At 68.2% G+C, this 57671-nt stretch carries 49 protein-coding genes, 1 tRNA gene and 1 pseudogene (2 of these 51 running past the window's edge); 21 read left to right on the top strand and 30 right to left on the bottom strand.

What is annotated here, in order from left to right:
• The 3 genes from BO996_RS08180 to BO996_RS08170 form a co-directional block, all read left to right on the top strand.
• Positions 1-1662: the 3' portion of an autotransporter assembly complex protein TamA gene (locus BO996_RS08180; RefSeq protein WP_198041275.1), read on the top strand. 261 nt of this gene lie to the left of the window's left edge; the window shows 1662 of its 1923 coding nt (coding positions 262-1923); its start codon lies beyond the left edge, outside the window; its stop codon occupies positions 1660-1662.
• Positions 1663-1664: 2 nt separating this feature from the next.
• The gene (locus BO996_RS08175) at positions 1665-5987 is read left to right on the top strand and encodes a translocation/assembly module TamB domain-containing protein (RefSeq protein ID WP_071954466.1); all 4323 of its coding nucleotides are present in this window, start codon (positions 1665-1667) and stop codon (positions 5985-5987) included.
• Positions 5988-6065: 78 nt separating this feature from the next.
• A tRNA-Arg gene (locus tag BO996_RS08170) sits at positions 6066-6140 on the top strand.
• 289 nt (positions 6141-6429) lie between these two features.
• On the opposite strand, the gene vapC is transcribed toward BO996_RS08170, so the two are convergent.
• The 3 genes from vapC to BO996_RS08155 form a co-directional block, all read right to left on the bottom strand.
• The gene (gene vapC, locus BO996_RS08165; protein ID WP_071954465.1) at positions 6430-6831 is read right to left on the bottom strand and encodes a type II toxin-antitoxin system tRNA(fMet)-specific endonuclease VapC; all 402 of its coding nucleotides are present in this window, start codon (positions 6829-6831) and stop codon (positions 6430-6432) included.
• The gene (locus BO996_RS08160; protein ID WP_071954464.1) at positions 6828-7061 is read right to left on the bottom strand and encodes an antitoxin; all 234 of its coding nucleotides are present in this window, start codon (positions 7059-7061) and stop codon (positions 6828-6830) included. The genes vapC and BO996_RS08160 overlap by 4 nt, the downstream gene beginning before the upstream one ends.
• 156 nt (positions 7062-7217) lie before the next feature.
• Positions 7218-7670, bottom strand: coding sequence for a helix-turn-helix domain-containing protein (locus BO996_RS08155; RefSeq protein ID WP_223275114.1), 453 nt, complete (start codon positions 7668-7670; stop codon positions 7218-7220).
• A gap of 318 nt (positions 7671-7988) precedes the next feature.
• Between BO996_RS08155 and BO996_RS08150 the strand changes: the two genes are divergently transcribed.
• On the top strand, positions 7989-8561 hold the full coding sequence (locus BO996_RS08150; RefSeq protein WP_232240482.1) for a hypothetical protein: 573 nt from the start codon (positions 7989-7991) through the stop codon (positions 8559-8561).
• A gap of 12 nt (positions 8562-8573) precedes the next feature.
• Here the strand turns inward: BO996_RS08150 and BO996_RS08145 are convergent, their stop codons facing one another.
• Positions 8574-9911: a methyl-accepting chemotaxis protein gene (locus BO996_RS08145; RefSeq protein WP_065346316.1), complete on the bottom strand. Its 1338-nt coding sequence runs from the start codon at positions 9909-9911 to the stop codon at positions 8574-8576.
• 813 nt (positions 9912-10724) lie between these two features.
• Here BO996_RS08145 and BO996_RS29610 point away from each other — a divergent pair.
• From BO996_RS29610 to BO996_RS08130, 3 genes are all read left to right on the top strand, one after another.
• Entirely contained in the window at positions 10725-11063 is a 339-nt protein-coding gene (locus tag BO996_RS29610; RefSeq protein ID WP_017405441.1) for a hypothetical protein, read from the top strand.
• Positions 11064-11148: 85 nt separating this feature from the next.
• Complete coding sequence (yfcF, locus tag BO996_RS08135) at positions 11149-11796, top strand: glutathione transferase (RefSeq protein WP_442856952.1); 648 nt, start codon at positions 11149-11151, stop codon at positions 11794-11796.
• Between the two features lie 21 nt (positions 11797-11817).
• The gene (locus tag BO996_RS08130) at positions 11818-12042 is read left to right on the top strand and encodes a hypothetical protein (protein WP_016453212.1); all 225 of its coding nucleotides are present in this window, start codon (positions 11818-11820) and stop codon (positions 12040-12042) included.
• A 33-nt stretch (positions 12043-12075) separates the two neighbouring features.
• Here the strand turns inward: BO996_RS08130 and BO996_RS08125 are convergent, their stop codons facing one another.
• Complete coding sequence (locus BO996_RS08125) at positions 12076-12609, bottom strand: DUF2939 domain-containing protein (RefSeq protein WP_071954460.1); 534 nt, start codon at positions 12607-12609, stop codon at positions 12076-12078.
• Between the two features lie 498 nt (positions 12610-13107).
• Between BO996_RS08125 and BO996_RS08120 the strand changes: the two genes are divergently transcribed.
• Complete coding sequence (locus BO996_RS08120) at positions 13108-14715, top strand: methyl-accepting chemotaxis protein (RefSeq protein WP_013804004.1); 1608 nt, start codon at positions 13108-13110, stop codon at positions 14713-14715.
• A gap of 95 nt (positions 14716-14810) precedes the next feature.
• Here the strand turns inward: BO996_RS08120 and BO996_RS08115 are convergent, their stop codons facing one another.
• The 7 genes from BO996_RS08115 to BO996_RS08085 form a co-directional block, all read right to left on the bottom strand.
• Positions 14811-15842 (bottom strand): GGDEF domain-containing protein, encoded by a 1032-nt coding sequence (locus BO996_RS08115; protein WP_043824172.1) that lies wholly within the window; start codon positions 15840-15842, stop codon positions 14811-14813.
• 170 nt (positions 15843-16012) lie between these two features.
• Positions 16013-17485 carry an ATP-binding protein gene (locus tag BO996_RS08110; RefSeq protein WP_071954459.1) on the bottom strand — a complete coding sequence of 491 codons (1473 nt, stop codon included), beginning with the start codon at positions 17483-17485 and terminating at the stop codon, positions 16013-16015.
• A complete protein-coding gene (locus BO996_RS08105) occupies positions 17482-18156 on the bottom strand; it encodes a response regulator (RefSeq protein WP_012203526.1) in 675 nt (224 codons plus the stop codon). The genes BO996_RS08110 and BO996_RS08105 overlap by 4 nt, the downstream gene beginning before the upstream one ends.
• Positions 18157-18338: 182 nt before the next feature.
• Positions 18339-18743 carry a hypothetical protein gene (locus BO996_RS08100; protein WP_012203525.1) on the bottom strand — a complete coding sequence of 135 codons (405 nt, stop codon included), beginning with the start codon at positions 18741-18743 and terminating at the stop codon, positions 18339-18341.
• A gap of 36 nt (positions 18744-18779) precedes the next feature.
• Entirely contained in the window at positions 18780-20291 is a 1512-nt protein-coding gene (locus BO996_RS08095) for a phosphatase domain-containing putative toxin (RefSeq protein WP_071954458.1), read from the bottom strand.
• Positions 20292-20598: 307 nt separating this feature from the next.
• On the bottom strand, positions 20599-22158 hold the full coding sequence (locus tag BO996_RS08090; RefSeq protein WP_071954457.1) for a Do family serine endopeptidase: 1560 nt from the start codon (positions 22156-22158) through the stop codon (positions 20599-20601).
• Positions 22159-22221: 63 nt separating this feature from the next.
• Positions 22222-23157, bottom strand: a complete 936-nt coding sequence (locus BO996_RS08085) for a LysR family transcriptional regulator (protein ID WP_071954456.1) — start codon at positions 23155-23157, stop codon at positions 22222-22224.
• A gap of 202 nt (positions 23158-23359) precedes the next feature.
• On the opposite strand from BO996_RS08085, the gene BO996_RS08080 reads away from it, so the two are divergent.
• The 6 genes and pseudogenes from BO996_RS08080 (at position 23360) to iaaH (ending at position 29460) form a co-directional block, all read left to right on the top strand.
• Positions 23360-24676 (top strand): flavin-containing monooxygenase, encoded by a 1317-nt coding sequence (locus BO996_RS08080; protein WP_071954455.1) that lies wholly within the window; start codon positions 23360-23362, stop codon positions 24674-24676.
• Positions 24676-25125: a RidA family protein gene (locus BO996_RS08075; RefSeq protein ID WP_013804011.1), complete on the top strand. Its 450-nt coding sequence runs from the start codon at positions 24676-24678 to the stop codon at positions 25123-25125. Before BO996_RS08080 ends, BO996_RS08075 begins: the two co-directional genes overlap by 1 nt.
• A 25-nt stretch (positions 25126-25150) precedes the next feature.
• Positions 25151-25247 (top strand): annotated as a pseudogene (locus BO996_RS28920) (DUF1028 domain-containing protein); the annotation flags it as partial.
• A complete protein-coding gene (argE, locus tag BO996_RS08070; RefSeq protein WP_071954454.1) occupies positions 25240-26457 on the top strand; it encodes an acetylornithine deacetylase in 1218 nt (405 codons plus the stop codon). The pseudogene BO996_RS28920 and the gene argE, both read left to right, overlap by 8 nt.
• A gap of 118 nt (positions 26458-26575) precedes the next feature.
• On the top strand, positions 26576-27967 hold the full coding sequence (locus BO996_RS08065) for a purine-cytosine permease family protein (protein ID WP_071954453.1): 1392 nt from the start codon (positions 26576-26578) through the stop codon (positions 27965-27967).
• Between the two features lie 8 nt (positions 27968-27975).
• Positions 27976-29460, top strand: a complete 1485-nt coding sequence (gene iaaH, locus BO996_RS08060; protein ID WP_071954452.1) for an indoleacetamide hydrolase — start codon at positions 27976-27978, stop codon at positions 29458-29460.
• A 29-nt stretch (positions 29461-29489) separates the two neighbouring features.
• Here the strand turns inward: iaaH and arsC are convergent, their stop codons facing one another.
• The 5 genes from arsC to BO996_RS08035 form a co-directional block, all read right to left on the bottom strand.
• Positions 29490-29858 (bottom strand): arsenate reductase (glutaredoxin), encoded by a 369-nt coding sequence (gene arsC, locus BO996_RS08055; protein WP_013804015.1) that lies wholly within the window; start codon positions 29856-29858, stop codon positions 29490-29492.
• Positions 29859-29889: 31 nt separating this feature from the next.
• Positions 29890-31206, bottom strand: coding sequence for a nucleobase:cation symporter-2 family protein (locus tag BO996_RS08050; RefSeq protein ID WP_013804016.1), 1317 nt, complete (start codon positions 31204-31206; stop codon positions 29890-29892).
• A gap of 205 nt (positions 31207-31411) precedes the next feature.
• Positions 31412-32797: an 8-oxoguanine deaminase gene (locus BO996_RS08045; protein ID WP_063327156.1), complete on the bottom strand. Its 1386-nt coding sequence runs from the start codon at positions 32795-32797 to the stop codon at positions 31412-31414.
• A 112-nt stretch (positions 32798-32909) separates the two neighbouring features.
• Complete coding sequence (locus BO996_RS08040; RefSeq protein WP_012203519.1) at positions 32910-33818, bottom strand: LysR family transcriptional regulator; 909 nt, start codon at positions 33816-33818, stop codon at positions 32910-32912.
• A 57-nt stretch (positions 33819-33875) separates the two neighbouring features.
• A complete protein-coding gene (locus BO996_RS08035; protein WP_071954451.1) occupies positions 33876-35522 on the bottom strand; it encodes an ABC transporter permease in 1647 nt (548 codons plus the stop codon).
• A gap of 212 nt (positions 35523-35734) precedes the next feature.
• On the opposite strand from BO996_RS08035, the gene BO996_RS08030 reads away from it, so the two are divergent.
• The 4 genes from BO996_RS08030 (at position 35735) to BO996_RS08015 (ending at position 39367) form a co-directional block, all read left to right on the top strand.
• Positions 35735-36832: an ABC transporter ATP-binding protein gene (locus BO996_RS08030; RefSeq protein WP_013804019.1), complete on the top strand. Its 1098-nt coding sequence runs from the start codon at positions 35735-35737 to the stop codon at positions 36830-36832.
• Between the two features lie 267 nt (positions 36833-37099).
• The gene (locus tag BO996_RS08025; RefSeq protein WP_232240481.1) at positions 37100-38314 is read left to right on the top strand and encodes a SpoIIE family protein phosphatase; all 1215 of its coding nucleotides are present in this window, start codon (positions 37100-37102) and stop codon (positions 38312-38314) included.
• Entirely contained in the window at positions 38311-38943 is a 633-nt protein-coding gene (locus tag BO996_RS08020; protein ID WP_013804021.1) for a DUF6272 family protein, read from the top strand. Before BO996_RS08025 ends, BO996_RS08020 begins: the two co-directional genes overlap by 4 nt.
• 37 nt (positions 38944-38980) lie before the next feature.
• Positions 38981-39367 (top strand): DUF1987 domain-containing protein, encoded by a 387-nt coding sequence (locus BO996_RS08015; RefSeq protein ID WP_071954450.1) that lies wholly within the window; start codon positions 38981-38983, stop codon positions 39365-39367.
• A 25-nt stretch (positions 39368-39392) separates the two neighbouring features.
• Here the strand turns inward: BO996_RS08015 and BO996_RS08010 are convergent, their stop codons facing one another.
• The 7 genes from BO996_RS08010 to BO996_RS07980 all read right to left on the bottom strand — a co-directional run bounded on the left by BO996_RS08010 (position 39393) and on the right by BO996_RS07980 (position 44544).
• Complete coding sequence (locus BO996_RS08010) at positions 39393-39869, bottom strand: GNAT family N-acetyltransferase (protein WP_071954449.1); 477 nt, start codon at positions 39867-39869, stop codon at positions 39393-39395.
• A gap of 14 nt (positions 39870-39883) precedes the next feature.
• The gene (locus BO996_RS08005; RefSeq protein WP_071954448.1) at positions 39884-40633 is read right to left on the bottom strand and encodes a lysophospholipid acyltransferase family protein; all 750 of its coding nucleotides are present in this window, start codon (positions 40631-40633) and stop codon (positions 39884-39886) included.
• A 2-nt stretch (positions 40634-40635) separates the two neighbouring features.
• Positions 40636-41931, bottom strand: coding sequence for a dihydroorotase (locus BO996_RS08000; RefSeq protein ID WP_043824192.1), 1296 nt, complete (start codon positions 41929-41931; stop codon positions 40636-40638).
• Positions 41932-42009: 78 nt separating this feature from the next.
• On the bottom strand, positions 42010-42972 hold the full coding sequence (locus BO996_RS07995) for an aspartate carbamoyltransferase catalytic subunit (RefSeq protein WP_012203510.1): 963 nt from the start codon (positions 42970-42972) through the stop codon (positions 42010-42012).
• Between the two features lie 2 nt (positions 42973-42974).
• Positions 42975-43493 (bottom strand): bifunctional pyr operon transcriptional regulator/uracil phosphoribosyltransferase PyrR, encoded by a 519-nt coding sequence (pyrR, locus tag BO996_RS07990; protein ID WP_012203509.1) that lies wholly within the window; start codon positions 43491-43493, stop codon positions 42975-42977.
• A complete protein-coding gene (gene ruvX, locus BO996_RS07985; RefSeq protein WP_012203508.1) occupies positions 43490-43948 on the bottom strand; it encodes a Holliday junction resolvase RuvX in 459 nt (152 codons plus the stop codon). The genes pyrR and ruvX overlap by 4 nt, the downstream gene beginning before the upstream one ends.
• Positions 43945-44544 (bottom strand): YqgE/AlgH family protein, encoded by a 600-nt coding sequence (locus tag BO996_RS07980; RefSeq protein ID WP_012203507.1) that lies wholly within the window; start codon positions 44542-44544, stop codon positions 43945-43947. The genes ruvX and BO996_RS07980 overlap by 4 nt, the downstream gene beginning before the upstream one ends.
• Positions 44545-44568: 24 nt before the next feature.
• On the opposite strand from BO996_RS07980, the gene BO996_RS07975 reads away from it, so the two are divergent.
• A complete protein-coding gene (locus BO996_RS07975) occupies positions 44569-46050 on the top strand; it encodes a cryptochrome/photolyase family protein (protein WP_071954447.1) in 1482 nt (493 codons plus the stop codon).
• Between the two features lie 63 nt (positions 46051-46113).
• On the opposite strand, the gene BO996_RS07970 is transcribed toward BO996_RS07975, so the two are convergent.
• From BO996_RS07970 to BO996_RS07945, 6 genes are read right to left on the bottom strand one after another with little or no spacing between them, the layout of a single operon-like run.
• Positions 46114-52518 (bottom strand): Hpt domain-containing protein, encoded by a 6405-nt coding sequence (locus tag BO996_RS07970; RefSeq protein ID WP_071954446.1) that lies wholly within the window; start codon positions 52516-52518, stop codon positions 46114-46116.
• Positions 52519-52568: 50 nt separating this feature from the next.
• Entirely contained in the window at positions 52569-54818 is a 2250-nt protein-coding gene (locus BO996_RS07965) for a methyl-accepting chemotaxis protein (RefSeq protein WP_071954445.1), read from the bottom strand.
• An 18-nt stretch (positions 54819-54836) separates the two neighbouring features.
• Positions 54837-55364, bottom strand: coding sequence for a chemotaxis protein CheW (locus BO996_RS07960; protein ID WP_012203503.1), 528 nt, complete (start codon positions 55362-55364; stop codon positions 54837-54839).
• Between the two features lie 15 nt (positions 55365-55379).
• Positions 55380-55745, bottom strand: a complete 366-nt coding sequence (locus BO996_RS07955) for a response regulator (RefSeq protein WP_013804030.1) — start codon at positions 55743-55745, stop codon at positions 55380-55382.
• Positions 55745-56143 carry a response regulator gene (locus BO996_RS07950; RefSeq protein ID WP_012203501.1) on the bottom strand — a complete coding sequence of 133 codons (399 nt, stop codon included), beginning with the start codon at positions 56141-56143 and terminating at the stop codon, positions 55745-55747. The genes BO996_RS07955 and BO996_RS07950 overlap by 1 nt, the downstream gene beginning before the upstream one ends.
• A gap of 47 nt (positions 56144-56190) precedes the next feature.
• Positions 56191-56343: a rubredoxin gene (locus BO996_RS07945; protein ID WP_013804031.1), complete on the bottom strand. Its 153-nt coding sequence runs from the start codon at positions 56341-56343 to the stop codon at positions 56191-56193.
• Positions 56344-56458: 115 nt separating this feature from the next.
• On the opposite strand from BO996_RS07945, the gene thiD reads away from it, so the two are divergent.
• Entirely contained in the window at positions 56459-57415 is a 957-nt protein-coding gene (gene thiD / locus BO996_RS07940) for a bifunctional hydroxymethylpyrimidine kinase/phosphomethylpyrimidine kinase (protein WP_012203499.1), read from the top strand.
• Positions 57416-57481: 66 nt separating this feature from the next.
• Positions 57482-57671 carry the 5' end (the start) of a glutamate-1-semialdehyde 2,1-aminomutase gene (gene hemL / locus BO996_RS07935; RefSeq protein WP_390889461.1) on the top strand. 1127 nt of this gene lie beyond the right edge of the window, so the window shows 190 of its 1317 coding nt (coding positions 1-190); the start codon lies at positions 57482-57484; the stop codon falls past the right edge of the window.

Genomic DNA, 57671 nt, shown 5'->3' with positions numbered 1-57671 from the left:
CTCACGCGGCTGCTGGGCACCACCGACGCCAACGTGCGCGACCTGATCGGCACGCTGGGCTACTTCAGCCCCACGGTCACGGTGGAGATCAAGGAAACGCCCGAATCCGAAGAGGCCCCGCTGCAGGTCACCGTCAAGGTGGACCCGGGCGAGCCCGCCACCATTGCGCGCAGCCAGGTGCGCTTTGCGGGCGTCAATGCCGATGATCCCGACGGCGCCTCCCAGCGCGCCACCATCGAAGAGGACTGGCCGCTGCAGCCCGGCCAGCGCTTCAGCCAGTCCAACTGGAGCCAGGCCAAGAGCCAGGGCCTGCGCACGCTGCAGTCGCGCCGCTACCCGCTGGCGCGCATCGACTCCAGCCTGGCCGACATCGACGCCGACACGCATGAGGCCGATGTCAGCGTGGCCTATGCGCCCGGCCCGGCCTACACCTTCGGCCCGCTGCGCATCGAAGGCGCCCAGCGCTACGACCCCGTGGGCACGGCCCGCATCGCACGCCTGCCCGAGGGCGAGGAATACGACCAGACCGCCCTGGTCGATGCCCAGCTGCGCCTGGCCAGCAGCGGCTACTACGACTCCGTCTTCCTCACGCTGGCCAACGTGCCCCAGCAGGGAGAAAGCGCCGCCGAGGATGAGGAGGCCCTCAAGCGCAAGGGCGCCCAGGTCACCACGCCCGTCATCGCCCAGGTGCGCGAGGCCCAGATGCAGAAATGGGTCTTCGGCGTGGGCATGAGCACCGACACCGGCCCGCGCCTGAGCGTGGACCACATCCACAACCGCCTGCCCTGGCTGGGCTGGCGCGCCGTCACGCGCATGCGCTTCGACCGCAAGAACCCGCTGATCTCCACGCAGTGGACCGCCCTGCCCGATGAAACCCTGTGGCGCTGGTTCACCACGGCCAAGGCCGAGCGCGCGCCCTCGGGCGACTTCGATGTCAACAGCCTGCAGCTGCGCGCCGGCCGCACCAAGTCCGAAGACCACATCGACCGCAACTACTACCTGCAGTACGACTACGCCAAGACCCAGGGCGAGGGCGCGCCGCCCTCCAGCTCATCGGTCACGGCCAACTACGGCTGGACGGGCCGCTACTTCGACAGCACGCTGGCGCCCTCCTCGGGCTTCGGCTTCGCCTGGGAAGTCGGCGCGGGCACCACGCTCACGCCCCAGCGCACGCCGTTCGGCCGCGTCTCCGGCCGCTGGCTCAGCCTGATTCCCATCGGCGAGGTCGATCCCGAGACCAAGCGCCGCAGCCGCCTGGCGCTGCGCGCCTCCGGCGGCGCCCTGCTGGCCCGCAAGGATGCCGACCTGCCCGTCACCCAGCTGTTCATCACCGGCGGCGACAACACCGTGCGCGGCTACGGCTACCAGAGCATCGGTGCACGCACCGACAGCGGCAAGGTCATCGGCGGGCGCTACATGGCCGTGGGCAGCATCGAGTGGCAGCGGCCCATCGTCATCAAGGGCAACACGCAGGACTGGGAGCACGCCGTCTTCCTGGACGCCGGCACCGTGGGCGATGCGCCCGACTCCATGTACATGCGCGTGGGCGTGGGCACCGGCCTGCGCTGGCGCAGCCCCGTGGGCCCCGTGCAGGCCGACATCGCCTGGGGCGCCCAGAAAAAACAGCTGCGCCTGCACCTGCGCCTGGGCTTCAACTTCTGACCATGGTGGATTCCCGCTTGAATACCCCTGCCTCCTCCGCCGCGCCAGATCAAAGCCCCCAGGCGTCCCCTCCCCCGCCCGCGCCCCGCCGCCGCCGCTGGCTGCGCGCCCTGCTCTGGTTCTTCCTGGTCCTGGTCCTGCTGCTGGCCGCCCTGCTGGGCTCCGCCTGGTGGTGGAGCGGCCGTGCCGATTCGCTGGCCTACACCCTGCAGCGCGTGGCCGGCTGGCTGCCCGCAGGCCAGAGCCTGCAGGCCAAGGAAGTCACCGGCACCGTGCGCCAGGGCGGGCGCATCGGCTGGCTGCAATGGCAAAGCCCCACCATGAAGGTGGAGCTGCGCGACGCCACCATCGGCTGGCAATTGCGCCCCCTGCTGTCGCGCACCGTGCGCCTGGGCGAAGTGCGCATCGCCGAGCTGAGCATTGCCAGCACCCCCGACCCCGAGGACAAGAAACCCGTCGAACCGCTGCAGCAGCTCGTGCTGCCCGTGAAGATCGACGTGCCCTTCCATGTGGAACGCATCGTCTGGCAAGGCCCGCCCCAGGCCGAGGTGCTGGGCCTGCAAGGCCACTACATCTATGACGGCAGCGAGCACCAGCTGGACGTGCGCGACCTGCAATGGGCCGATGGCAACTACCAGGCCAGGCTGCGCCTGCAGGCCCGTGCGCCCATGGCCATCCAGGCCGAGCTGCAGGGCGACCTGCAGGCGCCGGCCATGGCTTCGGACGACGAGGCCTCCACGGCCAAGGCCCCCAAACCTGCACCGCTGGCCGTGCAGGCCAAGGCACAGATCGACGGCACCCTGGCCACCGCCGCTGCGCAACTGGGCATCAAGCTCCAGGTTGATGCCAAGCCCGGGACGGTGTCCGAGGAAACGCCTGCCCCTGCCGCCGTACAGAAATCCGCCAAGGCCGATGGCAAGAACGGCAAGGCCAGGGAGCGCAAGGAAGCCGCCCCCGTGTCCGAACCCATGCATGCGGACATCGAGGCCAGCATCCGGCCCTGGCAGCCCCAGCCGCTGCAGACCGCGCGCGCCCAGCTCAGCCAGATCGACATCGCCGCCTTCTGGCCCCAGGGACCGCGCACCCGCATCAGCGGCGAATTGCAGGCCGGGCCGGATGGCAAGGCAGCTGATACAGCCCAGGCACCCGCCACGGAACAGGCATCGGACCAGGCACCAGGCTCGGCCATCGCCACCACCGCCTGGCAGCTGACGACACGCCTGAACAATGCCATGCCCGGTCCCTGGGACCGCCAGCGCCTGCCGCTGGACCAGATCGAGGCCGCGGTGCGCTATGACGGCCAGCAGTGGCTGCTGGAGCAGGCGCAGATCGCCATAGGCTCGGGCAGCATCGACGCCCAGGGCCGCTTCGAGCCCGCCACCAAGGTCTTCGAAGGCCAGGCCAAGGTCCAGCGCCTGGACCCCGCCGCGCTCTACAGCATCCTGGAAGCCGCACCGCTGCAGGGCGAGCTGCGCGCCAGCACCACGGCAGAGCAGCAGGTGGACTTCAGCGTGGACATCCAGGCCGCAGCCGCGCCCGCGGGCGGCAAGCGCCAGCCCCTGCGCATCGAGAAACTCGCCACCAAGGGCCGCTGGGCCCAGCCCGTGCTGTCGCTGGAGAACCTGCAGCTTGATGCGCTGCAGGCCTCGGTGCGCAGCCGCAGCCTGCAGTTCGACACCGAACAGCAAAAACTGCAGACCGCGCTGAAGGCCGAGCTGCCCGGCGCCGAGCTCTCGCTGGACGGCCACATCAGCCCCGCCGCAGGCCAGGGCAGCAGCCAGCTCAAGCTGTCGTCACTCACCGCCCTCACGCAGTGGCTGCGCAAGCTGCCCGGCATGAAGGACCCGCTGGCCGGCGCCCTGGTCGAAGGCCAGGCCCAGCTGGACGCCAGCTGGCGCGGCGGATGGGGCGCACTGCAAAAGCGCATGAAGGCCGCCGTGGGCGACCCGCTGCCCGCCAGCGGCCTGCAACTGCAGGCCGACCTGCAGGCCGCCAAGCTGCGCTACCTGCCCGCCAACACGCCGCCCGAGCAGGCGCTGGAGCTGCCCGAGCTGCGCCTGGCCCTCAAGGGCTCGCCCGAGCAGGCCAGCCTGACCCTCACCGGCCAGGCGAAGCGCGGCACGCAGACCGCGCAGATCGACACGGCCCTGCAGGCAGGCCTGGCCACGGCGCGCGGTGCCGCGCCCCTGGACTGGCAGGCCAGCATCGACAGACTGCAGGCCCGGCTGAATCCGGGCCAGGACCTGCCCGGCCCCTGGCAGTTGCAACTGGCGGGCAAGCAGCCCGTGCAGATTGCCCAGCGCACCACGGGCCGTACCGTACTGTCCACCACGTTCACGGCGTCGGCCGGCAGCCTGCAGGTCACGCCGCCCACGCTGGCCCAGCGCCGCGCCAATGCCGAGGCGCCGCAGCCCGTGCTGCTGGCCTGGGACGACACTCGCGCCACCCAGGGCGGCGACGGCCGCTGGGCCCTGCGCAGCACCGGCCGCGCGCAGGCCCTGCCGCTGGCCTGGGTCGATGCCCTTTCCATGGCCGAGGAGCCCCCGCTGGCCGCCATGGGCCTGAGCGGCGACCTGAGCTTCAACGCCCGCTGGGACCTGGACACCACCGGCCCCACGCTCAAGGCCGAACTGCTGGTCGAGCGTGCCGCCGGCGACCTGCGCCTGGCCGTGGAAGACGGCTCGGGCACCACCGTCATCCACACCACCGGCCCGCGCTCCAGCAAGCCCGGCGAAGTGCGCACGCATACCGTGCGCGGCGCCGGCATGCGCGCCCACATCAAGCAGGCCCGCCTGAGCGTGCGCGCCCAGGGCGACGACGTGCAGGCCAAGCTCGACTGGGACAGCGAACGCGCCGGCACCCTGACCGCCCAGCTGGGCACGCGCCTGGCCCAGCAGGACGGCACCTGGACTTGGCCCGAGAAGGCCCCGCTGTCCGGCCAGATCGACGCCCGCATGCCCGACATCGGTATCTGGGCCCTGTTCGCCCCGCCCGGCTGGCGCGTCACCGGCTCGCTGCAGGCCAAGGCCGAGATCAGCGGCGACCGCCAGAACCCGCAATGGCAGGGCAATCTCTCGGCCGACGGCCTGAGCATCCTGTCCGCGCTGGACGGCATCGACCTGCAAAACGGCGTGCTGCGCGCCCGCCTGCAAGGCAACCGGCTGGACCTGACCGAGCTGCGCATGCAGGGCGGGCGCGGCAGCAATGCGCGCATCCTGGGCTACAGCGGCAACCTCACCACGGCCCCGCGCGAAGGCGGCGAACTCACGGGCTCGGGCTTCGTGCGCTGGGACCCGCCCAACGCCGATGGCAGCAACTCCGGCCTGAGCATGGACCTGCGCGCCCAGGCCACCAGGCTGCAGGTGCTGGTGCGCGCGGACCGCCAGGTCAGCATCTCCGGCGGCCTGCAGGCCAAGCTGGAGCAAGGCCAGTTCACGCTGCGCGGCGACCTCACCACCGACCGCGCCACCATCATCCTGCCCGAGGAATCCGCCCCCTCGCTGGACTCCGACGTGGTCGTGCACTCGGCCGCCTCGCGCAAGGCCGAGCAGGAAGCGGCGCGCAAACAGCAGCAGGCCGACCGCAAGGCCCAGGCCCGCGCGGAAACCATCAAGCTGCCCGACATCCTCGTCAAGCTCGACCTGGGCCGCGACTTCGCGCTGCAGGGCTACGGCATCACCACGCGCCTGGAAGGCGCGCTGGAAGTGCAGGGTCCCACCGTGGCGGGCGGCCCGCCGCGCATCACGGGCGAGATCCGCACCGTGCAGGGCCGCTACCGCGCCTGGGGCCAGTCGCTGGACGTGGAGACCGGCCTCATCCGCTTCAACGGCCCCTATGCCAACCCCTCGCTGGACATCCTGGCGCTGCGCCCCAACATCGCCGTACGCGCAGGCGTGCAGGTGCAGGGCACGGCCAATGCCCCGCGCGTGCGCCTGTACTCCGACCCCGAAATGCCCGATGCCGAAAAGCTCTCCTGGGTGGTCATGGGCCGCGACCCCGCCACGGGCGGCGCCGAAAGCGCCCTGCTCCAGCAGGCCGCGCTGTCCCTGCTCAGCGGCGGGCGCAACAACAGCGGCAAGATCGCCAGCAACCTGGGCCTGGACGAAATCGGCTTCAAGGGCCCGGGCGGCGAAGGCTCCACCGGCGCCGCCCTCACCCTGGGCAAGCGCCTGTCCAGCGACCTCTACGTCACCTACGAGCAAAGCCTCTCGGGGGCCATGGGCACGCTGTACATCTTCTACGACCTCTCGCGCCGCCTCACCCTGCGCGGCCAGACCGGAGAAACCAGCGCGCTGGACCTGATCTACACCGTGCGCAAGGACTGACGCCCCAGCGCCCCGCATGCCGCCCTCCCGGCGGTGCGCGGGGCGGGTCCGGCGTGGGTTTACAATCGCCGTTTGCTCCTCTCCGTAGTTCAATGGATAGAACGGGCGCCTCCTAAGCGCCAGATACAGGTTCGATTCCTGTCGGAGGGACCATTGAATTGCTTCTGTATCAATGGCTTGCGAATTGCACTTGGCCCCCGGGGACATGCCTGGGCACAGGTGGCGTAGAAACAAGAAAAGCCCCTCGGCATCAGAAAGGTGCCGAGGGGCTTTTTGCGTTCGGTCCAGGGTCAGTGCGAGCCGGCCAGCCAGCATGCATGCTGGCTCTGTCCAGAGGCGCGAACTGGGTAGCCGGGTTTCGATGAAAAGATATCGATTACTTCACATTTGATATCCGCTTGCGCTCATGCAGCAAGCACTAGGATCGGATTTACCCAGGGAATCAGGTAGCGACAGCCCAGTTGTCCAACTGCAGGCCGGGCACCTTGGCGAATTCGCGGGTGTTGTTGGTGACCAGCAGGGCCCGCTGACTGAGGGCGTGGGCAGCGATCATGGTGTCAAGCGCGCCTATGGGACTGCCTCGACGCTCCAGATCGGCACGCAGGTCGCCATAGGCCCACACGGCCGCCTCGTCAAACGGGAGGATGGTGAGCGGGGCGAGAAACATCTCCAGGGCCTGGCGGTTACGGGCCGAGCCGCCTTTGGCCACGCCAAAGGCCAGTTCGGCAGCAACCACGCTGCACAATCCCACCTCGCCCATGCGGTACTGCTGAAATCGGGCCAGCACCTCCGGGGGCTTGGCATTGATGATGTAGATGCAGATGTTGGTGTCGAGCAGGATCATGGGCTGATCTCGTCCCGCTGCTGGGCATCAGGCTGCTCGCGCTCGAGCACAAAGCCCGGTTCAAACTGAGCCAGCCCGGCTTGCAGTGTTTGCCAAGGGTCGTCTGCGGGCAGCAGCAACACGCCGTTGCCGAAGTGCTTCACCACGACTTCAGTGCCCGTGAAACGGTATTCCTTGGGCAGCCGCACGGCTTGACTGCGGCCGGATTGGAAAAGGCGTGCGGTGTCCATGGCGGGCTCCTTGATTGGTAGCCACCAATGGTATCTACCGCTTTTCACTCTGTCCAGCACGGCTTGTGTGCGCTGCAATTTTGCTATTCATTCAGTAGCTATTGACGCTTTTCAGATATGTGCCGCGCAGGCCGGGAGCGTTGAAGGTCTCCAGCCTCACCCCCGCCCAGCCAGCTCCGCCACCCCTCGCACCAGCGCACGCCCAGCGTCCGTCGCCTTGCCGTAATGCGCCAGCAGTGCCTGCACATCGGCGTCGGGCGCATGGGAGCGCAAGGACAGCAGCACGTAGCCGATATCGACGCCGGCAAGGTGCAATTGCTGCAGCGCCGTGGCGTCGGGGACGAGGGCGCCGGACTCGAATTGCTGCAGGACCTGTTTGGCTTGGCCGGCCTTGCGGGCGAGTTCGGCTTCGCTGAGGTTCAGGCGCTGGCGTTCCTGCTGCAAGCGGGCCGCGAGGGTCGGTTCGGGGCGCTCGTGCTGGATGGCGTTCGGGTCAAACAAACGTTGACCTGTTAGCAGGTAGGCGACGTCCACACCCTGCTCGGCGACAGCCATGAGATAACCCGCATCTGGCTTTCTGACGCCCTTCTCATAGTTGAGCTGAGACATCTTTGACACTCCCGCGATAGTGCCAAACGCCTCCTGACTGAGGCCGAGCCTATTCCTTTCCTCCGTCAGGCGCGCAGAGAAGTCAAACATTTTTTATATAAACTATTGACGATCAAATTTTTGTTTGATAGCCTATGGGTGCATTGTCGCTACAAGCGTCAAATACTACCTGACCCCTCAGGCGGCTCCTTTGCGCGCCTGTACGTTGCACGAAGGAGGTCCATGAAGCACGCTGCCGCGAAACCGCCGCGCAAGAAGCTTGCTGCGGCGCACCGCGCGCTGTTTCAGCAGGCGGCTGAAGCACTCCAGCAGGCTGCAATGACTGCCGAAGACCACCGGCACGGCGGCGAATCCGACCGCCTGCTGCGCATCGCCAGCGGTGTGGCCCGCAGCGCCGCGCAGGCCGACTCATCGCGGGACCTGCGGGACCTGCAGGACATCGCCTTTGACGTGGCGGCCTGCATCAACGCGGCGCGGCTGGTGCCCGGCCATGCGGAATCCGCCCCGCGCTCCGGCCTGCTGGGCCAGGCGGCGCAAGCGCTGTCACAGATCTCTGAAACGCCGGCGGACCACATCGTTTTCCCCCGTACCACGCTGGCCAGGCTGCAGGCGCAGAGCGTTGCCGATCCCGTGCCCGCACAGTGGCGCGACCTGGCCCGCCAGGCCAATTACGAGGCCCAGCAGTTGGCACAGGCGCTGATGCAGATGGGCCATCGCCAGGACACGGAGACCCATGTCGTGGCGCACGGCATGGCGGCGCGCATTGCGCAGCTGACGGAGATCGTTTTCGTGGCCGCCGCCCTGCATGGCGAGCACCGTGATGGCTGGGGCTCGCCGGTCCTGCGCGACGTGCGCCATATCTTTGAAGGCGGCATGGGCCGCCTGGGATGAGCAGGGCGCGGCTCAGCTCTGGACGACGACGTTCTCCAGCCTCAGCACGGCTTCGCGCACCTCGCCCAGGCGCGTGTCCTGCGCCTGCGAGGCCTGGATGATGGTGTCCATGATGTCGCTGGCGTTCACGGCCGCTGCGCGCATCTGCTTCATCATGTCGCCCGATTCATTCACACGCTCGAAGCCCAGTTGCACGCTGGCCGCAGACGCGCCGATGACGGATTTGACCTCCCTGGCGGCCTCGGCGCAGCGCTGGGCCAGGCTGCGCACTTCGCCGGCCACGACACCGAACCCGCGCCCCTGCTCGCCCGCACGCGCGGCTTCGACGGCGGCGTTGAGCGCCAGCAGATTGGTCTGGAAGGCAATGCCATCGATCAGGCCCACCATCTCGCCAATGCGCCGGGAGTTGCTGGAGATGCTGGACATGGCGTCGACCGCGCTGTCCAGGGCCACGTCGCCGCGCTGGGCAATGCGCGTCACGTCCCGCGCCTGGGCATGCGCGTCATGCGCCTGGGCAGCGCTGTCGCGCACCAGTTGCTGCAGTTGCTCGAAAGCCGATTGCACCAGGCGCGTGGCCTCGTAGCGCTGCGTGATGTCGGTGGCGTACTTCACCACCTTGAAGGGCTGGCCGGACTGGTTGAGCACGGGGCTGTAGTTGGCCTCGATCCAGACATCGTTGCCCAGGCGCCCTATGCGCCGGAACTGGCCCCGGTAGTGCTTGCCCTGCGACAGGTGCGCCCAGAAGGCCGCGTACTCGGCCGAGCTGCGCTCCTGCGGGGCCACGAACATGCTGTGGTGCCGGCCGACCAGCTCGTCTTCGGACGCATAGCCCATGGCCTCCAGAAAATTGCGGTTGCAGCGCAGGATGCTGCCGTCCAGGCCGAACTCGATCACGGCCTGGGCCCTGCCTACCGCCGCCAGTTGGCTGCTGGCTTCGGCGTCGCGCAGCACTTCGGCCGAGATATCCATGGCGTACTTGACGACCCGCAGCACCTGCCCACGGCTGTCGAGCACAGGGCTGTAGTTGGCCTGCAGCCAGACCTCCCGCCCCTGGCGGTCGATGCGCCGGCACCGGCCCACAAAGGCCTGCCCGCGCGCAAGCCGTGCCCAGAAGTCCCGATAGTCCCGAGCCTGCGCATCCGCCGGGTCCAGGAAGATACGGTGGTGCTGCCCGCGCAGCTCGTCCAGCTCATAGCCCATGAGGTCCAGAAACTGCGCGTTGGCGAAGAGGATGTGGCCCTGGGGATCGAGCTCTATGACGGCCTGGGTGCTGTACAAGGCCTTCAGTTGGGAGCTTGGGGAATCGGAACGCAGGCCGAGCCTGGACAGGATGGAGCGGATGCCGCGCATGGGAGCCCTTGTTATTCAGCGCTGAATGGGTGATTTGCGCCCGACAATGGGCTGGTCTGGCAACGATTGTATCTGTTTGCTATTTTCTGCGTCCTTCGCATTGACATGCACTTTCTGTCAGAAGAAGCCTACAGAAATAAAAAAACTCCTCTTCAATTCACAATTGTTTGCATTTTCTCAAGGCATCCAATTCCCTTTTCCGACCCAAGTCTTTCAAGCAGCAAGAAACACATGTAACTAATTGATATAGAGTTCGCAGCATTCCGTCGCCTGGCGGCGTCCTCTATCTTGTGTGCTTGAAAAATGTCTTGTGGCGTTCGGGTGATCGATTTGACTTCCAGCCTGGGCGGCCGCGCCCTGGCCAAGCTGGGCGTGGCCTACGCCCCCGGCAAGCCGCGGGTTGCCGTGAGGCTGGCGGACTCGGAAAGCGCCCCTGTCATCGACTGGGGCGGACCGCCGGGGCGGGATGAGCCGCTGTGCGAGCCCTCGGCGCCGAGCGCCCTGGTGCTGCTGATCGGCCCCGGCGCCGTGCATCAGGCCAGGGAGTTGTTTCAAAGAGCATTGAATGAGGCCGTGCGTTGCGTACGCATTTTTCTGATGCCAAGCGCCATCATGGAAGAAATAGCGCTCAAGCAAATGCTGATGCCGCACCATGAATCCATTCAGCTTTACCGATTACCGGACAGCAGTTCAGAAACACTTTGGTTTGTTTTGATCGAAGAGCTGCAGAAGCTCTCAGCCCGATTTTCATCCGGTGGCAACACCGATTTCAGAAAAAGAGAAGTTTCAATGTCAAGCAATCTATCCCAATCCATGCAATCCATTATTTCCATCGAAGGCGCTATGGCAGCGGCCCTGGTGGACCATCAAAGCGGGATGTGCCTGGCCCAGGCGGGCAGCGGCGTGGATCTGGAGCTTGCTGCGGCAGGCAATACCCAGGTGGTGCGGGCCAAGCTCAAGACCATGGAGTCGCTGGGACTGCGCAAGGGCATCGAAGATATTCTGATCACCCTGGGCGACCAATACCATTTGATCCGCCTCATCCCCAACAGCCCCGGGCTGTTTCTCTACCTGGTGCTGGACAAGGCCCGTGGCAACCTCGCCTTGGCCCGCTACAAGCTGACGGATATCGAGCGGTCGCTGAAGGTGTGATCCTGGGACTGCGGGGCTTGGGCCGAGGCATGGCCGGCCCGGTCATCGGGCTGCCCACTCGGCTACCATCGGTGCCCCAATCCCCATGCAGTTTCCCCGAAAGGCCCTCATGCTGCTGTACGCCGATTCGCAATTCGCCTCTCCCTATGCCATGTCCGTGTTCGTTGCGCTGAAGGTCAAGGGGATTGACTTCGAGCTGCGCACGCTGGACATTTCGGCGGGACAGAACACCGGGGCGGACTATGTGGCTGCATCGCTCACTGCGCGCGTTCCCACACTGGTGGATGGCGACTTCAGCCTGTCGGAGTCGTCGGCGATTTCCGAGTACCTGCAGGACCGCTTTGGCGGCGCCCCGCTCTACCCCCAGGATGCGCAGGCGCGTGCCCGCGTGCGCCAGGTCCAGGCCTGGCTGCGCAGCGATCTGATGGCACTGCGCTCGGAGCGCAGCACCGAAGTGGTGTTCTACCGCCCCACGCCCACGCCGCTGTCGGATGCGGGCCAGGCGGCGGCGCGCAAGCTGTTTTCGGTGGCGGGAGCCTTCATCCGCTCGGAGGACGACCACATTGCCGGCCCATGGTCGATTGCCGATGTGGATCTGGCGCTGATGCTCAATCGCCTGGTGCTCAACGGCGATGCCGTGCCTGCGCCGCTGGCCGCCTATGCGCGCCGGCAGTGGCAGCACCCCGCCGTCCAGCAGTGGCTGGCCCTGCCCCGCCCGCCCCTGGCAGGCTGATCCGAACGGATACGGCAGGCCATGGACAGCCTTCTCTACATGGGCGTGCGGATCACGCCCGCATCACTGCCCAGCGATGCCTCGCCAGGCGCCTGGCTGCCGCGTGCCACCTTGCTGGAGGTGGCCAGCGGCAAGGCCCTGGAGGCCATCACCGATGACCAGCCCTGCGACACGCAGCCAGAGGCCGATGCCCGCGCGCTGCGGCTGGGCAAGCGCCATGTGATGAAGGTGCTGCATCAAGGCTGAGGCGCCAGGGTGCTGGCGGCCTGCCCGCGCCCCTCAATCCATCTTCACGGCCACCAGCCTCCACCCCATCAGGCCTTCGCGCCTGAAGATGAAGCCGCCCGGCTCGCCGCGCGGGTGCACGAAGACCTTGGACCAGCCCTGGTACTCCACGGAGTAGTCCTTGCGCGGCGGCCCGCCCTGGGTGTCCACGCCCACGCCTGCGGCGGCCACGTCCGTGGGTTTGCCGGGCTTGCCTTTTTCCAGCATGAGCATGACGCCGTCGGGCGAGACCAGCGCCTCGGTGAACTGGCTGACCAGGCCCTGGGCCAGTTGCTGGCCAAAGCCTGCAAGCGGGTTGGATGAGCTGTCCGCAGACCCGCCCATCTGGGACTGCAGCCTGGCCATCATCTGGCCCTTGATGCTTTCGCGCAGCGCAGGGAAGTCCACGTAGCCGGACAGGGCCTGGGCGTCGCGGCGCTCCACGGCCTTGCCGATCTGGTGCAGGGCGATGTAGGGCGATGCGTAGAGCAGTCCGGCCGCAGCCACGCAGAGGGCGGCCAGCGCGCGGGCAAGGGTTTTGGGTTTCATGGATCTCTTTCGTGAAGGCAGGCCAGAGGCCTCGCGCAAGCGCGGATGAACGCGCATGAACCGCGCATGAACCGCGCATGCACAGCGCATAAAGGCGGATTCTAGGCGGGCCGTTCGGCGCCGCAGCCATTGCCAGGGCCGTTGCCGCCTGTATTTTTCATAGCGAAAAAATAGCGAAGCAATACGCAGAGAGCCCCTATCAGGCCAAGGCCAATACCTGAAAAACTGGTATTGCCTGGAGCATTCGATTCATACTATAGTTTGTAACAAATAGTTTACAAACCAATACAACATGGATCGCCATTGGCCACGCAGGCCATCGGCAAGCCAGCATCGCCGTTTCCGGATGCCTGTGAGCATTTGTGCAGACCGGGCATTTCCCGTTAGTGAAATCTCATTTTCATTACCGATTCCGTTATGAGAGATGCGAGCCATCACGGGGCGGCCTGACAACGCAAGTACCCACCAACCATCCGCAATGCATGCAAAGGACGCAGTATGAATAATTTCAAGTTATCGACTCGCCTGACCGCCTTGATTGGTTTTCTCTCACTGCTCATGATCGTGATCGGCGCTTTCGGGCTATATGGAATCAGCGAGTCCAACCGCCGATTCAAGGTGGTCTATGAAGAGCGCCTGGTCGCACTGGGCGATCTGCTGGAAGTGCAGCGCCTTCTGCTGCGCAACCGCCATGCGGTCTCGGGCGCCATTGCCGTGCACCTGCCCGAGTACACGCAGCAAAAGCAGCAGGAGATACAGATCAACATCAACGACGTGAACAAGGCCTGGGCCTCGTTCCGCCAGACCCGGATGACCGAGGAAGAGGCGCAGCTGGCCGACCGCTTCGAGGCCGTGCGCGCGCTGTTCCTGCAGGGCTTTCTGAAGCCGGCCCAGCAGGCGCTGCAGTCCGGTGACCTGGAGCTGGCCCGGCAGCTGCTGATCGACAAGGACGAGGCGCTGTACGCGCCGCTGCGTGATGTGATCGTGCAGCTGACCGCGCTGCAGACCCGCGTCGCCAAGGAGGAATACGACGCCGCGCAATCGCTGTACCAAGTGATTTTTGCGGTGGCCGTGGGCTCCATCATCGCGGGCGTGCTGCTCGGGGTGCTGCTGGGCTGGTCCATCATCCGCAACATGGCACGGTCGCTGCGCCTGGCCATTCATACGGCCGATGCCGTGGCGGCGGGCGACCTGACACGGCACATCGATGTGCGCGGCAAGGACGAGGTGTCCATGCTGCTGCGCGCGCTGCAGACCATGCAGGAGGGGCTGCGCGGCGTAGTGCGCCAGGTGCACCAGGGATCGGTCAGCGTGGCAGCGGCCAGCGGGCAGATCGCGCAGGCCAACCAGGACCTGTCCTCACGCACCGAAAGCCAGGCCAGCGCCCTGCAGCAGACGGCCGCCTCCATGGAGCAGCTCAGCTCCACCGTGCGCCAGAACGCCGACAACGCGCAGATGGCCAACCAACTGGCGCTGGGTGCCTCCACCGTGGCCGAGCAGGGCGGCGAGGTCGTGCGGCAGGTGGTGGACACCATGCGCGGCATCAGTGATTCCAGCCGGCAGATCGCCGACATCATCAATGTGATCGACGGCATTGCCTTCCAGACCAATATCCTCGCGCTGAACGCGGCCGTGGAAGCCGCGCGTGCGGGCGAGCAGGGCCGGGGCTTTGCCGTGGTGGCCACCGAGGTGCGCGGCCTGGCCAGCCGCAGTGCCGAGGCCGCCAAGCAGATCAAGCAACTGATCACCGACAGCGCCAGCCGCGTGCACAACGGCAGCGCGCTGGCCGACCAGGCCGGCACGACCATGGCCGAGGTGGTGGACGCCATACGCCGAGTGACGGATCTGATGGGCGAGATCAGCGCCGCCAGTTCCGAGCAAAGCTCGGGCGTGGCCCAGATCGGCCAGGCGGTCACGCAGATGGACCAGGCCACCCAGCAGAACTCGGCACTGGTGGAGGAGATGGCCGCCGCCGCCTCCAGCCTGCGCGGCCAGGCCGGCGACCTGGTGCGCACGGTGGGCGCCTTCAAGCTGGAGGCGGCAAGCGGCCATCAGCATGCCGCCGTGGAACTGCAGCGCAGGCAGCCCATGCTGGCAGCAGGCTGAGACGGCAAGAAAAAAGAGCGCGCGCGAGAAGCAGCGAGACAGGCCGGAGCAAGGCAGCAACAGGTCTTGGCCGCCGGGCCAGGCCTGCGGCTGGCTCAATGCAGCGCGTTGCCTCTGGCTTCGCGGCTGCGCGCCATCTTGACGCGGTACATGGCCGCATCGGCCTTTTGCAGCGCGTCGTCGGCATCGATGGAGTCCGGCCGCAGGCAGACCACGCCCACGCTGGCGCCGCCGTAGTCCAGCGTCTTGCCATCGGGCAGATCGACCTGGAAGGCCGAGGCATCCGACAGGCGCTGCTGCAGTTCACGCGCCACGGCATCGGCCTCGCTGCCGAACAAGGGCCCCACGCCGATGAAGACGAACTCGTCCCCGCCAAAGCGCGCCAGCATGTCGGCGCTGCGCAGGTGGGCGGACAGGCGTTCGCCCATGGCACGCAGCAGCGCGTCGCCGGCCTCGTGGCCGTGCTCGTCGTTGACGTTCTTGAAGCGGTCCAGGTCGATGAAGCCGACCACCACGCATTCCTGGCTGCGTGCGCACCGGGCAATGAGCCGGCCCAGCTCGTCGGTGAGACAGCGCCGGTTGGGCAGGCCGGTCAGCGGGTCCAGCAAGGCCAGCGCCGCCAGCTCCCGGTTGGTCCGGTTCAGGCTGGCGATGAGCTGCTCGCGCTCCACGCGCTCGGCAATCAGGTTGGCGAACAGGCGCAGCATGCCTTCGGCCTCGCTGCTCAGGGCCTGCGAGGACTTGCTGGCCGCGCACAGCGTGCCATAGAGCTGGCCATCCGAAAAACGCACGGGCGCGCTGGCGTAGGTGCGTATGCCCAGTTCACGCGCGGCCTCGGAGTCTCCCCAGCAGGCGCCCACATCGGGCGTGTACATGCGGCCTTCGTCCAGGGCGCGCTTGCACAGCGTGTCGCCCCAGGGAACGACCAGGCCCTCGGGAATCTGCATCTCGCTGGCGTTGCGCGCGTACAGCACGCGCTGCTGGCCCTGTTCTTCGTTGATGGTGGTGAGATAGGTGGACTCCAGCTGCGTGCTCTCTTCGAGCATTTGCAGCAGGGGCCGCGTCAACTCTTCCAACGAATGCGCCTGGGTCACGGACTGGGACAGGCGCTGGACAAGGGACTCCATGAAATACCTCTCGAAATAACTACGGATGCAGACTGCCCGCGCGCCTGATGAGGGAATGGCAAGGCAGGCGGGCCGGCACCAATTTGGGGATTGTGACCCGGCCGGACGCAAGCTGGAAGCATTCCCGCCGCGCGCTACACGCCGATAGGCCTGCGCGCCACGCGCCGCTGTCAGCGGCCCGACACAGGCGGCCACAGCACCTGCACGCGCAGGCCGCCCAGCGTGGGCGAGCGGTCCAGCAGCAGGCGTGCGCCATGCCGTTCGGCAATGGTCTGCACGATGGCCAGGCCCAGGCCGCTGCCCTGCGCCTGCTGGCCCGCAGAAGCCGCTGAAGCCGCAGAGGGCCCACGCACAAAGCGCCGCAGCACCAGTTCGCGCTCGCTTTCGGCAATGCCGGGGCCCGAGTCCTCGACCACCAGGGCGCGGCCCTGTGCATCGCTGCGCCAGCCAACATCGACGCGGCCGCCTTGCGGAACGTACTTGACGGCGTTGTCCAGCAGGTTGCGCACCAGCATCTGCAAGGACTGTGCGTCGCCCGCCACGGCAAAGGACTGCCGCAGTTGCGGGGACTCGCTCAGGCCCATGTCCAGGCCGTGCTGCTGGGCCGCCACGGCCTGGTCCGCCAGGGCCTGCTCCACCACCTCGCGCAGGTCCACTTCGGCAGGTGCGGCCGCGGCAGCGTCGTGCCGGCCCTGCATGCCTTGCACGCCTGGGGCCGTGCCTTGTACCGTGCCTTGGGCTTCCTGTCGCGCCAATGTCAACAATTGTTCGACGAGCCGTGTGGCCCGGTCTATGCCGGCCGAAAGACGCTGCACGGCCTCGTCATGCGCTGCAGCATCGGGCGCGCGCTGCAAGGCCACCAGTTGCAGCTTGAGCGCGGCCAGCGGAGAGCGCAGCTCGTGCGCGGCGTCGGCCACGAAGTGCTGCTGCGCCTCGAAGGCCTGGCCCACGCGCTGCAGCAGCGCATTGAGCTCGGCCACCAGGGGCCGCACCTCGTCGGGCAGGCCCTCGGCAGGCACGGGCGCAAGGTCCTGCGGGCGGCGCGTGGCCAGTTCGCGGCGCACGCGCTGCACGGGCGCCAGCGAACTGCGCACCACCCACCACACGGCCAGCGCCAGCACGGGCGCCAGCAGGGCAATGGGCAGCAGGCTTTGCCAGGCGGCGTCGCGCGCCAGCGTGCGGCGCACGCGCATGTCCTGCGCCACCTGGATCACCTGCGAGCGCGTCTGCAGCGAGAACACGCGGTACACCGTGCCGCGCGCGGGCACGTCGGCAAAGCCCAGCACGGCCATCTGCGGCAGCGCGGCGCCCAGGGCGGATTCAAAAATGCGCAGGCCTTCGTTGGTCCAGACCTGGACGATGAATTCGTGGTTCTCATCCTCGGGCGGCGTGCCCTGGGGCCTGCCGCGCGCATCCACCGGCAGGCCGGCGCGCAGCGCAAATGCGGTCTGCTGCATCTGGTAGTCGAACAGGGTGTCGGTCTGCAGCAGCGCATTGCGGTAGGCCAGCAGGCCCTGCAGCAGCGCCGTGAGTACGATGGCCGCGCCCAGGAACAGGAGCAGCCGCGTGCCCAGTGCACCGGGCAGGCGGCTGCGCGCCCGGGCGATAAGGGAGGAAACAAGGGAGGAAGCCGGCGCCGTCATGGCTTGGGCACCATGTAGCCCACGCCGCGCACATTGAGGATCAGCCCCGCGCCCAGCTTCTTGCGCAGGCCGTGGATGTAGACCTCGATGGCGTTGCTGCTGACCTCGTCGCCCCAGCCGTAGAGCTTGTCCTCGATCTGCTGGCGCGACAGCGTGCTGCCCGGGCGTGCCAGCAGCGTCTCCAGCACCGCCCATTCGCGGCCCGAGAGCACCACGTCGCGCCCATCGACGCTGGCCTCGCGCGTGGCGGGGTTCAGCCGCACGCCTTCGCGCTCGTACAGCGGGTCGGACCCGCCAGAGGCACGCCGCGCCAGCGCGCGCAGGCGCGCGAGCAACTCGTCCAGGTCATAGGGCTTGACCACGTAGTCATCGGCCCCCGCATCCAGCCCGGCAATGCGGTCGCGCACGGCATCGCGCGCCGTGGCCACCAGCACCGGCGTGCGGTCGCGGCGCCCGCGCAGATGGCGCAGCACCTGCAATCCGTCCTGCCCCGGCAGGCCCAGGTCCAGCAGCACCATGTCATAGCCATGGCCGCCACCCGGGCCGGGGCACAGGGCCGCATCGGCCTGCAGGCCGTCACGGACCCAGTCCACCGCATGGCCCTCGCCGCGCAGCAGGGTCTGCACGGCCTCGCCGATCATGGCGTCATCTTCGACAAGCAGTAAGCGCATGGTTGAAGAATAGCTCCCTGCAAGGCTGGCTCAGTTCTGAGGCACATGCCGCCCGAAACTGGCGCGCTCAAACGTCAGGGACAGCGAGCAAGGGCCACCCCGCCGCGAGGCTGTCGTCCCCCTCCTTCGCGAAGCGATTAGAGAGGGGGAAGGCGCGCAGCGACTCAGGGGGTGAGCGGCGGTCACACCGCCGCTTCAATCTTAGGCATGGCCATGCGGGCCTTGGTCAGCGCCATGCCCAGGTTGGCCGTGCGGCGGCAGACGAAGACGGCCACGTAGTCGGGCATGAGCTTGCCGCGCAGGAAGACGTGGATGAGGTTGTCGCTGTTGACGATGAGTTCCTGGAAGTAGTGGTGGCCGTCGTCCTTGAGGCCGCGCGACTTCTTGAACAGGCTCTCGATCATCGAGACATTGGGGCCGTTGAACAGGTCGGCCGTGGCAGCGGCCACCAGGTCGATGACTTCGCGCGGATGCGAGTCCACCGTGCGGATGGCCAGCAGCATGCCGGAGGCGGCATCCACGTAGCCGATGGCCAGGCACTCGGGCACGGACCCGGCCACCTCGCTCAAAACGTTATCCAGGCTCATTGCAGCTTTCCTTTTTTTGTGAATGGATGTGATCGGTCAGCCCATCTTCAGCAGCAGTGCCACTTCGTACGCGTAGAGCAGGTCCTCCTGGGCCTGGGACTGCACGTACTGGGCGTCGATGAGGCGCACGCGGCGCAGCGCCTCGTCGGCGGTGAGGCCCTCGCGCACCAGCCATGCGGCCAGCACCGTGCCCGTGCGGCCCAGGCCGGCCAGGCAGTGCACGGCCAGCACCTCGCCCGCGCGCAGCATGGCCGACATGCGCGCCAGCAGCATCTGGATCTGGGCCACCGTGGGTGATTCGTGGTCGCGCACCGGCAGGTGCAGGTTGCGCAGGCCGTGCCGCTGCAGCGGCTCTTGCGGCAGGTCGTTTTCGGTCAGCGTGATCAACACGGTGACACCGCAGCCGCGCAGGGCCTTCAGGTCAAAGTCCATGGACTGCACCACGCCGGGCTGCGGCGCACCGGCCAGCCGGCCCGGCACCAGCCAGGCAAAACCGTTGGGGCCACGGCTGGCGGGCACGGCCTGCGGGTCGGCGGCCAGCGGCTGCCAGTCCACCAGCACGGCGGGATTGACGGCGCGCGGCCGGGCAGCGGGTGTCGGTGCGGGTACCGGCGCAGGCATGGATGCAGGCACGGGTGCAGGCGCAGGCTCAGGCGCAGGCTCAGGTGCAGGCATGGGCTCGGATGCAGGCTCGGCGGCCACTGCATCCGACAGAAATTCGGAGATCGCGGCCACGGCCGCGGCAGGCAGGGGTGGCGGCAGGGGCACGCCCTCCTCCAGGTCTTCGGCCCGCGCATCGGGAGAGGCCACGGCACAGCTGCCGGTGCGCAAGAACTGCTGGCCTGCCAGCGACAGCGGTGCACGCTGAAAGGCTTCCATGGATTGCGCCTCGGCGATGCGGCCGCCGGCCAGCAGCAGCATGTCCTGCGCCACGGCCTGCGCGTGCTGCTGCTGGTGCGTGCTCATCAGCACGGCGGTGCGCTGACCCACCTGGCGCAGCAGTTCCAGCAGCACGAAGGCCTCGTAGCCCTCCAGCTCGGCCGTGGGCTCGTCCACCATCAGCAGCGCCGGCTCGGCCAGCGCCTCGCGCAGGATGGCCACGGCACGCTGCTGCACGGGGGACAGCTGCAGCGCCGGCTGGTCGAACATCAGCGCAAGCTCGGGGAAGCCGAAGGCCTGCACCTGGGCGCGGCACCAGTCGCGCAGCTCATGCGGCACCAGCTTGAGACGGGGGCGCGCCAGCTCCACGATGGCGTCGAAGGTGCTGGCCATCATCAGCCTGGCCTGCTGCTGCACCAGGCGCGGCGCCTGCAGGCCGCTGCGCCATGGCTGGCCCGCGTAGCGCGTGCTGCCCCAGCGGCGAAAACGCGGGTTGGCGGCATTGAGATCGGCCAGCGTGCGCAGCAGGGTGGATTTGCCCGATCCCGAAGGCCCCAGCAAAACGGTGACCCCCCGGGCGGGCAGTGCGAAGTCCACCTCAGCCAGGATGACGCGCGCACCGAACGATGCGCCCAAACCCGCCACCTGCAAGCTGTAGTCCTGATTCAAAGCCGTGCCTTTCCTGTGATGCGTTGCGCCCCCAGGGGCCGTATTCCGTGAATCAAGACGGTCAGCGCACGCCTCGATGGGCCGGCAGTCTAAGCGGTTTCCCTTACATCAATCCGTCACAAAAAGAAACATTACTAACGCAAACGGGCGTCATTTCACACGATACAACCATCACATTGGCGTACCGATCCTTGGACCGCTGGCATTTTTCTCTGGTTTTTCCAAAGCGATAGCCCCGGCGCATTCACGCCGGGGCCGTGCGATCAATCAAGTGTGTGGATGCTTCTGGTCCCTTACCTCCTTTCACTTACCCGAGACGTACGGGGACAAAGATCCTGTTGCCATCGCGCCAGATCAGCACGGCCACGGTCTTGCCGGCCTTGGCCATGGCGGCGCGCACGGCCTCGATATCACCGGCAGGCGTGCCGTTGATGGACAGCAGCACATCGCCCTGGGTGATGCCGGCCTCGGCGGCCGGGCCTGCGGCGTCGGCCACGACCAGGCCGTCCTTCACGCCGATCTGCTGCTTTTCCTCGGGCTGCAGCGGGCGCAGGGCCAGGCCCAGCTTGCCCTTGCCGGCGTCGGGCTTGTCCTTGGCCACCTTGGCGGCCTTGTCGCTGGCATCGCCCAGCACGGCATTCAGGGTACGGGCCTCGCCGTTGCGCCATATCTCCAGCGTGACCTTCTGGCCCGGCAGCGCCTGGCCCACAAAGGCCGGCAGATCGCCCGATCCCACGATGGGCTGGCCATCGATCTTGCGCACCACGTCACCGGGCTCCAGGCCTGCCTGGGCGGCGGGGCCGCTCTTGTCCACGCTGGACACCAGGGCGCCTTCGGGACGGTCGAGCTTGAAGGAGTCGGCAAAGGCCTGGTTCACCTCCTGCACGGCCACGCCCAGCCGCGCATGCTGCACCTTGCCCGTGGCCACGATCTGCTGCTGCACGCGCGTGGCCACCTCGATGGGAATGGCGAAGGACACGCCCTGGTAGCCGCCCGAACGCGAGTAGATCTGGCTGTTGATGCCCACCACCTCGCCGCGCGCATTGAACAGCGGGCCGCCCGAGTTGCCGGGGTTGATGGCCACGTCGGTCTGCAGGAAGGGCACGAAGGAGTCGTCAGGCAGGGTGCGGCCCTTGGCGCTGACCACGCCGGCCGTCACGCTGCTCTCGAAACCGAAGGGCGAGCCGATGGCCAGCACCCAGTCGCCCACGCGCAGATCGGCCGTCTTGCCCAGCGATACGGTGGGCAGGTTCTTCGCCTCGATGCGCAGCACGGCCACGTCGGTCTTGGGATCGGCGCCCAGCACCTTGGCGCTGAACTCGCGCCGGTCGGTCAGCTTGACGGTGACTTCCTTGGCGCCACGCACCACGTGGGCATTGGTCAGGATCAGGCCGTCGCTGGAGACGATGAAGCCCGAGCCTTCGCCGCGCGTGGGCACATCGCGCTGGGGCTGGCCCTGGCCCATGCCCGGCATGCCGGGCACGCCGAAGCGGCGGAAGAATTCAAAGAACGGATCGTTGGGGTCCATGCCCTGCAGGCCCTGACCTTGGCCCTGGCCCTGCCGCGCAGCGGCCTCGTCGCCATCGTCGCCCATGGCGCGCGAGCTGCCGACCACGCTGATGTTGACCACGGCCGCGCCGTTGCGCGCCGTGATGTCGGCAAAGTTGGGCGCCGCCACGGCGGCGGGAGAAGCTGGAGAAGCGGTAGAAGCAGGCTGTGCTGCAGGCGCAAACAGCGACGTGGCGGCACGCGCATCGCCATGCACCACACCAACCAGACCGGCGCCCGTGGCGCCCAGGGCGCCGATGGCACCTGCGGCCACCAGGGCCAGCACCAGACGGCGGGGAGTGGACAGAATCTTGTTCATCGCAGACCTTTCCTCAAAAGCAGCGTTCCTTGCTGCGTTGAGGAGAAGTCTGAAGGGGCAGACTTAGGCGAGGCTTAGAGGGCGCTGGCCCTCACCCATCCACTCTGCGCAAAACCCAGCAAAGCGCTGCACGACCTGCCTGGGCTTGAGGCTGCGGGACTGAGCAATGCCCAGGGTGACAACCGCCACCTCGTCCTTGAAGGGTCGGATGATGAAGTCCACTCCATCCACCGTGCGCGTGGACTGCAGGGGAAAGTTCAGGATGCTGAATCCCAGTCCATTGGCCACCATGCCGCGCACGACCTCGGGCTGGGCGGAGCGAAAGGCAGGCACGGGCCGCTCGCCCACGGCGTCAAACAACCGCGCGAAATACTCCCGGCTGTGGGGCAGGTCGAGCATGACATAGGGCTCTGCAAGCAGGCTCTTGAGCGTGACGGCGCGCTGGCAGGCCAGTCGGTGCCGCGCCGGCAGGATGGCGTAGGGAGGCAGCGTGCGCAGCGGCTGGAAGGCGATGTCGTCGGTGAGGTCTATGTCATAGGTGAGGGCCAGGTCCAGCGTGCCGTCGCGCAGGCTGGTGAACAGGTCCTCCTGGTGGGCTTCGGCCGTGCGGAAGGTGATGCCCGCATGCTCCGCCACGAAACGGCTGATGAGCCCGGCCAGCAGCGGCGGGGCCAGCGAAGTGAGGCAGCCCAGCGCAATGCTGCCCGACATACCCGAATCCAGGCTGCGCGCAACGCCTTGCAATTCTTCCGCGTTCTTGAGCAGGCTTCGGGCCATGCCCAGTATTTCGCGCCCGGCCTGGGTCAGGGACAGCCCGGCCGCATGGTGGCGGATGAACAGTTGCACGCCAAAGGATTCCTCCAGCTCGGCGATCGCCGTGGAGATCGACGGCTGCGAGACATGCAGCAGCCGCGATGCGGCAGTGAAAGACAGCGCCTGGGCCGTGGCGACGAAGTAGCGCAGCTGGCGAAGCGAGTACCGCAGCGATAGGTTTTCCACGGGCTTGGCTCCAGCGGCAACGAAGGCTCTACATAAAACAAAACTATGTAATGCATCTTATTAATATTCTTTATAAATAGCCACTTTCTCCCTAAATTTCCTCCCCAGACAGACCCATCTGACCCACGGAGGACGACATGCAGACAGCAGACCAGGGGCACGTTGCCCAGGCCCCGAACAAGGCACAGGGAGACAGCGCGCCATGACAGCCAATCCCATTTCCATCGACACGCTGGTGGTCGGCGCGGGCCAAGCCGGCGTGGCCATGAGCGAGCATCTGGGCCGCATCGGCGTGCCCCACCTGGTCCTGGAGCGCGAGCGCATTGCCGAACGCTGGCGCACGGGCCGCTGGGATTCGCTGGTGGCCAACGGCCCCGCCTGGCATGACCGCTTTCCCGGCTTGGAGTTCGACGATCTGGAAGCGGATGCCTTCGCACCCAAGGACCGGGTGGCCGAGTATTTCGAAGCCTATGCCAGAAAGTTCGGCGCCCCCATACGCACCGGCGTGGAAGTGACCCGGGTGGTACGCAATACGGGCGTCGAAGGTTTTACCGCAGAGACCTCCGAGGGCCTGGTCCACGCTCGCCGCGTGGTAGTGGCAACCGGGCCGTTCCAGCGCCCGGTGATCCCCGCGATAGCCCCTGGAGACAAGCGGTTCACACAAATCCATTCCGCGCACTATCGCCACCCCGGGCAATTGCCCGAAGGCGCCGTGCTGGTGGTGGGGGCTGGTTCATCGGGCGTGCAGATCGCCGATGAACTGCGGCGCGCCGGCCGAAAGGTCTATCTGTCGGTGGGCCCGCATGACCGGCCACCGCGCTCTTACCGCAACCGCGATTTCTGCTGGTGGCTGGGCGTGCTCGGAGAATGGGACAAGGAGACGGCTGCACCGGGCAAGGAGCATGTGACCATTGCCGTCAGCGGGGCGCGCGGCGGCCAGACCATCGATTTTCGCCGTCTCGCCCATGAAGGGATCACGCTGGTGGGCGTGACCCGGGTCTTCGATGATGGTGTCGTGTCCTTCGCGCCAGACCTGATCACCCATCTGACGCGCGGCGACGAGAACTACCTGTCGCTGCTGGACGCAGCGGACGCCTATGTGGCACGCAACGGCCTGGACCTTCCCGAGGAGCCCGAGGCGCGGCGCATGCTGCCCGATCCGCCTTGCGTCACGCAGCCGCTGGCGTCGCTGGACCTGGTGCAGGCCGGCGTGTCCTCCATCGTCTGGGCGACCGGCTACGCGGTGGACTACCGCTGGCTGCAGGTCGATGCCTTCGATGCCAGTGGCAAGCCGCGACACCAGCGCGGGGTTTCGTCCGAGCCCGGCATCTATTTCCTGGGCCTGCCCTGGCTGTCGCGGCGCGGCTCCAGCTTCATCTGGGGCGTCTGGCACGACGCCCGGCATATCGCAGACCACATCGCCATACAGCGCCAGTACCTCGCCTACCGCGATGCAGCCCACCGCACGCCCTCGCACGGGGCACCCACCCAGGCCGCCCATCCCACAGGAGCGCAATGATGCCCGCCCACACACAGCCCCCTACCCACACGCGCATCCGGATGTTCAACACCAAGGACACCTATCCCAATCAATCGCTGGACAACGACCTGTGCCAGGCCGTGCGCGCCGGCAACACCGTCTATGTGCGCGGCCAGATCGGCACCGATTTCGAGGGCAATCTGGTCGGCCTGGGCGATCCGCAAAAGCAGGCCGAGCAGGCGATGAAGAACGTCAAGCAGCTGCTGCAGGAAGCGGGCAGCGACCTGTCGCACATCGTCAAGACCACCACCTACATCGTCGACCCGCGCTACCGCGAGCCCGTCTACCGGGAAGTGGGCAAGTGGCTCAAGGGCGTGTTTCCCATCTCCACGGGGCTTTGCATATCGGCCCTGGGACAGCCGCAGTGGCTGATGGAGATCGACGTGATCGCGGTCATCCCCGAGGGCTGGCAGCCCGGCGCGCAGTGAGGAGCAGGACATGACCTTCTCCATCCTCTGGCAGGCGTATCGGCCGCAGATGCAGGACTACCTGACGCGCGCCCCTGGACCCCACGGCCGCACCCAGCTATGGAGTGCCTGGCGATGACTAAGCCGACAAGTCGCGATCTGCTCAGGTCGCTGGTGGGATTTCCGACCGTCAGCCGGGACTCCAATCTGGCACTGATCGGCTTCATCCAGCACTACCTGGCCGACCTGGGGGTGCAAAGCGAACTGCTGCACAACGCCGAGGGCACCAAGGCCAATCTGTTCGCCACCATCGGCCCACGCGACCGTGGCGGCATCGTCCTGTCCGGGCATACGGACGTGGTTCCCGTGGACGGGCAGGCCTGGACCATGGAGCCTTTCCGCCTCACCGAGGCCCATGGCCGCCTGTATGGCCGGGGCACGGCCGACATGAAGGGATTCATCGCATCAGTGCTGGCCGCAGTGCCGCTTTTCCTGCGCCAGCCCCTTTCCATGCCCGTGCACCTGGCTTTTTCCTACGACGAGGAGGTGGGCTGCCTGGGCGTGCGGTCCCTGCTGTCGGAACTGCAAAACCGCCCCCACAGGCCACGCCTGTGCCTGATCGGCGAGCCTACGGAACTGCAGCCGGTGCTGGGACACAAGGGCAAGCTGGCGATGCGATGCCGCATCCAGGGCGCGGCCTGCCATTCGGCCCATGCGCCGCGCGGCGTCAATGCCATCGGATACGCGGCGCGCGTGATCCGCAAGCTGGACGAGATCGGCGCAAGGCTGTCGCGGCCCGAGCACCACGACCCGCGCTTCGATCCGCCGTTCTCGACGGTGCAGGTCGGCGTCATCCAGGGCGGACGCGCGCTGAACATCGTGCCTGCCGAGTGCGAGTTCGATTTCGAGGTTCGCGCCCTGCCAGGCTTCGATGCGCATGAAGTGGCGTACGAACTGCAGGACTATGCCGAGACCGATCTGCAACCACTCATGCAAGCGGTGCAGCCCGGCACCGGCATCCGCTTGCAGCCGCTGAGCGCCTACCCGGGACTGGCCACACCGCCCGAGAGCGAGGCTGCGCAACTGCTGACGCTGCTGAGCGGGCGCAGGGATTTCGGCACGGTGGCCTTCGGTACGGAAGGCGGACTGTTCGACCAGGCGGGCATCCCCACGGTGGTGTGCGGGCCGGCCAGCATGGACCAGGGGCACAAGCCCGATGAGTTCATCACCGTGGAACAACTGCAGGCCTGTGACGCCATGCTGGCCCGCCTGGCGGCCCACCTGACGCAAGTTGACGGTGCCACCCAGGACCCGGCCCGGCCACAAGCGGAGGACAGCCGCCACCCACAGTGACCGCAGCGGCGGATGCCGCGATTTTCCACCGACATAAAACATCGGACGCACCCAACGTGCCAATGCACAGGCACACGGACGTCACGCAACCGCAACTCCACTATCTGGAGGAGACACCATGGAACACAACGACAACACCCTGCGGCTGGAAGACAGCACCATCCAACCCATTCCCGCCCATGAACGGCATGGCAAGGCCAGCGACCTGTTCACCATCTGGTTCGGCACCAACGTCATGCTGCTGACCGTGGTCACCGGGGCCCTGGTCGTCACGGTGTTCAAGCAGCCGTTCTGGTGGGGCACGCTGGCCATCGTCGTCGGCAATCTGGTCGGCGCGGTATTCATGGCGCTGCATGCGGCGCAGGGCCCCCAGCTGGGCGTGCCCCAGATGGTGCAGACGCGCGGGCAGTTCGGCTCGCTGGGCTCTTTGCTGGTGGTGGGCCTGGTGGTGGTCATGTATGTGGGCTTCTTCGCCTCCAACCTCGTGCTGGGCGGACAGTCGCTGCACAGTCTGAGCAGTGCCGTGACGGTCAACCAGGGCGTGGTCGCGGTGGGCCTGCTGAGCCTGGTGGCCACCATCTTTGGCTACCGGCTGATCCACATCTACACGCGGCTGCTGACCTGGTGCGCAGGCGCGGTGCTGGTGCTGGCCTTCGCCTGGATCATCTTCGTGCACGGGCTGCCGGCCGATCTGCTGTCGAAGAACGCACCCAGCCTGACGGGATTTCTGGGCAGCATGTCCATCGCCGCGCTCTGGCAGATCGCCTATGCGCCCTATGTGTCCGACTACTCGCGCTACCTGCCGGCGGACACCGGCCCGCGCGTGGCCTTCTGGGCCAGCTATGGCGGCTGCACCCTGGGCTCCATCTTTCCGATGGTGCTGGGCGCGCTCGTGGGCCTGACGGTGGAGGGCGATGACATCGTAAAAAGCCTGAGCACGCTGACGCAGGGCATCAGTCCGCTGGTGATCAGCGTGCTGACGCTGGGCATCGCGGCCACCAACGCCATGAACCTGTACTGCGGCGCGCTGTCCACGATCACCATCGTGCAGACGCTGCGGCCTTCCTGGTCGGCCAAGGCGGCGGCGCGCGCGGCCTGTGCCTGCCTGCTGTTCGGCATCGCCTTGACGATTGCGCTGGCCGGCCAGGACAACTTCCTGGCCACCTATACCCACTTCATTTTGTTGCTGTTGTGCGTAATGGTGCCCTGGACTGCGGTGAATCTGGTGGACTACTACCTCGTCCGCCACGGCCAGTACGACGTGGATTCCTTCTTCCGCCAGGACGGCGGCATCTACGGGCGCTTCAACGGCGTGGCCATCTTTTCGTACGCCTTTGGCATTGCCGTGCAACTGCCTTTCGTCGCCACCGATCTGTACACCGGCCCCGTTGCGAAGATGCTGGACGGCGCGGACATTTCCTGGATCGTCGGGCTGATACTGACATCGGTGGTGTACTACGTGTGCCAGAAGCGCTTTGCGCCGATCCCCGCCCCCATGGCCCTGCCATGACATCCGCCATGACCAGGACAACCCTGCAGCAGCCGTACCTGCCCCCGAGCGCCCAGACACAGCGGGCCCTCACGTCCATCGAAGCCATTGCGGCCATACAGCAGGGCCGGCTTGCGGCGAGCGACTATTTGGCCACCCTGCTCGCGCATGCGCAGGCCATGTCGGGGCTCAATGCGCTGACGGCGCTGGACGTGCAGGGCGCGCTGGCGGCTGCGCGGCGCATCGACGCACTGCCTGCCGACGCCCGGGCGCAATTGCCGCTGGCCGGCCTTCCCATCGTTGTGAAGGACAACATCAACACGCGAGGCCTGCCGAACACGGCAGGAACACCGGCGCTGGAACACTTCATCCCCCGGGACAACGCGCCCTCTGTGCAGCGCCTGCTGGATGCGGGGGCCATTGTCCTGGGCAAGGCCAATATGCATGAGCTGGCCTTCGGCATTACCAGCACGAATCTTGCGCCGCATGCGGGGCCTGTGCGCAACCCCTACGACCCCAGCCGCATCCCGGGCGGCTCGTCGGGCGGCACGGCCGCCGCCATTGCCGCGCGCATCGTGCCTGCAGGGCTGGGCACGGATACCGGAGGCTCTACGCGCATTCCTGCGGCGCTGACCGGCATTGCGGGCTTTCGCCCCTCGGTGGGCAACGGCGGCGCCAGCCGGCGCTACCACGACCCGAATGCGGTCGTCCCCATCAGCCACACGCGCGATACCGTGGGTCCCATGGCGCGCAGCGTGGCCGACATCGCCCTGCTGGACCAGGTCATCACGGACAGCGGTCCCCTGCCTGCGATCGACCTGCGGGGCCTGCGCATCGGCCTGCCCGCTCCGTTGTGGGAAGGCCTGGAGCCCGAGGTCGAAGAGGTGGCGCGCGCCGCGCTGAGGCGGCTTGAAGCCGCTGGCGTGATTCAAGTGGACATGGCCATGGCCGAGCTGCTGGACATCAACAGGCATATCGGCGCACCGCTGGCGCTGCATGAGTCGGCCGAAGACCTGCCGGCATGGCTTGCTGCCAACGAAGCGCCGGTCCGTACCGTGGCCGACATTGCCGCGCGCATTGCCAGTCCCGATGTGCGTGACATGTACCAAGCCGTGCTCGCGGACGAGGCCGCAGACCAGTACGAAGAGGCCATGACGGTCTGGCGGCCCCGGCTGCAGCAGTACTACGCCACGGCCTTTGCCACGCACCGGGTCGATGCGTTGCTGTTCCCCACCACCCGGCTCGCGGCCGTGCCGCTGGACGAGGTGAACGGCTCCTCGACAGTGTCGATACAAGGAGCGGAGACGGTCAGTACCTTCGAGGCCTTTCTGCGCAATACCGATCCGGCCAGCAATGCCGGTCTGCCTGGCCTTTCGCTGCCGGCCGGCCTGACGCCACAGGGGCTGCCGGTGGGCATCGAACTGGACGGCCCCGAAGGCAGCGACCGCCGCCTGCTGGCGATAGGGGTGGCCTTCGAGCAGGTGCTGGGACTGCTGGCCGCGCCGCGGCCCTGAGTCACAGGCACAGCCTGCGGTGCCGCCGCTCAGATCAGCGCCAGCACCTTCTCCGGCGGACGGCACAGCGCTGCGCCCTTGGGTGTGACGACGATGGGGCGGTTGAGCAGCACGGGGTGCTCGGCCACGGCGGCGATGAGCTGCTCATCGCTGACGGATGCATCGCCCAGGCCCAGCTCGGTGTAGACGGCTTCCTTGCTGCGCAGCAGCTCGCGCACGGGCACGCCCAGCCGCCGGACCAGGGCCTGCAGTTGCGCAGCGTCCAGGGGCTGGGCGATGTAGTCGACGATGGTCGGCTCCACGCCGTTGTCGCGCAGCAGGGCCAGCGCGCCGCGCGAGTTGCTGCAGCGGTTGTTGTGGTAGATGGTGATGTCGGTGCGGGGTGCGGTGGTGTTCATGGGCCGCAGTGTAGGCCCATGAAAATGCGCATCAGGCCACGGCTTCCTCGGGATGGGCATCGACCTCGCGGCCGGGCAGCAGCAGGTTCAGCCCCACCGCGACCAGGGCGCCGACGGTGATGCCCGAGCCGAAGACTTCGCGTACGAAGGCAGGCATGCGGGCCAGCAGGTCCGGGCGCACCGTGACCGCCAGGCCGCAGCCCAGCGAGACCGCGATGATCAGGCTGGCGCGCCGCGAGTGCTCGGCGCCGCTGAGCATGCGGATGCCGGCCGAAATGATCATGGCAAACATCATCAGCCCCGCGCCGCCGAGCACGGGCTGCGGAATCGTCACCACCAGTGCGCCCAGCACAGGAAAGAGTCCGGCCAGCAGCAGCATGACGCCCGTCAGCATGACCACGTGGCGGCTGGCCACGCCGGTCAGCGAGACCACGCCCACGTTCTGGGCGAAGGTGGACAGCGGAGGGCTGGACATCACGGCGGCGAAGGCCGAGCCCACGCCATCGCACAGCATGCCGCTGGACAGGCGCTTGCCGTCGATGCGCGTCTGCGTGGCCGCGCCCAGGGCCATGAAGGTGCCCGTGGTCTCGACGATGGTCACCAGAAAGGCGATGGACATGGCGACGATGCCGGCCACCGGGAACGTCATGCCGAAGGTCAGTGGCTGCGGGATGGCGAAGACCGCGGCCTCGCTCACCTGGGTGAAGTCGATCAGGCCCAGCGCCAGGCACAGCACATAGCCGCAGGCGATGCCCAGCACCACGGCCGAGGCAGAGACGATGCCCCTGCCCCACTGCACGAAGCCGATCACCAGCACCAGCACGAAGCCGGCGATGGCCAGGTGGCCGATCGCGCCGTAGTCGCTGCGGCCCACGCCGCCCGCAGCCCAGTCCACGGCGACGGGGGTCAGCGACAGGCCGATCATGGTCACGACCACGCTGGTCACGGTGTGCGGAAAGAAGCGGCGGATCACGGGCATGAAGTAGCTGCCCACGATCATCACCAGCGACCCTACCAGCGAGGAGCCCAGGATGCCGGCCACGCCATGCTCCAGCCCCACGCTGATGCCCGCGCCCACGAAGGCGAAGCTTGTGCCCATGACGCAGGGCAGCCGTATGCCCACGGGCCCCACCCCCCTGCACTGGACGATGGTGACCACGCCCGAGCCCAGCAGCGCTGCATTCACCAGGGCCACGATCTGGTCGGCCGGCAGCTTGAGCGCCCCGCCGAAGACCAGGGGCACGGCGATGATGCCGCCCAGCGCCGCCAGCAGGTGCTGCAGCGACAGAAGGACCGTGGTGATGAGCATTGGCGGTCGGTCTTCCACCTTGTAAAGCAGTTGTTCCATTGTCTTGTCTCCTTGTGTCCTGGCCGTCGGCCTCTTCAGAGGCGCTTGTATGTATGTCGGGGCAGTGGTGCCGGAAAAGGGTGGGGGTCCTGAAAGTGCTGTCCGGGTCTTCGAGCCTCCTGGAGATGCTTCGGGGAATGGCGCAGGGCGGCACGCCGGCACCCGCGATGGCCTGGGTGCCGGCCTGCCGCGCTGCAGGGATATGTCAGTGGCCCGCTGCGCGCTCGAACAGCGTGCGGGCCAGTTCGCGGTGGCGTGTCAGCACGCGCGGCAGGTCGGCCGTGAGCAGGTGGCCGTCACGCACCACGACGCGGCCGTTGATGACGCTGGTGGACACATCGGTGGGCGTGCAGAACACCAGCGCGGCCACGGGGTCATGGCCCGCGCCCGCGTAACCCACGCCCGACATGTCGAAGGCCACGAAGTCGGCCGACATGCCCGGCGCCAGCGCGCCGATGTCATCGCGCCCCAGCACGCGCGCGCCGCCCAGCGTGGCGATCTCCAGCGCCTCGCGCGCGCCCATGGCGGCAGGGCCGTGGCCCACGCGCTGCAGCAGCAGGGCCTGGCGCGCCTCGCCCAGCATGTGGGCGCCGTCGTTGGAGGCGCTGCCGTCCACGCCCAGGCCCACGGGCACGCCCGCATCGCGCATGGTGCGCACGGGCGCAATGCCCGAGGCCAGGCGCATGTTGGAGCACGGGCAATGCGCCACGCCCGTGCCCGTGCGTGCGAACAGCGCAATGCCCTCGGCATCGAGCTTGACGCAGTGGGCATGCCAGACATCGGGGCCGACCCAGCCCAGGCTTTCGGCGTACTGCGCGGGGGTGAGGCCGAATTTCTCGCGAGAGAAGGCGACGTCGTTGTCGTTCTCGGCCAGGTGGGTGTGCAGCGACACGCCGTGCGCACGCGCCAGCACGGCGGACTCGCGCATCAGCTCGCGCGTCACCGAGAACGGCGAGCATGGCGCCAGCACCACGCGCAGCATGGAGTGGCGTGCGCTGTCGTGGTACTGCTGGATCAGGCGCAGGCTGTCGCGCAGGATGGCTTCCTCTTCCTCCACCACCGCGTCAGGCGGCAGGCCGCCCTTGCTGCGGCCCAGGCTCATGGAGCCGCGCGCCGCATGAAAGCGCATGCCCATCTGCTGCGCCGCGGCAATGGAGTCGTCCAGCCGAGCGCCATTCGGATACAGGTACAGGTGGTCGCTGGTGGTGGTGCAGCCCGACAGCATCAGCTCGGCCATGGCGGTCTGGGTGGAGACGTGGATCATCTCCGGCGTGAGGTGCGACCACAGCATGTACAGGTTGGTCAGCCACGAGAACAGCTCCGCATCCTGCGCGGCCGGCACGGCGCGCGTGAGGCTCTGGTACATGTGGTGGTGCGTGTTGACCAGGCCCGGCATGAGCACGTGGCCGCGCATGTCCAGCACCTGGGCCGTGCCGTCGTCCACCATGCGGCGGTACTGCGGCGGCAGATCGGCCGTGGCGCCCACCCATTGCACGGCCGGGCCGTCGGCCACCAGGGCGCCGTCGCGGATCTCGCGGCGCTGCGCATCCATGGTGACGAGTACATCGGCGTTCAGTGCGATCAAGGTCATGGCGTTCTCTTCTTCGAAATGGAAAAGCCGCCAGTCTAGGAAGGACAAGCCATTGCCGATAGCGCTGAATTCCGCCCGATGTGTCCACAAAAAGTGGACAAGTGACTAAGACTCACCGCCCCCCGGCAAACAGCCTTGCCAGCGCCTGGCCGATGGACTGGGCCATCAACTCCCCCGCCGCGCTCAACTGACCCCTGGCCCGGCCGGTCAGCACCAGCGTCTGCCGCCGCAGATGCGCATCGCGCAAAGGCACGAAGACCAGGGCATTGCGGCTGCGCTCCTCCATCACGTCCAGCGGATTGAGCAGGGCAATGCCCTCGCCCAGCATGACCAGGCGCTGGATCAGCGCCATGGAGGTGGATTCGGCCACGGGCGTGACCTCGATGGCGTTGCGCGCAAAGGCTTCGTCCAGCAGGCTGCGGATGGACAGCGGCGGCGCGGGCAGGATGAGCGGATGGCCTATGCACTCGCTGAGCAGCACGGACGATTGGCGCGCCAGCGCATGCCGGGGCGGCACGATGGCGCCGATCTGCCATTCGCTGGTGGCCAGCGCGCGCAGCGCGGGGCGTTCGGACAGGTCGTAGGCCAGGCCCAGGTCGGCGTCGCCGCCTTCCACGGCGGCCGCGATGTCGCTCAGGGGCAGGTCGATGATGCGCACCACGATGCCCGGGTGGCGCTGGCGGAATTCATGCACCAGCGAGGGCAGCAGCGAGCCGGCCAGCCCCGTGGTCGCGGCCACGGTGATCTCGCCGCTGCGCGCGCCCTGCAGTTCGGCAATGCGCTCGCGCAGCGCCGCATGCTCGCGCAGCGTGGCGCGCACATGGGCCAGCACCATCTCGCCCGTCGGGGTGAGGCGCAGGCGCTTGTGGATGCGCTCGAACAGGGGCGTGCCCAGCTCGGCCTCCAGGTCGAGAATCTGGCGGTTGACGGCCGTGGGAGCCACGTGCAGATGTTCGGCCGCCTTGCGGATGGAACCGCGGCGGACCACTTCGTCGAGATAGCGCAGGACTCTGGCGTGCATGGCGCGAGCGTAGCGGGGTTTGCCGGGCCGCGCTTTGCAGCACTCGGCAGCGCAGGCTCAGCGGGCCGTGCCCGGGCGCTCGGCGCGCAGCGTGCGGCTGAGCATGATCACGGGGATCAGGCCCACCAGCACCAGGGCCAGCGACGGCAGGGCGGCCTCGCCCAGGCGTTCGTCGCGCGCGAGCTGGTAGGCCACGACGGCCAGGGTGTCGCTGTTGAAGGGGCGCAGCACCATGGTGGCGGGCAGCTCCTTCATCACATCGACGAAGACCAGCAGCGCCGCCGCCGCCGTGGAGCGCCTGAGCAGCGGCCAGTGCACGCGCGACAGCATGCCCCAGGCGCCCGTGCCCAGCATGCGGGCCGAGTCGTCCAGGCTGGGAGCGATGCGCGCATAGCCGCTTTGCATGGACTGCAGGGCCACGGCGCAAAAGCGCACCAGGTAGGCCCAGACAATGCCCACGGCGGTGGCCGTGACCAGGCCGGCAAAGCCCCATTCGGGCCGCACCTGCTGCACCCAGCCCACGGGCAGCAGCAGGCCGACGACGACGACGGCGCCCGGCACCGCATAGCCCAGGCTGGCCAGTTGCACCACGCCGCGCGTGACGGCCGACTCCTTGTGGCGGCGCACGGCAAACGCCAGGGCCACGGCGATGATGACGGCCAGCACCGAGGTGATGGTGCCCAGGCGCACGCTGTTGAGCGCCCAGTCGAGGAAGCGGTCCCAGGGCAGCACCGACCAGTCGGCCCCCAGCGGGCGCAGCATGAAGAACACGGGCGCCACAAAGCCCATGAGCACGGGCAGCAGGCACGCCAGCCAGGCCAGCGCGCAGCGCCAGCCGCGCAGGCGCAGCGGCTGCGCCTCGGCCGAGCTGGCGCGGCCCGCGCCGCCGGTGACGAAGCGCATGCGCCGCTGGGCGCGCAGCTCCAGCTGCAGCAGCAGCACCACCAGCACCAGCAGGAAGGTCGCCAGCTGCGCGGCAGCAATGCGGTTGTCCATGGACAGCCAGGCCTTGTAGATGCCCGTGGTGAAGGTCTGTATGCCGAAGTAGCTGACCACGCCGAAGTCGGCCAGCGTCTCCATCACCACCAGGGCCACGCCAGCGGCCACGGCCGGGCGCGCCAGCGGCAGCGCCACCGACCAGATGCGCCGCGACAGCGGCGCGCCCATGAGGCGCGCGGCCTCCATCAGGTGCGCGGCGCGCTCGCCCAGCGCGGTGCGCGCCAGCAGGTAGACATACGGGTAGAGCGAGAAGATGAAGACCCAGACCGCGCCGCCCAGGCTGCGCACCTCGGGCAGGAGCCGGCCTTCCAGGCCATAGGTGTCGCGCAGCCAGGTCTGCAGCGGGCCGCTGAACTGCAGGAAGTCGGTATAGGCATAGGCCGTGACATAGGCCGGCATGGCCAGCGGCAGCAGCAGCAGCCATTCGAGCTGGCGCCGGCCGCGGAAGTCGAACAGCGTCACGGCCGCCGCCGTGCCCGTGCCCACGATGGCCGCGCCCAGCGCCACCAGCAGGCCCAGCCAGACCGTGGTCCACAGATAGCCGGGCAGCACGGTGGCCGCCATCTCGCGCAGGATGGAGCCGGCCAGGGCATCGCCCTGCCCCACGGGCAGCCAGGAGCCGAGCACGGCCAGCACGGGCAGCATCAGCACCAGGGCCAGAAGAAGCAGGGGAAGGGAGCGGAGTACGGACGACAGACGGCGCAAAGCGGAGGTCTCGGCTAGAGGATGAGGGGGAGGATCTGGCTGCCGGGCTATGGAACGGGCCGGGATCCGCGGCTGCCGCCGGCCTGTGGGCCGATGTGCCGCCGAGACCGGACGTGCCTGCAGGCTGCTGGAGTCGGCGGGCTCCGGGCATGCCCCTGGCCCGCCAATGCAAATGCGAATTCTATTCATTTGCGCGGTTCTACAATCGCCGCATGTTTTTGACCGTCTCCCAACTCGAGGTGCGCTACCCGGGCCGCGACAGGCCTGCCGTGCAGGGCGTCACGCTGAATCTGGCCGCTGGCGACATCGGCGTGCTCATCGGCCCCTCGGGCTGCGGCAAGACCACGCTGCTGCGGGCCGTGGCGGGCCTGGAGCCCGTGAGCGGCGGCGAGATCCGCATCGACGGCCAGCTCGTGGGCAGCGCGGATTTCTCGCTCCCTCCCGAGCAGCGGCGCATCGGCATGGTGTTCCAGGACTATGCGCTGTTCCCCCACCTGAACGTGGGCCGCAACGTGGCCTTCGGCATCCACCATCTGCCCAAGGCACGCCAGGCCGAGCGCGTGGCCGAGGTGCTGGAGCTGGTGGGCCTGGCCGGCAGTGCAGGGAGGTTTCCGCACGAGCTGTCAGGGGGCCAGCAGCAGCGCGTGGCACTGGCCCGCGCACTGGCGCCCAGCCCGCAGCTGATGCTGCTGGACGAGCCGTTCTCCAACCTCGACGTGGACCTGCGCGAGCGCCTGGCGCATGAGGTGCGCGGCATCCTCAAGGCTGCAGGCGCCACGGCCCTGTTCGTCACGCACGACCAGCTGGAGGCCTTTGCCATCGGCGACATGATCGGCGTGGTCCACCAGGGGCAGCTGCAGCAGTGGGACGACGCCTATTCGCTCTACCACCGCCCGGCCACGCGCTTCGTGGCGGACTTCATCGGCCACGGCGTCTTCGTGCCGGCCACGCTGGCGCCTTCGGGGGCCGGCGGCGTGGTGGCGCGCACGGCGCTGGGCGATCTGGTCGATCCGGCCACCTGCCCGTTGCCCGCGCAGTTCCCGGGCGGCGAATGCGATGTGCTGCTGCGCGCCGACGATGTGGTGCACGACGATGCCTCGCCCGTACAGGCACGCATCCTGCGCAAGGCGTTTCGCGGCTCGGAGTTCCTCTACACGCTGGAGCTGGCCAGCGGCCACAGCGTGATGGCCCATGTGCCCAGCCACCACGACCATGCGGTGGGCGAGTGGGTGGGAATCCGGCTCGACATGAATCACGTGGTCGCCTTCCCGCGAGAAACACAGGGCGCCCCGCAGTCCGCTGCAGCCTGAACCAGCGGCGTCCGCCGCGCCGTCCGGGCTTTGTCATTCGACGGTCACGGGTGGAACCCAGAATCAGTCACATCTTGTGACAATTCAAGGCCACCCCATGTTTGCTCTGGACCCCTCCTCCACGCAGCACCCTGCAGCGGATCACCTACCCGACCCTGCCCCCATTCCCGCGCTGGCCCCGGCGCCCGCCGCGCCGCGCCTCGTGGCCCGTGCAGGCCAGCTCAGCCAGCCCACGGCACCGATTCCCCCGAGACCAGCAACGAGGATGTGCACCGGCTGTTCAGCGAGCAGCCCCTGCTCGAAACCCTGGCCGTGGTGGCCGATGACCGGCCGCTGGGCCTGATCAACCGCCAGCGCTTCATGGAGCAGTACGCGCGGCCCTTTGCGCGCGACGTGTTCGGCCGCCGCAGCTGCCTGGTATTCACCGACACCGCGCCCATGGTGGTGGCGGCCGGCCTGCCCATCGACCAGTTGGTGCAGCAGGCGCTGGCCAGCGGCAGCCGCGTGCTCAAGGACGGCTTCATCACCGTGGAGGAAGGCCGCTACGCAGGCATAGGCACGGGCCACGCGCTGATGGCCGCCATGTCCGACATCGAGGCCGACAAGACGCGCCAGCTCATGGCCAGCATCGACTACGCCAGCCTGATCCAGCGCTCGCACCTGGTCGAATCCGACCGCGTGCTCGCCAGCCAGCTGGCCGACCACGGCCTGCTGTGGGAGCCGCGCGACGTGGTGGGCGGCGATGCGTATTTCTTCCGCGCCACACCGCAGGGCCTGCTGGGCTGCATGTTCGACTGCACAGGCCACGGCGTGCCGGGCGCCTTCATGACGCTGATTGCACTGTCCTTTCTCGAACAGGCCGTGGCGCCTGCAGGTATCGGCACCAGCGCCGGCACCGGCGCGGCCATCGACCCCGGCGCCCTGCTGGGCCAGATGAACCGCTACATCAAGCGCGTGCTGCAGCAACGCAGCCGCGACGTCCAGCCCGCCTGGGGCGCACCGGCAGCGCCCGCCGATGGCCTGCCCGCCGAAAAATCCTCCAGCGACGGCCTGGACGCCGCGCTGTTCCTGCAGTCGCCCTGCGGCACGCAACTGCGCTTTGCCTCGGCCCGGCTGGACCTGCTGGTGGCGCCGCCCGGCGTGCAGGAGGCGGCACAGGTGCAGATCCATGCCGGCGACAAGCTGGGCATAGGCTATGCGACCACGCCCGACGACGCGGCCTGGAGCACGCAGGAGCTGGAGGTCGCGCCCGGCTCGCTGCTGATGGTGGCCACCGATGGCGTCATCGACCAATTGGGCGGCCCGCGCCAGATCGCCCACGGCAGAAAGCGCCTGGCGCGCTTCCTGCACGAACAGCACGACCGCCCCGCCGCCCAGGCCTGCGCCGAATTCCGGCAGGCCTTTGCCCAGTGGCAGGGCACGCAGCGCCGCCGCGACGATGTCTCGCTGCTGGTGTGGCGCAACCAGGCCCTGCAGCCATGAGCCCGTCCGAATTCGCGCACCTGCGCGCCCAGGCCGAGCACAACGGCTTGCTGCTGTACTACGCGGGCACCTTCAACCCCAACGTGATCCAGGCGGCAGCCGACACGCTCAAGTGCCGGCTGGCCAGCGAGGATGGATCGAGCAGCGCCAAGCGCAAGCTGTTTTCCACCTTCATCGAAATGGCGCAGAACGTGCTGCACTACGCGGCGCCGCTGCCTGCCTCTGACGCCGGAGCCAGCCAGGCACTCGGCGAACCCGTGGCACAGGGCGCCATCGGCGTGGGCCGCATCGATGCACCGGCCGGTGCCCCGGACGCGGGGGCCGATCAGGCACAGGCGCGCTTCTGGATTGCCTGCAGCAACGCCGTGCGCCGCGAACATGTGCCGCGCCTGGCCGCCAAGCTGGATGCCGTGCGCGCCATGAGCCACCCCGAAATCAAGGCCGCCTACAAGGCCCAGCTGCACAACACCGACCACGGCGCCAGCGATGACATCAGCCGCGGCGCGGGCCTGGGCTGGCTGACCATTGCGCGCGACGCCTCGGCACCGCTGCAGTACCACATCGCCACGGGAGAGGACGCCGCAGATACCGCGCCCCATGCCGTGTTCCACGTCAAGGCGTTGATCTGAGCGCCGGGACCCCTTCCCGAATCCGAATGACGCCGCCATGCAAGCACTGAAATCCGAACGCACTTCCGTCACGCCCGAAGTGGTCTTCTCGCCGGCCGAGCAGCTTTTGCGCATCGAAGGCGAGTGCTATCCCGAAAACCCGCTGCCCTTCTTCAACCCCCTGCTGGCCATGCTGGGGCAGTACTTCGAGGCCAGCCAGCCCGCACGCTTCGTGGCCGAGGTGAAGCTGCAGTACATCAACAGCGCATCGACCATGGGGCTGCGCTCGCTGTTCGAGCTGCTCGACCATGCAGGCAGCAAGGGCACGGACATCCGCGTGATCTGGGCCTTCGACGAGGAAGACGACGCCATCGAGGAACTGGGCGCCGACCTGGTGGAGGACTTCGCCAACCTGGTGCTGGAGCGACAGCCCTACAGCAACTGAGGGCGGGCCTGCTCCGCCCTGGCCTTCAGGCCAGCGGCTTGCCCATGAGCACCGTGGTCAGGCCGCAGTCCCATTCCTCGTCGGGATAGGTGTCCAGCGTGGCGTAGCCCTGCGCCGTGTAAAAGCCCAGGGCCTGGGTGTTGAAGCTGTCGGTCTCCAGGCGCACCTGGGCGTGGCCGGCGGCGCGCAGAGCCTGCTCGGCATGGGCCAGCAGGGCACGGCCCACGCCGCGCCCCTGCCAGGCCGGCAGCACATGCAGGGCGCCGATGAAGTCATCCACCCAGTCCACGAAGCCGACGACCACGCCACCGCACTCGGCCACCCAGAACAGGTGGCCGCGCGACTGCACGTACTGCGCGGTCTTGCCGGAGGCGCAGAACTGCGCATGCTTGTCCGCCGTCAGCTGGGGCTTCCAGGTGCTCTCGTAGGTGGCCCAGAGAACGGCGTTCAGGGCAGCGGTGTCATCAGGCCGCGCGGGCCGAAGCGTGAGGGTGTCAGTCATATCGCTGGCAGCGTTCAGGCCTGGCGCAGCCGGTCCACCTCGGCATGCAGGTCCTGGGCCCAGACGCGGCGGTCGCGGCCATCGGCCGTCTGCGGCTGGCCATAGTGGACGACGGCCACCAGGTCGTCGGCGCACAGCGTGCGCCAGATGGAGCCCAGCAGGGTCTCATCGCCCTCGTAGCTGGGTGCGTGGCTGATCTGGCCGGTGGCGCCGTCGATGAAGCGCAGGCCCACGGGCAGCACGGGCGCATCGATCTGCACGGCCGCCTGCAGCAGGTTGGCATGAAAGGGCAGCAGCTTGCGGCCGTCGCCCGTCGTGCCTTCGGGGAAGATGGCCAGGATCTCGCGGCGCTGCAGGGATTCCTCCATGCTCTGCACCATGCGCCGGGCATCGCGGCGCGAGGTGCGCTCGATGTACAGCGTGCCCGCCGCCGTGGCCAGCGTGCCGATCAGCGGCCAGCCCTTGACGTCGGACTTGGAGATGAAGCGGCAGTGCCGCGCCGCATGCAGCACGGGAATGTCGAGCCAGGAAATATGGTTGCTGACCATGAGCATGGGGCCCTGGCGCGGCGGCTCGCCCTGGATCTCCAGGCGCACGCCCGCATGGGCCAGCAACTGCAGGGCCCAGGCCTGCACATGGGCGTGCTGGCGCGCCTCGGGCAGCTGCGGAAAGCGCAGGGCCACGATCCACAGCCCCTTGCACACATGGCCGAACAGGCGCGCTGCGCGCAGCGTGGCGCGCCCTCCCCTGCGCAGACGGCTCATGTTCAGCGGCGTTCGTAAGCGATACGGCCATCGACCAGCGTGCAGCGCACACGGGCCGGCAGCTCGTAGCCGCCGAAGGGCGTGCTCTTGCCCTGGCTGGCCAGTTCCTGGGGCTTCACGGTCCAGGCCGCCTGCGGATCGACGATGCACAGGTCGGCCACGCCGCCCTCGGCCAGACGGCCCAGTTGCTCCTGCAGCTCGCCCAGCGCCGATCCCAGCACCTGCACGGGCGATGCCGTGATGGCGGCCAGTGCGCGGTTCAGGGGCACACCGCTTTCCTGCGACCACTTGACGGCCAGCGACAGCAGCAGCTCCACGCCCGTGGCGCCGGGCTCGGCCTCGGCAAAGGGCAGGACCTTGGCGTCTTCATCGACGGGCGTGTGGTCGGAGACCAGGGCGTCGATGGTGCCATCGGCCAGCGCGGCAGACAGCGCATCGCGGTCGCGCTGCTGGCGCAGCGGCGGCGTGACGCGTGCGCTGCTGTCGAAGTAGCCGATATCGGTGTCGGTCAGGTGCAGCGAGTTGATGGACACGTCGGCCGTGACCTGCAGGCCTTCGGCCTTGGCACGGCGCACCAGTTCCACGCCTGCGGCGCTGGACAGGCGGCACAGGTGCACGCGCGCCTGGGTGCCGCGCATCAGCTCGAAGATGGTGTGCAGGGCAATCGTCTCGGCCGCCACGGGCACGCCGGACAGGCCCATGCGCGTGGCCAGCGGGCCGCTGGCGGCCACGCCCTTGCCCAGGTACAGCTCCTGCGGGCGCAGCCACACGGTGTAGCCGTAGGTGGCCGCATACGCCAGCGCGCGCTGCAGGGTCTGAGTGCTGGTCATGGGCACTTCGGCCTGGCTGAAGCCGATGCAGCCGGACTCGGTCAGCTCGGCCATCTCGGTCAGCACCTCGCCCTTGAGGCCCAGCGTCAGCGCGCCCAGCGGGAACAGGCGCGACTGGTGCAGCTTCTCGGCGCGGAACTTGAGCATCTCCACCAGGCCCTGCTCGTCGAGCACGGGGTCGGTGTCGGGCGGGCAGACCAGGCTGGTCACGCCCCCGGCCACCGATGCAGCCATCTCGGACTGCAGCATGCCTTCGTGCTCGTGGCCGGGCTCGCGCAGGCGCACGGCCAGATCGACCAGGCCCGGCAGCACCCAGCAGCCGGCGGCATCGATCTCGCGTTCTGCGGCAAATCCCTCGGGCGCCTTGCCGATGGCCAGCACCTTGCCGCCGTCGATGGCCACGTCGGCCTGCTGGTCCAGGCCCCGTGCCGGGTCCATCACTCGGCCGTTGCGGATGAGTATCTTCATGGTTTGCTACCCCGTAGACCGCAGGCGGCGCATGGGCTGCGGCCTGCGGCGATCAAAAACATATGCGTGTGTGAAGGCTCAGGCTTCGTTGCCGGCCACTATCGACATGACGGCCATGCGCACGGCGATGCCGAACGAGACCTGCGACAGGATCACGGCCTGCGGGCCATCGACCACTTCGGAGTCGATCTCCACGCCGCGGTTGATGGGGCCCGGGTGCATGACGATGGCGTCCGGCTTGGCCAGGCGCAGCTTCTCGGCCGTGAGGCCGAAGCTCTTGAAGTATTCCTGGCTGGACGGCAGCAGGGCGCCGCTCATGCGCTCGTTCTGCAGGCGCAGCATGATGATCACGTCGCAGTCCCGGATGCCCTCTTCCAGCGTGTGGAAGACGCGCACGCCCATCTGCGCCAGGTCCGGCGGCACCAGGGTGCGCGGGCCGACGACGCGCACTTCGGCCGCGCCCAGCGTGGTCAGCGCATGGATGTCGGAGCGCGCCACGCGCGAGTGCAGCACATCGCCCACGATGGCCACGCGCAGGTTGGCGAAGTCCTTCTTGTAGTGGCGGATGGTGTACATGTCCAGCAGCCCCTGCGTGGGGTGGGCGTGGCGGCCGTCGCCGGCATTGACCACGTGGACATGGGGCGCCACATGCTGGGCGATGAGGTAGGGCGCGCCCGACTCGCTGTGGCGCACGACGAAGATGTCGGCGGCCATGGCCGAGAGGTTGGCGATGGTGTCCAGCAGCGACTCGCCCTTGCTGGCCGAGCTGCGCGCGATGTCCAGGTTGAACACGTCGGCCGACAGGCGCTTGGCCGCGATCTCGAACGTGGTGCGCGTGCGCGTGCTGTTCTCGAAGAACAGGTTGAACACGCTCTTGCCGCGCAGCAGCGGCACCTTCTTGACCTCGCGGTCATTGACGCTGACGAAGTTGGCCGCCGTGTCCAGGATGTGGGTCAGGATGTCCTTGGACAGTCCTTCGGTGGACAGCAGGTGGATCAGTTCGCCGTTCTTGTTGAGCTGGGGATTGCGCTTGTACAGCACGGTCAGGCCTCTTGGATGCGGAATTGGAAGACGCCGGCGTCATCGCGCGCCAGCGACAGCAGGCGGTCGGCCGGCAGCGCGATGCGCGCGGCGGCAAAGTCGGCCTGGAAGGGCAACTCGCGCCCGCCCCGGTCCACCAGCACCGCCAGGCGCACGCAGGCCGGGCGGCCGTAGTCATAGAGTTCGTTGAGCACGGCGCGCACGGTGCGGCCGGTGTAGAGCACGTCGTCCAGCACCAGGATGTCGGCGCCGTTGACGTCAAAGTCGATCTGCGTCTGGGCGCTGGTGGCCATGCCGCGCTGCGCGAAGTCGTCGCGGTGCAGGGCCGAGGACAGCACGCTGGGGTTGCCGGGCAGGTTCAGGTCCTTGTGCAGGCGCTCCACCAGCCAGGCGCCGCCCGAGGTGATGCCGGCCAGGCGGGTTTCAGGCCCCATGAGGCTGCGCACGCCGCGCAGCAGTTCGCGGTACAGGGCCTCGGCGTCCAGCACCAGGCTGCCGGCTCCCGCAATGGTTTCACTCATGGAAGACTCCTCAAAAACTGTTCAAGAATGATGCAGGCCGAGGCCGCATCGGCATCCCTTGCGCCACCGGCCAGGGCCTCGGTGGTGCTGTAGCGCTCGTCCACCTCGTAGACAGGCAGGCCGAAGCGGCTCTTGAGCTGGCGGCCGAACTTCTTCGCCCGCGCCGTGTTCTCGTGCGCATTGCCGTCGGGGTGGTAGGGCACGCCGATGACCAGCGCGTCGGGCTGCCACTCCTTGATGCGCTCGCCGGCCTGGGCCAGGCGGGCCTCGCCGGCCTCGGCGCGGATGGTGGGCAGCGGGTTGGCCGAGCGCAGCATGCGCGTGCCCACGGCGCAGCCCGTGCGCTTGGCCCCGAAGTCGAAGGCCACGAAACTCTGGAAATGGGAGGGAACGGTGGGCGGCACGGCCGTGCCGGCTGCCGCTGCTGCCTGGGACTCGGGAGCGGGCAGGCTCATGCGCGCCCCGCTTCGGGCGAGATCATCCAGCGCTGCAGGCCCAGCAGGCCCAGGGCGCGGTCATAGCGGTCGTCGACCGGGGTATCGAAGATGACGTTGGCGTCGGCGCCCACCGTGAGCCAGGCGTTTTCGGCCAGCTCCGACTCCAGCTGTCCCTCGCCCCAGGACGCATAGCCCAGGGTGACCAGCAGGCGCTTGGGGCCTGCGCCGTCGGACAGGGCTTCGAGCACGTCCTTGGAGGTGGTCATCTCCAGGCCGCCGGGAATGGTCATGGTCGAGGCGTAGGCGGACTCGTCGTCGGGCGCGCCTTCGATGACCATGGGGTCGTGCAGCACAAAGCCGCGATCGGTCTGCACGGGTCCGCCGTTGAAGACACGGTTGCCGCGAAGGTCCTCGCGGCCCAGGGCCAGATCCACCTTTTCCAGCAAGCCTTCCAGCGTAAGCTGCGAGGGCTTGTTGATAATCAGACCGAGCGCACCGCGCTCGCTGTGTTCGCACAGGTAGATCACACTGCGCGAGAACGCTTCGTCTTCCAGGCCAGGCATGGCAATCAGGAAGTGGTGCGTCAGATTGATAGGCGCAGTTTCAGCAGACATAACCACGGATTTTACCGGCGATCCATGCCACCTTCTTACCCTGTGGGCTTGGTCTGGCTGCGGCGCGACCTGCGCCTGGCCGACCATGCTGCCCTCTACCACGCGCTGCGCCAGTGCAGGCAGGTGCATTGCGTGTTCATCTTCGACGACGACATCCTCGCCCCCCTGCCCCGTGCAGACCGGCGCGTGGAGTTCATCTGCCAGAGCCTGAGCGGGCTGGACGATGCGCTGCGCGAGGCCTCGGGCCGCGCCGACACCGGCCTCATCGTGCGCCGCGGCCAGCCCGCAGAGCAGATCCCGGACCTGGCCCGGCAGCTCGGCGCCCAGGCCGTGTTCTGCAACTGGGACGACGAGCCCGACGCCCTGGCCCGCGACGCCCGCGTGCGCCAGGCCCTGGCCGCCGAGGGCGTGGCTCTGCACAGCTTCAAGGACCACATGGTCTTTGCGCGCGACGAGGTGCTGACCCAGGCCGGCGCGCCGTTCTCGGTGTTCACCCCGTACAAGAACGCCTGGCTGCGCCAGATCACGCCCTTCTTCCTGTCCGCCTATCCCAGCGAGCGCGACCTGCTCGAGCGCCTGGCCCCGCGCCCCGAAGGCGAGCGCCGCCCCGTGCCCACCGCAGCCGACCTGGGCTTCGAAGCCGGCACGCTGGACGGCCTGCGCCTGCCCACGGGCTGCGCTGGCGCCGAGGAACTGCTGGCCGACTTCCTGCCGCGCCTGCCGCGCTACAAGCAGGCGCGCGACTTTCCCGCCGTCAAGGGCCCCAGCTACCTGAGCGTGCACCTGCGCTTTGGCACGGTTTCCATCCGCCGCCTGGCAAGGCTGGCCTGGGAGCAGACGCAGAGCCAGCCCCATGATGCCGAGGGCGCCGCCACCTGGCTGTCCGAGCTGATCTGGCGCGACTTCTATTTCCAGATCCTGGCCCACCATCCGCACGTGGTGCACGCCAGCTTCAAGCCCGCCTACGACGCCATCGTGTGGGATACCGGCCCCGAGGCCGATGCGCTATACGCCGCCTGGTGCGAGGGCCGCACCGGCTATCCGCTGGTCGATGCCGCCATGCGCCAGCTCAACACCACGGGCTACATGCACAACCGGCTGCGCATGGTGGCGGCCAGCTTCCTGGTCAAGGATCTGGGCATAGACTGGCGCCGGGGCGAGGCCTGGTTTGCGCGCCAGCTCAACGACTTCGACCTGGCGGCCAACAACGGCGGCTGGCAGTGGGCGGCCTCCACGGGCTGCGATGCCCAGCCCTGGTTCCGCATCTTCAACCCCATCACGCAAAGCCAGAAGTTCGATGCCGATGCGCGCTTCATCGAGCGCTACGTGCCCGAGCTGGCCCGCCTGCCCGCTGCGCTGCGCCACGCGCCCTGGCAGGCCCGGGCGCTGGAGCTGGCCGAGGCCGGCGTGGTGCTGGGCACGGACTACCCCCATCCCGTGGTGGACCACGCAGCCGCGCGCGAGCGCACGCTGGCCCGCTACGGCGTGGTCAAGCAGGCCGGCTGAAAAAACTGCTGGAATAAAAAAAGAGCAGCGGATGCTGCTCTTTTTTGTTCAGGCCACCAGCCTTCAGGCCCCTTCGCCCAGGGGCTCGCTGTCCACCTGCTGCGCCTGCAGCGACTGCGGCGCCAGCGGGCCGCCGCTGATGCTGCCGCCCTGCAGGGAGTAGTGCTGGATCAGGCCCAGCAGTTCCTCGTCCGAGTAGGGCTTGCCCAGGTAGTGGTTGGCGCCCAGCTGGCGCGCCATCTCGCGGTGCTTCTGGGCGATGCGCGAGGTGATCATGACCACGGGCAGGTCGCGCAGGGCCTCGTCGGCGCGGATGTTGCGCAGCAGGTCGAAGCCGTCCATGCGCGGCATCTCGATGTCGGACAGCACCAGGGTGGGGCGCTCCTCGGCCAAGCGTTCCATGGCCTGCAGGCCGTCGGCCGCCAGGGCCACGCGGTAGCCTTCGCGCTGCAGCAGGCGCTGGGTGACGCGGCGCACGGTGATGGAGTCGTCCACCACCAGCACCAGCGGCACCGAGGCCGGCCCTGCGCTGGCCAGCACGGCTTCGCCGTCGCCCTGGCCTGCGGCGCGCTCGGCCTCTTCGGTCCGGGCGCGCACCTCGTCGCCATAGACGTTGGCCAGCGCCACGGGGTTGTAGATCTGCACCACGGCGCCCGAGGCCAGCACCGACATGCCGGTCAGGCCGGGCAGGCGGGCCAGCTGGGGGCCGAGGTTCTTGATCACCACTTCCTGGTTGCCCAGCACTTCGTCCACGTGCAGCGCAATGCGCTGCGCCGCGCTGCGCAGGATGACCACGGGCCGGGTGCGGCCCACGGTTTCCTCGCTGCGCAGCGAGGACTGCCACAGCGCGCCGGCCCAGTAGAAAGGCAGGGTCTCGCTGCCGTCTTCGAAGCTGTGGCTGGCATAGGCCTGCTGCAGCAGCTCCAGCGGCGCGCGGCGCACGATTTCCACCAGGCTGGCGGGCACGCCGACCAGCAACTGGCCCGCGCGCAGCATGACCACCTGGGTGACGGCGGTCGTCAGCGGCAGCACGAGGCGGAAGGCACTGCCCCGGCCCGCCTCGCTGTGGGTTTCGATGCGGCCGCCCAGCGCGTTGACTTCGGAGCGCACCACGTCCATGCCGATGCCGCGCCCGGCCACGCCGGTCACCTCGGTGGCCGTGGTGAAGCCGGGCTCGAAGATCAGGCGACCGGCGTCCTGCTCCGTCAGCGTCTGGTCCTCGGGCCACAGGCCCTGGGCCACGGCCTTGTCGCGGATGCGCTGCAGGTTCAGGCCGGCGCCATCGTCCTCCACCGACAGCGCCACGTCGTTGCGCTCCTGGCTCAGGATGATTTCAATGGTGCCCATGGCGGGCTTGCCTGCGGCGGCACGCTGCTCGGGCGACTCGATGCCGTGGGCCACGCAGTTGCGCAGCAAGTGCTCGAAGGCCGGCATCATGCGGTCCAGCATGCCCCGGTCCATTTCAATGGTGCCGCCCAGAATGTTCAGCCGCACCTGCTTGCCCATCTCCTTGGAGGTCTGGCGGACCACGGCGTACAGGCGCTCGGCCAGGGAGTCGAACTCCACCATGCGCGTGCGCAGCAGGTCGCGCTGCAACTCGCGGGCCTGGCGGCCCTGGGCGACCAGGTCGTCCTCGGCGCCGGCCATGTCGCGCTGCAGGTTGCGCTGCACGGTGGCCACGTCGTTGACCGACTCGGCCATCATGCGGGTGAGTTCCTGCACGCGCGTGAAGCGATCGAACTCCAGCGGGTCGAAGCCCACGGCCGAATCCTTGGACAGGGCCAGGCGCGACTGCATCTGGCTTTCGGCCTGGACCTCGATGTCGCGCAGCTGCATGCGCAGGCGCTCCAGGTTGCCGGCCAGCTCGTCCAGCGAGCCACGGGCCTGGGCCAGGCGCGCATCGACACGCGAGCGCGCAATCAGCACCTCGCCAGCCTGGCTGATCAGGCGGTCCAGCAGCTGGGCGCGCACGCGCACCGTCTGCTGGGCACCGGCGCGCAGCGGCGCAGTGACAGGCGCTGGCACAGGGGCCGCGGCCGCCGGTGATCCAGCCGCTGCCGATGCATCGGAGGCCGCAGCCGCTGCGGGCTCGTCGAGGGAGATTTCATCGCCCAGGTCCAGCGGCGCTTCCTGCGCCTGCTCACCGGCCACGCGCAGCACGTCGAAGCCGGCCTGCAGCGCGTCGAAGCTGCCCAGCAAGGGCTCGATCTGCTCGGCGGTCGGAGATTCGCCATCGACCCGCTCCACGGCAGATTCAAGGCGGTGGGCCATCTCGCCCAGGCGCATGGCGCCCGCCAGCCGGGCACTGCCCTTGAGCGTGTGCAGGGCGCGCAGGGTTTCGTGGCGCGCCTCGTCCAGCGAGGGCCGGCCATGCCAGCGGCGCAGCGCGGCGCCCAGGCGGGGCAGCAGCTCGATGGCCTCTTCCTCGAAGATGGGGAACAGGTCGGGATCGACCTCGTCCAGCGCATCGATGTCATCGTCCAGGTCGCTGCCCACGGCCACGGCATGGGCGATGGCCTCGTCGATGCGGCGCTGCAGCTCGGCTTCGTGGCGCGCATCGTTGACCAGGGGACGCATGGAGTAGGCCAGGGGCGCCACCGACGGTGTCTGCGCCTGGGCACCGGCGTCGAGCACGGCGTCCGTGCCATCGCTGGCGTCCTGAGGCTCCAGCTGGTCCAGTTGGTCCAGCTGCTCCAGCGCGTCCAGGCGGCTGTCCGGCGCGTCTGCGGCCTCGATGTCCAGCGCCAGCAGTGCCTGCAGGGCCTCTTCCACGCCCGGCTGGGGCGTCTTGAGGAAACCGGCGGCGAACTGGTGCAGCAGGCGCTGCACTTCGTCGGAGGCCGCCACGCAGGCGGCAACCTGGTCGGGCGTGCCACAGCGCTGCGGCTGCAGATGGGTCAGCGTATGTTCCAGCAGGCGCGCCAGGTCCGACAAGGCCTTGAAGCCCACGGTGGCCGAGCTTCCGGCCAGCGAATGCGCAAAGGCGACGGCGTCGTCGGGCACGGGCTCGCCGGGCTCGGTCGCCCATTGCTGCAGCGTCAGGTCCAGGCGGCGCGACCATTCGTCGGCCTCGTTGAGGTAGACGTTGTACAGCGGCGCGCTGATGCGCAGGCCATCCACGATCTTGAAGCCGTCGGCGTCAATGCCGGACAGATCCTCGTCGCCGGACTCTTCGGCCTGCGGGGTTTCTGCCTCGGGCACCTCGGGCACCTTGACCGGCTCGACTGCGTCGGTTGCTTCAACCGCTTCAACCGCTTCTGGCGCTTTGACCGCTTCGACCGCCTCAACCGTTTCAGGCACCGCGATCATCTCGATCGCTTCGGCGGGTGCCGCTGCCGGGGTCAGGCCCAGATCCAGGTCCAGCCCCTCGAAAGGCGCCAGGGGCACGGCGGCTTGCGGTGCTTCAGTTTCAGTTTCAGTTCCAGCTTCGGCCTCGATGGCGGCGGCCTCGGGCAGCGCGGGCGGGTCGCCCGCGACGACGGCCAGGGCCTCCTGCTCGCTGTCGCGCATGGCAGCTTCGAAGGCCGCAAAGTCCAGTTCCTCGACGGCGTCGGTGGCCAGTTCGGCAGGCGCCTCGGCGGCTTGCGGCGTCAGTGTCTCCAGCGACTCCTGAGGCGCGGCAGCCGAAGGCTGGGGGTCCGGCTCCAGCAGGTCGAAGTCCAGCGCAAAGTCCAGCTCGCCAGAGGTCTGGACGGGCTGGACGGGCTGGACGGGCTGGACGGGCTGGGCGGGCGTGGCCTGCTCAGGCGCATCCAGGTGTTCTGCCTGCGGCTCCTGGGCCACGGGCGCGAATTCCTCGATTGCGGCGGTAGCGGGTGCGGGCTCGAGTTCGGGCTGTGCGAGGGGCTCGGCACGCGGTGTGCGCGGCACCAGGGCCACGTCGGCGCGCAGGCCTTCCAGGCGCATGGCATCGGCCGCAGCGCGGAAAGGCGTGGCCTGCCAGGCATCGGCCTGGTGGCGCTCTATGGCCGAGGCCCAGGCGCCAAAGGCGCGCAGCGCATCGCTGGCCAGCTCCTGCATGGGCTGGGGCATGGCCTTTTGCTCGGCCAGCCAGGCGTTGAGCATCTGCTCCATGGCCCAGCCGGCTTCGCCGAATTCATCCAGGCCCACCATCCGCGAACTGCCCTTGAGCGTATGGAAGGCGCGGCGCAGCGTGGTCTGCTCGCTGAGGTTGCCCGGCTCGTCGGCCAGGGCGCGCAGGGCCTGCAGGCCGTTGTCCACCACCTCGCGGGCCTCTTCCAGGAAGATGCCCAGCAGTTCGTCGTCCGAGTCTTCTTCCGAGACCGACAGGCCGGCCGGCGGGGGCACGGGCTCGGACACGGATGCAGAGACGAATTCAGAGACGGCTTCAGGCGCGGATTCGGCTGCGGGCTCTGGCTCGGCCAGGGACTGGTCCAGCTGGAAGACCGGCTCGGCCGGCGCTTCGAGGGCCTTGGCGAATTGCGCCAGTTCCGCGGCATCGGCCAGCGCGTCCTGCTCGGCGGCCGCGGGCTGCGCCAGCGGCTCGGTCGCGATGTCCACGGGAGCCGGGGGCGGCGGGGGAGGCGTGGAGGGCGCGGCAAATTGCGGCTCGGCGATGGCGTCCTGCGGCACGGGCAGCGGCTGGGCCACGGCAACGGCTTCGCGCTGCGGCGGCACGGCGGCGGTATCCAGGGCGGGCAGTTGCTCGGGAGCCTTGCCCGCATCATCGGCCCGGTGGCCGCGACGGCCCATGAGGATGCGCAGGCCGCCTTCGGCCTCGTCATAGACGAAGAGCTTGCGCGCCATGCTGCGCTGGTAGCTCAGCATGTCGATCAGAAAGCCCATGGCGCCCAGGCTGTTGCCCAGTTTCTCGAACATCTGGGGACGTTCTGCGTCGTCGATCTCACCCAGCACCAGCCGTTCCACGGTCTCGCGCATGCGCTGCATGGCCTGCGTGGCCTGGTCCAGGCCCAGCACGGACAGCACGCCGCGCATCTGGGCCATCTGGCCCGAGACGGGTGCCAGCACGGTGGCATCGGCAGGATTGCGGAAATACTGGTCCAGGTGCCGCTCGGCCTCGGCCAGCGTGGCACGCAGCTCGCCCACGACCGAGCCCATGGTCTGGTGGTCGCTGGCCTGGCGGTACAGCTCCTCCATCCAGGGCTCCAGCGGACGCGCGGGCGCGCCCTGCAGGGATTCCTCCAGGCGCTGGACCAGGTTGGCGGACTGCTCGGCCAGTTCCTCGTCGCCCATGTCCATGGTGGCAAAGGCCGCCTGCAGGTAGAGCACGGAGGTGGCCACTTCCATGGCCAGTTCGGCCGGTGGCGGCTCGCCGATGCGGGCCACGGTTTCGGCCACCTTGATCAGCATGCGCGCCAGGCCATGGCTGGCCGGGTGCAGCTTGACCAGGGATTCGGCCACCTGGGCGAACTGGTCCACCACGGTCTTGGTGCGGGCACGGTCGCCGCCGGCCAGGGCGGACCAGGTATCGGCTGCCGTGGTGATGCGCTTGCGCGCCTGCACCAGCACCGCCGGGTCGTAGCGGCCAAAGCGTGTCTGCTGGTAGTCCACCTGGGGCTGGGCCTGCATGCCGTAGGCCTGGCGCACCGCCTGCAGGGCGGCGCCAGCCTGCTCGGCAGGGCGGGCCTGGGCGCAGAAGAACAGCAGGTCCTGCAGCAGCCGCGCAGGCGGCGTGCGGTCGCCCTTGGCCATGGCCGCGTACTGCATGAGCACGCGCGAGGCCATGCGCTTGACGTACAGGTCGACCACGATCATCCCGCGCGACTGCGCGTCGAAGAAGCCGGCCGCCACCTTCCAGAAGCTGCGCGCGGTGACATCCTCGGTCTGGCCCACGGCAAAGCGCAGGCACAGGTCGCGCATCTGGGCGGCGGCCTCGCGGTCGTCGCTCTTGACCATGCGCAGCACCACGCCGTCGAGCAGGGCCCGGGCATCGGGGCCGTAGGCCAGCGGCTCGGGCTGGCGCGCCCACTCGGGCTCGCGCGCGCGGCGCTCGGCAGGCCATAGGTCGGCCGGATGCACCTTGTCGTTGCCGGCCAGCGCCTGGGTGTCGCGGTATTGGGGAAACAGGGCCACGGCCGAGACGGTCTTGCCGGCCAGCACGGTTTCCAGGTATTCGATGAGCGCGAAGCTGGCGCGCTCCAGCGTGGCGGCGGCCTGGTCGGTGCACAGCTCGGGGCGCTGCACGAAGCGCTGCACGGCGCTTTCCATGCCGCGCAGCACCAGGGCCGGAGAGCCCAGGCCCACCATTTCGAGGGCGCCGCAGGCCTGGTGCAGTTGCTGGCGGGCGATGCGCAGGGCCGAGGTGTCAAGCTCCTCAAGGTCCGAGGCGCGTGCCGCATCGGCATCGCGCACGAAACGGGCCACCGCCTTGCTCGCCCCTTCCAGCGACTTGCGCAGCTCATCGAGCACCCAGGCCAGCGGGCCCAGGTCCTGTTCGGTGTGCGCGGCCTGCGCCGCGCCCGTTTGCGATTCGTCAACCACTGACATGGACAGTTCCCCAAGCCCCTAGGGCCTGTGCATAGCTATGTTGGACCGGGTCAGGCAATCTTGAAACGCGCCACCGACTGGCGCAGTTCCTCGGCCATGTGCGAGAGTTCGCGCACCTGCTGTGCCGTGGTGCGCGTACCTTCGCCCGTCTGCTCGGTCACCGCGAAAATGTGCTGGATGTTCTCGGCCACGTCGTTGGCCAGAACGGCTTCGCGCGAGGTGGACGAGGAGATCAGCTCGATCAGCTCGGCCAGATGGCGCGACACGGAGTCGATCTCGGTCAGCGCGGTGCCGGCGGAGTCGGACAGGCGGGCCCCCTCGACCACACCCTGGGTGGAGCGCTCCATGGCGGCCACGGCATCCTGGGTGTCGGTCTGAATCGCCTTCACCAGCGCCGCGATCTGGCGCGTCGCGTCGGCCGAGCGTTCGGCCAGGCGCTGCACTTCTTCGGCCACCACCGAGAAGCCGCGACCGGCTTCACCGGCCGATGCGGCCTGGATGGCGGCGTTCAGCGCCAGCACGTTGGTCTGCTCGGTAATGTCGGAAATCAGCTCGGTGATTTCGCCGATCTCCTGCGAGGATTCGCCCAGCCGCTTGATGCGCTTGGAGGTTTCCTGGATCTGGTCGCGAATGGAGTTCATGCCGCCGATGGCGTTCTGCACGGCCTTCAGGCCCAGGTCCGCAGCTTCCAGCGACTGGCGCGCCACCTGGGCAGATTCCTGCGCCTGGGTGGAGACCTCGTTGATGCGGCCGGCCATGTCCAGCACGGAGCGGCCGGTTTCGCGGATCTCGCGCAGCTGTTCGGTCGATGCGGCCAGCAGCTCGGTGGAGTTGGCATCCACCTCGGCCGTGGTCTGCGCCACGCGCGTTGCCGTGTTCTGCACGCTGCCCACCAGGGCGCGCAACTCTTCCACCGTGTAGTTCACCGAGTCGGCGATGGCGCCGGTGATGTCCTCGGTCACGGTGGCTTCCTGCGTCAGATCGCCCTCGGCCACCGACTGCAGCTCGTTCATCAAACGCAAAATGGCGGCCTGGTTGGCGTCGTTGATGCGCTTGGCTTCATGCTCCTGCACGCGCGACTCTTCCTGGCGGCGTTCGGCAGCTTCCTGGCGCAGGCGGCTGTCGAGCAGCTGCACGCGGGACAGGCCCACGCCGCACAGCAGCACCAGCACGGTGGCCAGGGCCAGCAGGCCCATGGGCAGCGAGCCGATGCCGGCGCCGCTTTGCAGCTTGTTCTGCAGGTCTTCCAGCTGGCGGCGCAGCGGTTCGCTGTCGGCGTTGATGGCGGTCTGTGCCTCGCGGGCGGAGACCAGGCCCTGCAGGTTGCCCAGAATGGCGCTGGCCTCGGTGCGGGTCTCTTCGTAGAGCTTGATCAGTGCCTCGATCTGCTCGCGGGTCTGGGCGTCGCGCGTGGGGGGCAGGCGCAGTTCGCTGCTGCCGCCCAGCAGGCTTTCGGAGATTTCCTTGAACGAGTTCAAGTCCTTGCCCAGCAGGAACACGGCCTCGGGGCTCACGCCTTCGGCGGTCTGGAATTCGTTGGCCGACTTGCCGATACGCTGGGTCAACATCACCAGCTGGCCTGCGGCCGAGATCTCGGCGGGGCTGGCGCCCTGCTGCAGCTTGAGCGAGGAGATGGTTTCGGCGATCTCCAGCAGGTCCGAGGACTGGCGGTTGATGGTGCGCAGCGCGTCGCCGACCTGGGTCAGGATCTGCTTTTGCTCCATCACCACCTTGGCGCTTTGCTCGGCGCGCTCCATCAGCGGCATGATCTGGCCCAGCTCGTCGGCGTAGGCGCCGCCCAGCGGGCGCACGCCCATGGAGTCATCGCCCGAGGTGAGGGCGCGCACGTTGCGCGCCAGCACGCCCGCACTGTCTTGCACGTCCGCAAACGAAGGTGCCGCGCCGGTCAGCGCCTGCGACACCGACTTGGCAAGGCGCTGCGACTGCATCAGGGCCTGGCCGGTGGCGGCCAGCTGCTGTGCCGAGCCGTCCGCCTGGCGCAGCGCCCATGCCGCCGCCAGCACCAGGGCCAGCACGGAAACGCCCAGCAGCGTGGACAGCGTGCGCTGGTGGCGCGCGGCAGGCGCGCGGCCCAGCAGCGGCAGGACCACCGTTTCCTGGTCCAGGACTGCGCCGGCATCGCCCGGCATGGCGTCGGGCGCGCCCTGCACGGTCATGGACGCATCGAGTGCGTACATATCCTGGGAGACGGTGTCTCCGAGCATGCTGTTGTCCGCGCCCGAGCCGGAGTCGGCCGGCTTGCGTTGGAAGCGATTTGCAAGACGTTGCAAGAATGACATGGGACGACCTTCAGAAACTCAGGCGCGAATGCTCAGAAACTCGGAGGTTTGGGACAGGCGCTGCAATTGCAGCTCCTGCCAGCGGTGGCCCGCTTCATCGATATGCACGGGGCCGAAAAAGGCGGGGGATTGCTCGGGCGCGGGCTCGGTGCGCACAAAGGCGTCGGCGCTGCGCAGGCCCTGCAGGCGGTCCACCAGCAGGGAGGCGTTCACTTCCAGCGCGGCATTGAAGGCCAGCAGGCTGGACTCGGCCAGCGCCGGTTCGCTGCGCGCCACGCCATGGCCCAGCAGGCTGGCCAGGTCGATCACCCCGGCCAGGGTGCCGCGCAGGTTGGCAATGCCCAGGAACCAGGGCTTTGTATAGGGCACGGGCTGTACGCCGGCCCAGGGAAAGATCTCGCCGGACTGGCCCAGCGGCATCAGGTAGTTGCGCCCGCCGGCCTGGACGGCCAGCCAGGCCGCCACCTTGACGCCTTCGCTGCGTGCGGCCTGGAGACGGCCGGCCAGACGGGATTGCAGATCGCGCAGTGCTTCACGGTTCGCCATGGCCAGCGCACCGCGTCAGTTCAGCGCCGCGATCTTGGCCTGCAGCTCGCCTGCATCCACCGGCTTGGTGATGTAGTCACGCGCGCCCTGGCGCATGCCCCAGACCCGGTCGGTTTCCTGGTTCTTGCTGGTGCACATGATGATGGGCAGGTCCGCGTACAGCGGGTCGCGCGTGATGGCGCGCGTGAGCTGAAAGCCGTTCTGGCCGGGCATGACCACGTCCATCAGGATCAGGTCGGGCCGGTCTTCGGCCAGGCTGCGCAGGGCCTCTTCGCCGTTCTCGGCCGTACGTACCTGCAGTCCCTGCTTTTGCAGCATGTCGGACAGAAACATCAGTTCGGTCTTGGAATCGTCCACGACCAGGACTTTGCGGATGGGCATCAAAGTGCTCCTATGGTTTGCTTGCCGAACTGCTCCACGGCCTGCAGCAGCTGGTCTTTGGTGAAGGGTTTCGTGAGGTAGTCCTGGCAGCCCACCATGCGCCCGCGCGCCTTGTCGAATACGCCGTCCTTGGACGAGAGCATGACCACGGGCGTATCGGAGAAGCGCGCGTTGCGCTTGATGATGGCGCAGGTCTGGTAGCCGTCCAGCTTGGGCATGAGGATGTCGCAGAAGATCAGCTGGGGCTGATAGTCGTTGACTTTGGACAGTGCGTCGAAGCCGTCGTCGGCCAGGAGCACTTCGTGCCCGCCCTGTTTGAGGAAGATTTCTGCGCTGCGGCGGATGGTATTGCTGTCATCCACCACGAGTACGCGCAAGGGTGCGCCCGATGTCGTCACTGAGAAACCTCCCGGAAATGTATGAGTCGGCGCGGGTGGTCCCGCGCTCAGATTTCGACCATCTCAAAGTCTTCTTTACGTGCACCGCATTCGGGACAGGTCCAATTCATGGGCACGTCATCCCAACGCGTCTGGGGTGCGATGCCATGCTCGGGGCAGCCTTGCGCCTCGTCATAGATCCACCCGCAGATCAAGCACATCCAAGTTTTAGGGTCGGTCACAGCTTAAAGGGCCTTCACATAGAATGCAACGATTGTATCTAGTCATAACCACCCGCCACGGCCTTCGCTGGCGGGGCGCAAACTGGGCTGAGCCATGGCATTGAACCCCTCCAACTCCCCCAGTCCCGACACCGAATTGGTGGACGAAACCGCTCCCGTATGCGTGCTGGTCTTCAACGCCAGCGACCCCAGCGGAGCAGGTGGCCTGTCGGCCGACATCGCCACCATCGCCTCGGTCGGCGGTCATCCGCTGCCCGTGGTCACGGGTGCCTACGCACGCGATTCGGCCAAGATCTTCGAGCATTTTCCCTTTGACGACGAGGCCGTGGCCGAGCAGGCGCGCGCCGTGCTGGAGGACATACCCGTGTCCGCCATCAAGGTCGGCTTCGTGGGCAGCCCGGGCAACCTGGCGGCGATCGCCGAGATAGCTTCCGACTATCCCGACATCCCCATCGTCTGCTACATGCCGGACCTGTCGTGGTGGGAGGAAGACCCGCTCGACCAGTACATGGACGCGCTCAAGGAGCTTGTGCTGCCGCAAACCTCGGTGTTGGTTGGAAGCCACAGTACGCTGTGCCGCTGGCTGCTGCCCGACTGGAGCAACAGCCGCAGCCCCACGGCGCGCGACATCGCCATGGCGGCCGAGGCCCTGGAAGTGCCCTACGTGCTGGTCACCGGCATCCCCCTGCCCGACCAGTTCGTGGACAACGTGCTGGCCACGGCGCAGTCCGTGCTGGGCAACAGCAAGTACGAGATGTTCGACGCCACGTTCACCGGCTCGGGCGACACCCTGTCGGCCGCGCTGGCGGCCCTGGTGGCCAGCGGCAACGACCTGGGGCTGGCCACGCAGGAGGCGCTGGAGTACCTGGACCGCAGCCTGGACAGCGGCTTTCGCCCCGGCATGGGCCACTTCATCCCCGACCGCATGTTCTGGGCCCAGCCCGAACCCGAGGACGAAGACGCCGAGGCCGCCGAGCCGCTCACCGAGCTTGACGCCGACACCCAGGCCATCGAAGGCTTCGTGATGCCTCCCCATGACACCAAGCATTGAGGCAGGCCACCCCCTGAGCGGCCGGCACAGGCCCTTGGCGTGGCACCTCTGGCTTGTACCCCGCACATGGCAGACTCCTGCACTATGACCACTGACCTGAATATTCCCCTGTTCGAACGCGCCAAGGCCGTGATCCCCGGCGGCGTGAATTCACCCGTGCGCGCCTTCAACGCCGTGGGCGGCACGCCGCGCTTCGTGCGCCGTGCGCAGGGCGCGCATTTCTGGGACGAGAACGCCCAGCAGTTCACCGACTACA

Source organism: Delftia sp. HK171 (assembly GCF_001886655.1).
GTDB classification, from domain to species: Bacteria; Pseudomonadota; Gammaproteobacteria; order Burkholderiales; family Burkholderiaceae_C; genus Comamonas; species Comamonas acidovorans.
Note: the sequence above shows the minus strand (reverse complement) of the source record. Positions and strands in the feature narration are given on the sequence as shown.

Bases quoted from the DNA above. Each gene is read 5' to 3' on its own strand.
- argE (WP_071954454.1), top strand. From the start codon at position 25,240: ATGACTAAGCCGACAAGTCGCGATCTGCTCAGGTCGCTGGTGGGATTT.
- BO996_RS29610 (WP_017405441.1), top strand. From the start codon at position 10,725: ATGCAATCCATTATTTCCATCGAAGGCGCTATGGCAGCGGCCCTGGTG.
- BO996_RS07960 (WP_012203503.1), bottom strand. From the start codon at position 55,364: ATGGCGAACCGTGAAGCACTGCGCGATCTGCAATCCCGTCTGGCCGGC.
- yfcF (WP_442856952.1), top strand. From the start codon at position 11,149: ATGCAGTTTCCCCGAAAGGCCCTCATGCTGCTGTACGCCGATTCGCAA.
- BO996_RS08175 (WP_071954466.1), top strand. From the start codon at position 1,665: ATGGTGGATTCCCGCTTGAATACCCCTGCCTCCTCCGCCGCGCCAGAT.
- BO996_RS08110 (WP_071954459.1), bottom strand. From the start codon at position 17,485: ATGACGGCGCCGGCTTCCTCCCTTGTTTCCTCCCTTATCGCCCGGGCG.
- BO996_RS08030 (WP_013804019.1), top strand. From the start codon at position 35,735: ATGTTTTTGACCGTCTCCCAACTCGAGGTGCGCTACCCGGGCCGCGAC.
- BO996_RS08160 (WP_071954464.1), bottom strand. From the start codon at position 7,061: ATGGACACCGCACGCCTTTTCCAATCCGGCCGCAGTCAAGCCGTGCGG.
- BO996_RS07980 (WP_012203507.1), bottom strand. From the start codon at position 44,544: ATGTCTGCTGAAACTGCGCCTATCAATCTGACGCACCACTTCCTGATT.
- BO996_RS08010 (WP_071954449.1), bottom strand. From the start codon at position 39,869: ATGACTGACACCCTCACGCTTCGGCCCGCGCGGCCTGATGACACCGCT.
- BO996_RS08090 (WP_071954457.1), bottom strand. From the start codon at position 22,158: ATGAACAAGATTCTGTCCACTCCCCGCCGTCTGGTGCTGGCCCTGGTG.
- BO996_RS08155 (WP_223275114.1), bottom strand. From the start codon at position 7,670: ATGTCTCAGCTCAACTATGAGAAGGGCGTCAGAAAGCCAGATGCGGGT.
- BO996_RS08005 (WP_071954448.1), bottom strand. From the start codon at position 40,633: ATGAGCCGTCTGCGCAGGGGAGGGCGCGCCACGCTGCGCGCAGCGCGC.
- BO996_RS08100 (WP_012203525.1), bottom strand. From the start codon at position 18,743: ATGAGCCTGGATAACGTTTTGAGCGAGGTGGCCGGGTCCGTGCCCGAG.
- BO996_RS07945 (WP_013804031.1), bottom strand. From the start codon at position 56,343: ATGTGCTTGATCTGCGGGTGGATCTATGACGAGGCGCAAGGCTGCCCC.
- BO996_RS07965 (WP_071954445.1), bottom strand. From the start codon at position 54,818: ATGTCATTCTTGCAACGTCTTGCAAATCGCTTCCAACGCAAGCCGGCC.
- BO996_RS08015 (WP_071954450.1), top strand. From the start codon at position 38,981: ATGCAAGCACTGAAATCCGAACGCACTTCCGTCACGCCCGAAGTGGTC.
- BO996_RS08150 (WP_232240482.1), top strand. From the start codon at position 7,989: ATGACTGCCGAAGACCACCGGCACGGCGGCGAATCCGACCGCCTGCTG.
- arsC (WP_013804015.1), bottom strand. From the start codon at position 29,858: ATGAACACCACCGCACCCCGCACCGACATCACCATCTACCACAACAAC.
- BO996_RS08125 (WP_071954460.1), bottom strand. From the start codon at position 12,609: ATGAAACCCAAAACCCTTGCCCGCGCGCTGGCCGCCCTCTGCGTGGCT.
- BO996_RS08080 (WP_071954455.1), top strand. From the start codon at position 23,360: ATGACAGCCAATCCCATTTCCATCGACACGCTGGTGGTCGGCGCGGGC.
- BO996_RS08105 (WP_012203526.1), bottom strand. From the start codon at position 18,156: ATGCGCTTACTGCTTGTCGAAGATGACGCCATGATCGGCGAGGCCGTG.
- BO996_RS08115 (WP_043824172.1), bottom strand. From the start codon at position 15,842: ATGGAGTCCCTTGTCCAGCGCCTGTCCCAGTCCGTGACCCAGGCGCAT.
- BO996_RS07955 (WP_013804030.1), bottom strand. From the start codon at position 55,745: ATGCCCATCCGCAAAGTCCTGGTCGTGGACGATTCCAAGACCGAACTG.
- BO996_RS08065 (WP_071954453.1), top strand. From the start codon at position 26,576: ATGGAACACAACGACAACACCCTGCGGCTGGAAGACAGCACCATCCAA.
- iaaH (WP_071954452.1), top strand. From the start codon at position 27,976: ATGACCAGGACAACCCTGCAGCAGCCGTACCTGCCCCCGAGCGCCCAG.
- thiD (WP_012203499.1), top strand. From the start codon at position 56,459: ATGGCATTGAACCCCTCCAACTCCCCCAGTCCCGACACCGAATTGGTG.
- BO996_RS08050 (WP_013804016.1), bottom strand. From the start codon at position 31,206: ATGGAACAACTGCTTTACAAGGTGGAAGACCGACCGCCAATGCTCATC.
- BO996_RS08045 (WP_063327156.1), bottom strand. From the start codon at position 32,797: ATGACCTTGATCGCACTGAACGCCGATGTACTCGTCACCATGGATGCG.
- vapC (WP_071954465.1), bottom strand. From the start codon at position 6,831: ATGATCCTGCTCGACACCAACATCTGCATCTACATCATCAATGCCAAG.
- BO996_RS07970 (WP_071954446.1), bottom strand. From the start codon at position 52,518: ATGTCAGTGGTTGACGAATCGCAAACGGGCGCGGCGCAGGCCGCGCAC.
- BO996_RS08120 (WP_013804004.1), top strand. From the start codon at position 13,108: ATGAATAATTTCAAGTTATCGACTCGCCTGACCGCCTTGATTGGTTTT.
- BO996_RS08020 (WP_013804021.1), top strand. From the start codon at position 38,311: ATGAGCCCGTCCGAATTCGCGCACCTGCGCGCCCAGGCCGAGCACAAC.
- pyrR (WP_012203509.1), bottom strand. From the start codon at position 43,493: ATGAGTGAAACCATTGCGGGAGCCGGCAGCCTGGTGCTGGACGCCGAG.
- BO996_RS08130 (WP_016453212.1), top strand. From the start codon at position 11,818: ATGGACAGCCTTCTCTACATGGGCGTGCGGATCACGCCCGCATCACTG.
- BO996_RS08145 (WP_065346316.1), bottom strand. From the start codon at position 9,911: ATGCGCGGCATCCGCTCCATCCTGTCCAGGCTCGGCCTGCGTTCCGAT.
- BO996_RS07975 (WP_071954447.1), top strand. From the start codon at position 44,569: ATGCCACCTTCTTACCCTGTGGGCTTGGTCTGGCTGCGGCGCGACCTG.
- BO996_RS08075 (WP_013804011.1), top strand. From the start codon at position 24,676: ATGCCCGCCCACACACAGCCCCCTACCCACACGCGCATCCGGATGTTC.
- ruvX (WP_012203508.1), bottom strand. From the start codon at position 43,948: ATGAGCCTGCCCGCTCCCGAGTCCCAGGCAGCAGCGGCAGCCGGCACG.
- BO996_RS08040 (WP_012203519.1), bottom strand. From the start codon at position 33,818: ATGCACGCCAGAGTCCTGCGCTATCTCGACGAAGTGGTCCGCCGCGGT.
- BO996_RS08000 (WP_043824192.1), bottom strand. From the start codon at position 41,931: ATGAAGATACTCATCCGCAACGGCCGAGTGATGGACCCGGCACGGGGC.